The sequence below is a fragment of the Roseomonas sp. GC11 genome (genome assembly GCF_024437745.1).
In the GTDB taxonomy this organism is placed as follows: Bacteria; Pseudomonadota; Alphaproteobacteria; order Acetobacterales; family Acetobacteraceae; genus Pseudoroseomonas.
Genome location: NZ_JANFNY010000003.1, coordinates 55,840 through 111,903, shown reverse-complemented (window position 1 = coordinate 111,903; position 56,064 = coordinate 55,840). Strand labels below are relative to the sequence as shown.

The window sequence follows — 56,064 nt, the reverse complement described above, 5'->3', positions numbered from 1 at the left end:
CCCGCTTGGTGACGACAAACACCTTCTCGCGCGGGCCCTCGGGCTGGACGGGGATGCGCACCAGGCCCGCCTGCGGGTCGCCCAGGAAGCAGGGCAGGGCCGTCACCCCCACCCCCGCCAGGGCGGCGGCCAGCAGCAGCGGCATGGTGCCCGCCTTCATCGCCGGTGGCTGCTCGCCGAACAGCACGCTCATCCACAGCGCCTCGGGCATCGGCATTTCCTGGCCCGTGGTCTGCAGATAGGGCACGCCGCCCAGCCCGCCCGCCTGCCGGATGCGCGCCGCCAGCGCCGGGGTGCCATAGAGGGCGAAGCGGCATTCATTGATGCGGCGGATATCCAGCCGGTCCGAGACGGGGCGGCTGATGCGCAGGCCGAGATCGATCTCCCCCTGCAGCAGCGAGTCCAGGGAGAGATCGCCGAACATCGTCACCGTGATGCCGGGGCAGGTCTCGCGGAAGGCGGGGAGGTGGGGCGCCAGGAAATGCGTGAGCAGCGCGAGCGGCGCGGTGACGCGCACCTCGCCTTCCAGCCGCGCATCGGCGCCGCCGGCGCTGCGCGAGAAGCTGGCGATTTCCTCCTCGATGCGCTGGGCATGGGTCAGCACTTCCTCCGCCGCCTCGCTGCGCACCAGGCTCTGGCCGCGGCGGTGGAAGAGGCGCACCTGCAAGGCGCCCTCCGCCGCCGCGAGGCGCCGCGCCACGGTGCTGTGGCTGACGCCGAGCTGCCGCGCCGCGCTCAGCAGCGTGCCGCAGCGGTCCAGCGCCAGCAGGACACGGAGATCATCCCAGTTGAAATCGGCCACGGCCATCCCTGCGCGGTGATCGCGCCTATGAAGCCATGACGCGGCGCACAAACCAAGCCGCCGTGGCGCCGGGCGGCGGCTTCGGGCATCACGCCGCCTGCACCGGAAAAAAGGCCCGCCATGTCGCGCATGATCTTTCCCGAGGGCAGCCTGCTGGCGGCCCTGTCCGGCCCGGAGGCGCCGCCGGAGGGCCGCCGCCTGGCGCGCCACCTGCGTGCCGAGGGCGCGCCGGCCGTGGCGATCGGCCCCGGCATCATCGCCCTGGCCGAGGGGCTGGCCCTGTCCGAGGTCGCGCATTCACCCGCCGTGCCCGAGGCCCTGCCGCCGCTGTGCTGGATCGAGGCCGGCCCGGTGGAGGGCGCGGGCGCTCTCGCCGGCTGGGTGGTGGAGCGGCGGGGCGATGGCCTCGCCGCCCGCGGCTTTGGCCGTGACCTCGGTCCGCCGGAGGCCATCCTCCTCGCCTTCAGCGGCCGGCGGCGGGAGGAGGAGCCGGCCGTCCGCCGGCTGCGTGGGCTGGCCACCGCCCTCAGCCTGCCGGGGGTGATGGCGGAGATGGGAGAAAGCGCCCCCATCCTGCTGATGCCGGCCGAGGCCGCAGGCCCGGAGGCAACCCTGCTGCGCGGTCTGCGCCTCTCCCTCGCCCTGCTGCGCGACGCGGTGCCGTGAGGCGCGGGAGGTAGGACGGCTTTTCAGGAAATTGTTTCTCCAGGCGCGATGCCAGGACCTGCGCTCGCCGGCCGGAAGGCGTCGCGCCGGCCTGAGGGGGCTGCGCCCCCTCAAACACCCTCCATTCTCTCCCTTGGGCAGGGCACAGGTTCCCCTGCCCCCGCCTTGCAAAAGCTTGCCCGGGGAGAAAGTGGCTGCTCAGAAGCTGTAGGTCAGGTTGCCCTTCACGCCGTTGCTCCGCACCTCCCCGCCGAACTGCCCCTGGTAGCTGATGCTCAGGGAGAGTTGCGGCGACAGGCTGTGGCTCAGCCCGGCGCCGAGGATGGCGCTATCCCGCGCGAGGGGCAGGCCCCCCACGCGGAATTCCGGCCCGCCGCCCTGGAAGGCCAGGGCCGCGCTGCCGGCGGTGTCGCCAAAGGCATGCTGCCAGCCCAGGCTCGCCTGTGGCCGCAGCGCGAGGCCGCCCAGGGTGACACCGCCCTCCGCCCGCAGGCCGAGCGTGGTGTAGGTGGTCTCCACCGTGCCGGCGGAGCCGCGCAGGGCGGCGGTGGAATCGCGCTCGCCGAAGGCGCCGCCATCCACCCGCACATGCGCCAGCCCGGCGAAGGGCTGCACCTGGAGGCCCCCCAGCGGGAGGCGGTAATGCACCTCGCCGAAAAGCTGCGCCGTGCCGGCGTCGTAATCGGCGCGGGCGGTGCTGGCATAGCCGGGGAAGGCGATGCGCCGCTTCGTGCCGATGTCGTGCCAGGTGTAGGCCCCGCCCGCCAGCAGCCCCAGCGCGCCATATTGCCCGCCGAGATAGAGGCCGAGATCCAGGTTGTCGCTGTCGCCCGAGGCGCCGCGCGCCCCGGCGCGGAAGCTGGTGCGGCTGCCCCCGGTGACGAGGCCCGCCCGCCAGTGCGCGCCCAGCGGCGCATCCAGGCCGAGCACCATCCCGCCCAGCGTGGCCGAGAGCGCGGCGGCATTGCCGTCACTCCCCGCCCGCGACCAGTTGCCGAAGCCCTGCCCCCAGGCGGTGAGCCCGCCCAGGCGGCTGTGCCGCGTGGCGGGGCCGGCATCGCCGCCGCCATTGTCATCGCCCTCGCCGGGTGTGCCCCCCTGGCGCAGCCGCGCGCCCACCGCATCGCGCAGGAAACGCGACTGGCGCGAGAACAGCCCCGGCAGGCTGGCATGGATCTCGCCCGAGAGCGCATCGAAGCTCGTCGCCGCCCCGGAGGTGGTTTGCGCCAGCACCCGGTCATGGACCGTGTTGCCAAGGCCGAGCGCCTGCACCGCGGTGGCCGTCGCGCGCTGGTTGGCGGTGCGCGCCAGGCTGGTGAAGCTGACATCATTGCGCGCCAGCACGAGGCTGACGCTGGTGGCGTCATAGCTCAGCAGCGGTGTCAGGAAGGCGAGGTTGCTGGTGACCGTGCCGAAAGTCCCGCTCACGCCGCCATCGGCGCGCAGGATGACATAGCTGGCATAGGGGATGGCATAGCCGGACTCCGCCACCACCGCGACCGTGCCGCCGAGCAGCGTGGCCGTGCCGCTCGCCAGGATCTGGTCATGCGTGCCATCGGTGAGCACCTCCACCTGATAGGTGGAACCGGCATTGAAGGTGACATGGCCGCTGACGTTCAGCGTGCCCGGCGAATAGCCGGGGGCGGCGAGGCCGCCATTCTCCACCACCAGCCCGCCGATGGTGCCGCTGCCGCTCAGCGTGCCGCCGCTGCCGATGGTGTAGCTGGAGGCGGAGCTGGAGCCGCTCGACAGCATGAAGCTCGTGTCGCTGACGGTGACGGCGCCGGTATAGGCATCGGCGCTCTCGAACAGCACGGTGCCGCCGCCGGTGAAGCGCACCGTGCCGCTGCCGGTGATGGTGCCGGGGAAGGTGTAGCTGTCCGAGCGGTTGAAGACGAGCGCGCTGTTGTTGACGATGGTGCCGACGAGGCTGCCGCTGGTGCCGCCATCGCCGATCTGCAGCGTGCCGGCGCTGATGGTGGTGCCGCCGGTATAGGTGCTGGCGCCGGTCAGGATCAGCGTGCCGGCGCCGGTCTTGGTCAGGCTGCCGCTGCCGGTGATGGCCTGGGCATAGGTGGCGGTGTCCGCCTGCTCGAAGACCAGCGCGCCATTGTTGACGATGGCGCCACTGCCGAGGCTGGCGACGCTGCCCACCAGCGTGCCGCCGGAAATGGTGGTGCCGCCGCTATAGGTGTTGGTGCCGCTGAGCCGCGTCGTGCCGCTGAGCACCAGCAGCCGCCCGGCGCCGGTGATGTTGCCGGCCAGCGTATAGTCGGTGCCGGTGTGGTTGAGGACGATCTGCCCGTCGCCCTCGCCGAAGCGGATATGGCCCGCCGCCTGGACGAAGCCCGGCGCCGCCGCCGCCTCGCCCTGCAGCGCGCCGATGGCGAGGGTGCCGCTGCTGCCGCCATAGGTGGCGATCTCGATGAAATTGTCGGTGGAGAGCAGCGCGCCCTCGCGCACCACCAGCGTGCCGGTGCCGCTGAAGCCCACGCGCAGATTGCCGCGGTAGGGATCGCGCGCCAGCACGCTGTAGGTGGTGCCGGCGCCGGAGAGGATGAGCGTGCCCTCCGACCCGCTATCGACGCCGAGCGCGCTGGTGTTGGAGGTGACGCTGGCACCACCCGAGACGATGGCCAGGCCACGCCCGGGCGAGCCATTGCCATTGCCGCCGATATAGAGGCTGAGGCCGTTCTCCCAGCGCGTGCCGCTGCCGGTCACCGTGATGGTGGCGAGGCCGGTGGTGGAGTCGATATAGCTGGCATCGGCGGCGAGGGTGGCGCCGCCGCTGATGGTGGTGGTGCCGCCGCCCTGGCTGAACCAGCCATCGCCCGCGTTCCAGTCCGCCGGCGGCTCCGCGTGCAGCGTGCCGATGCGCAGGGCCGAGCCCTGGCCGGAGACGCTGATGGTGGCGCCATCGCCGGTATAGAAGCCGCCGCCCTGTGTCTCGAAGACGCCGCCATTGGTGATGGTCAGCGTGCCGGTGGAATTGGTGTTGCGGCCGATCTGGGCATGGCCGGCATTGACCCAGCTGCCGCCATCGAGGGTGATGGCGCTGGTGCCGCCGCTGCCAGATTCCACCACGGTCGCCGCGCTGCTCAGGCTGCTGCCGGAGAGGAGGCTCACCGTGCCCGTGCCGCCGCTGCCGACCGTGAGCGTGCCGCTGCTGGTGAAGCTGCTGCCGCCCTCGAGGGTGAGCGTGCCGCTGCCCCCGGCATTGACGCCCAGCGTGGCCGCGCCGGTGGTGAGGCTGCCCTGGAGGGTGAGCGTGCCGCTGCTGCTGATGCCGAGCTGCAGATCGCTGGCCGTGGCACTGGTGCCGGTGGAGACCACCGGCCCGGCGGAATCGATCAGCACGCTGTCGGCGGCGGTCGGCGCATGCGCATCCCCGGCCCAGTTCGCGTCACTCGACCAGTCGCCGCCCGAGCCGCCGCTCCAGGTGACGCTGCCCGCCGCCGCCGGCAGGGCGAGGGCCAGCCCGCTGAGCAGGGCCAGGGCGCTGGCCGAGCCGCGCAGAGGCCGCCTCCCCCTGGCCGTGTGAGACGCTTCCCACCCTCGACGAGGGATGGGCGCCGTTTTGTTTTGCATGGCGAGTCCAGCTTTTTTGCTTATTGTAACACGATCGTATCGTTGTCATGGCTGGCGCGCCGGGGCAAGGCGAAAAGATGGACGCTTTATGTTGTGAATTTCATCAAGGAAGCCTGAAGCAGGCGCGGGCGCACCGGAACCCCAGGGCACAGGGCGGGTGGGGAAGGGGGCGGGAAGGGCAAGGCCGGGGGCGGTCCCCGGCGCCCCCGCCCAGCTCTCAGCCGCCGGATGTCAGGCCCAGTAGGTGCCTTCCATCGGCACGGCCAGGAAGCGGCTGTTCAGCTCCGCCGTGGTCGCCGCCGGGTCGAGATCGGCGCAGCGCTCCGGGTGGAACCAGCGCGCCAGCGCCTCCAGCATGACGATATGCGCCGGCGTGTCGTTGAAGGGATGCCAGATGGCATGCGCCCGCCCGGCCTTCACGGCGGGCAGGATGTCCAGCCGCTCGCGCTGGAGCATGGCCGCCATCTCGCGCCGGGCCTGGGCCGGCTCCACCCCCGTGCCGAGCGAAATGCCGCCGCGCCCGCCATAAGGCCCGCCCGTGGCCACATAGATCGCCGGGTCCTGGTCCAGGATGTATTCCAGCGAGAGCTGCCCGACATTGCCCGGCAGCAGGTCCGCCCCGATATTGTGGCCGCCGGCGAAGCGGATCATGGCATCGAAGGCGCCCTTGCCCGGTGAGGCACAGCAGGGCGTGCCGCCGGCATGGGCATGCACCACCACGCGCGGCCGCGCCGCCCCCAGCCCCTCCAGCCGCGCGGCGATGCGCTCCATCCGCCCGGCATAGAAGCGGTCGAAGGCGGCGGCGCGCTCCTCCAGCCCCAGCAGCGCGCCGAGGATGGCGATGCTGCGCCGCGTGTCGCGGATGGGGTTGCTGAAGAAATCGATGACCACGACAGGAATGCCGGCGGCGGCGAGGCGGTCGAGATTCTCCTGCAACTCCCCCCGCAGCGCGGCGCCACTGGCGATGATGGCATCCGGCTGGGCCGCCAGCACGGCCTCCACCGACAGGCCGCCGCCCTGGCTGCTGCGCGAGACGATGGGCACGGCATCCGCCTTGGGGAAGCGCGCGCGCAGGGCGGCGTATTCCGGCGCGTTCATCTGCCGCAGATCATCCGCCCAGCCGGCGACGAGGGAGACCGGATCCGGGTGCAGCAGCCCCATGGCCAGCACATGCCGCGCCTGGGTCAGCACCACGCGCCGCGCCGGGCGGGGCAGGGTGATCTCGCGCCCGCGCAGGTCGGTGAGGCGGAGCGGCGCCTGCGCCCGCGCCAGGCGGGGCAGGGCCGGGGTGGCCAGCAGCGGCAGGGCAGCCCCGAGAAGGTGGCGGCGGTTCATAGCGTCTCTCCGGCCGGGCAGAGGGCGAAGCGGGTGGCGCGGAGCAGGGCGTGCAGCTTGGCCGAGCCATGATCCTCGCCGGGGAATTCCAGGAAATCCGTGTCCAGCCCGGCCTCGCGCAGCAGCGCCGCCAGGGCGCGCGCCCGGGCGATCATGCGGCGCGAGACCCGCAGCGGGCCGCGCGGGCCGTTGTTGCTTTCCTCCAGCCCGCCCACGGTGACCAGCAGGCGCGTGCCCGCGGCGGCGGCAGGGGGGGCGGCGGCGAAGCGGCGCGCCGCCTCCATCGCCAGGCCATCCTCCCACCACAGCGAGGGGCTGGCGGCGATGATGGCGTGGAACAGCCCGGGCCGCGCCAGCAGCGCATAGGTGGCGAAGAGCCCGCCCAGGGAATGGCCGAACAGCGCCAGCCGGGTGCGGTCCACCGGGTGGCGGGTGGCCAGGGCCGGCAGCACCTCGCTGGCGATGAAGTCGAGGAAAGCCTCCGCGCCGTCTCCGGCCAGGGGCTGGCCGGGCAGGGGAGGGGTATAGTCGCGCTGGCGCGCCGGCGGGTCATAGCCTTCGCCGCCGCCATGGCCGAGGCCGAGGATCAGCGCCGGTGGCGGCGGCGGTGCCGTGCTGCGCCAGCGCAGGGCGCGGTAGGCCTCGACCGCCGTGGCGAAGCAGGGATTGGCATCCAGCACCAGCAGGACGGGGTAGCCCTCGGGCGGCGGCGGCTCCTCCGGCCAGGCCAGGGCCAGGCGGTAGCGCCGGGCGGGATCGCCGCCGGCCGTCATGTCCCAGCTCAGGCTGCGTGGCAGCGCGACGGGCGGGGTGTCCATCATGCGCCCCCGGCATGGCCGGTGGGGCCGCGCGTCTCGCTCAACCGCATGGTGGCGGGTCGTCCTGTCCTGATAATGCGAACTGTTCGCATTTTCTTGTCGCAGAGCCTGCGGCGCTTTACAAGAGTAGCGGGTGTTCCTCCACCGGGTGTCCGCCGTGTCATCCACCGGCAATTGCTCCACCTGCGCATTTTTGATAATGCGAGGCAATTGCAAAATCTTACCCACAAGGCCAGTCCATGCCGACATATGCTTCCCATGGCGCCCTTTCCCGCCCGATGATCGGACGCCGCCATGCCCTCGCCCTGCTGGGTGCGGCCGGGCTGGCCCTGCGCGCCGCGCCGGCCCGCGCCGCCGCCGCCGTGGAGAAGACGGTGAAGGTCGCCCCCGGCCTTTATGAACTGGCCGTCAGCAGCACCACCAACCTTGTCCATGTCGCGGCCGCCGGGGCGCGTGGCGCCAATGCCGCCAAGGTCATCGGCCTCGACCTGCGCACGCTGGAAGTCCGCTCCACCATCGAGCTGGGCGAGGAAGCCGTCTTCGGCCTCGCGGTGAATGACCGCAGCGGCACGCTGTTCGGCACCGGCACGCGCGCGGGCAAGCTGATCGCCATCGACCTGCGCAGCGGCCAGATCAAGGCGCAGATCGGCGAGGGCGAGGGGGCGCATCTGCGCCAGGTCGTCGTCGATGAGGCGCGCGACCGGGCCTTTGTCTCCGTCGTCGGCGTGCGCGGCAAGCCGAGCGCCATCTGGGTGGTGGACACCGCCGCCGGCAAGGTGGCGCAGGTGATCACCGAGGGGCTGGACGGCATGTTCACCGGCCTCACCTATGATGCCGCCGGGGACCGCCTCTTCGCCACGGCGTTGCAGAGCAACGAGGTGGCCGAGATCAGCCTGTCCCGGCAGGCGGCGGTGCGCCGCTTTGCCGCGGGTGGCGAGGGCACGGTGAATGTCGCCTTCGACCCCGCCAGCAAGCGCCTTTACTGCGCCAACCAGAAGAGCGGCGATCTCAGCGTGATCGATGCCGCCTCCGGGCAGGTGGTGAAGGCGGTGCCGACGGGGGAGGGCGCGCTGGGTGTCACCCTCTCGGCTGATGGCGCGCTGGCCTATGTCGCCAACCGCGGCGCCGGCACGGTGAGCGTGGTGGAGACGCGTGGCCTGACCGTGCTCGCCAGCCTGCAGACGGGCACCCACCCCAACACCGTGGCGGTGGATCGCCGCAGCGGCCTCGCCTACGTCACCAACAAGGCGAAGATGGGCCCGCGCCCGCAGCCGGGTCAGGCGCCGGTGCCGCCGCCGGAAGACCCGAATGGCGATACCGTCAGCCTGATCAAGGCATAAGAATTTTCTTTTTCTGAAGAAAAAGAAACAAAAAGACTTTTTCAGTTTAGCGTCCCGCCTCAGGCCCGAGGCGGGACGCTGACTGAAAGAAGTTTTTTGGTTCTTTTTTACAAAAAAGAACCCTTCTCTTTAATTTTTCCAGTTCCGCCGCAGTTCCGCCGCGATGAAGCCCGTCGCGGCCTCGCCCACCATTTCGCCGTGGGTGGCGGGGATCTCCACCACCTCGACCCTGGCGGCGTGCGGTGCCCAGAGGGCGGGGGTCAGCCCCGTGCCGGCATGGTCGCGCGCCGCGCGCAGATGCAGCAGCGTGCCATCGAAGCGCCGGTGCTGGTGGCCGCGCACCAGGCGGTTGTTGCCGGCCATGACGCGCATGGCGCCATCCAGCACCGCCTCCGGCAGCCGCCCCAGCGGCGTGCCGCCCTGGCGCAGGAAGGCCAGCACGGCGGCGCGCTCCATCGGCAGGCTGGCGAATTCCGCCGGCTCATGCCCGGCGATGGCGAGCAGCGCGCGGAACAGCGCGGCCTCGTCCGGCTCCGCCTCGGCGCGCCAGATCTCGGCCGGATAGGCATCGAGCAGCGCCAGCAGCGCCACCTCCCGCCCCTGCGCGCGCAGATGCACCGCCATGGCCTGGGCGATGATGCCGCCCACCGACCAGCCGGCCAGATAGACCGGGCCTTCCGGCGCGGCTTCGGCCAGCCGCGCGGCATAGTCGGCCGCCAGGGCGTCGAGGCTGGCGGGCGGCGGTGTCTCGCGGTCCAGCGCCGGGGCCTGGAGGCCGAGCACGGGAATATCCGGCCCCAGCGCGCGGGCCAGCCGCCCATAGCACCAGGACAGCCCGCCCGCCGGATGCACGACGAAGAGCGGTGCCCGCCCCGGCGCGCCCTGGCCAAGGCGGATCAGCGGGCGCAGCCCGTCATCCGGCGGCGGCAGGGCGGCGGCGTCCAGCAGCCGCGCCAGCCGCTCCACCGTCGGGTGCTCGAACAGCGCGCCCAGGCCGGGATCGCGGCCGAACTCCTCCTGCACGCGCAGCATCAGATCGACGGCGAGCAGGGAATTGCCGCCGGCCGCGAAGAAATCCTCCTCCGCACGGATCTCCGCGCGGTCGAGCGCGGCGGCGAAAAGGGCGGCGAGGCGCGTTTCCGTGGGTGTCGCGGGCGCACGCCCGGCCTCGCGCGGCAGGTCGGGGGCGGGGAGCGCGGCGCGGTCCAGCTTGCCGCTGCTGTTCACCGGCAGGGCGGGCAGCGGCACCAGGGCGGCGGGCACCATGTAGTCCGGCAGCCGCGCCGCCAGATGCGCGCGCAGCGCCGCCGCGTCATAGCCCGCGCCGGGCACGAGATAGGCGACGAGGCGCTTATCCCCCGGCCGGTCCTCCCGCGCGATGACGCGGGCCTGTTCCACCAGGGGCGAGGTGGTCAGCGCCGCCTCGATCTCGCCGAGTTCGATGCGGAAGCCGCGCAGCTTCACCTGCCCGTCCAGCCGGCCGAGATAGAGGATGGCGCCATCCTCGCGGAAGCGCGCGAGATCGCCGGTGCGGTACATGCGCTGGCCGGGGTGGAAGGGGTCGGGGATGAAGGCGCGTTCCGTCAGGTCCGGGCGGCCGAGATAGCCACGCGCCAGCTGTACCCCGGCGATGAAGAGATGGCCGGTGACGCCGGGCGGCACCGGGCGCAGTGCCTCGTCCAGCACATACATCCGTGTGTTCCACACGGGAAAACCGATTGGCAGCGGGTTGCTGGCATCACCGCGCGAGGCATCCCACCAGGTGACATCCACCGCGGCCTCGGTGGGGCCGTAGAGATTGTGCAACTCGGCCGAGAGGGTGGCGTGGAAGCGGTCGCGCAGATCGGCCGTCAGCGCCTCGCCCGAGCAGAAGACGCGCGCCATGGACAGGCCGCGCGCCGCCGGATGCGCCAGGAAGGCGGCGAGCATGGAGGGCACGAAATGCGCCGTGGTCACGCCTTCGGCGCGGATGAGGCGGGCGATGGCCTCCGGGTCGCGCTGCGCCCCTGGCGGCGCGAGCACCAGCGTGGCGCCGGTGATCAGCGGCAGGAAGAATTCCCAGACGGAGACATCGAAGGTGGCGGCGGTCTTCTGCAGGATGCGGTCCCGCGCGGTGAAGCCGTAATGCTGCCGCATCCACTCCAGCCGGTTGACGATGGCGCGGTGCTCGATGACGGCGCCCTTCGGCTCCCCGGTGGAACCGGAGGTGAAGATGGCATAGGCGGCATGCTCCGGGGCCGGATGGTCCGGCGCTGTGCCGTCCTGCGGCCATGCGGATGGCGCCAGGGTGTCCACCCCTGGGAGGGGCGTGGCGGCCAGGGCCAGGCGCGGCTTCGCCGAGGCGAGGATGCGCGCCAGCCGCTCCGGCGGATGGGCGGGGTCGAGCGGCAGATAGGCCGCGCCCGCGCGCAGCACGCCGAGCAGCGCCACCACCAGCTCCGGCGAGCGGTCCAGCGCCACGGCGACGAGGTCATCCGCCCCGGCGCCACGCGCGGCGAGGGCAGAGGCCAGGGCGGCGCTGCGCCGGTCCAGTTCGCGATAACTGAAGTGCCGGCCTTCGAAGATCAGCGCGGTGGCCGCGGGCGTTGCCGCCATCTGCCGCGCGATCAGCGCCACCAGCGTGGTATCCGGCACCGGATGCGCCGTGGCGTTGAGGCTGTGGATCAGGCGCTCCGCCTCATCCGGCAGGGCGCTGGGCACGGCGTCGAGCCGCCCGGCTTCGAGGGCGGCGGCGACGAAGCGCGCGGCGCGCGCGGCATGCGCCGCCGTCTCCGCCGCGCTGTAGAGATCGGGGTTGGCCTCGACATCGAGGCGCAGCCGCCCGGCGCCGGGATCGGTGCGCAGGTCGAAGGTGATGTCGTCCACCGGACCGGTGCCGAGGATCTCCAGCCGGGTCTCAAGGCCGGGGAAGGCGGGGATCTGGTGGAAGGGCTGGATGTTGATGATGGCGCCGTGCAGCCGCCGCCCGCCGCCGATGCGGCCGAGGTCGCGGCGCAGCTGCTCGCCCCGGTAGCGGCCATGCCGGCGCATCCGCGCCAGCTGGCCCAGCATCGCATCCAGGGCGGCGGGGAGGGGGGTGGCCTCGTCCAGGCGGAGGCGCAGCGGCAGGACATTGGTCAGCGTCGCCGGCACGCGCGCCGCCGCGCTGCCGAAGCGGTTCATGAAGGTGACGCCGAGCAGCGCCTCCTCCTCCCCCGTCAGGCGGCGGATATAGGCGCCGAGCAGCAGGGCCAGCACATCGGGCCATGCGGTGTCCGCCTGCGCGGCGAGGCGGTGCAGCGCCGGCCCCGCCCCGGCATCGAGCAGGGCATGGGCGCGGTGCGCGGCGCGCGCCGTGCGGGTCGCGCTGCCGGCGGAAAGGCCCACCACATCCGGCGCGCCCGCCATCGCCTTCTGCCAGTAGGCGGCATCACTGGCGCGGCGCGGCGCGGCGCGATAGGCGGCATCCTCGCTGGCCACGGTGGAGAAGGGGGCGAGGGCCGGGCCTGGGTCGCCGCCGGTGACGCGCGCGGCATAGAGCGCGGCGGCGCGGCGCATCAGCAGATCCGTGCCGAAGCCATCCACGGCGAGGTGATGCGCGCGGTGATACCAGAGGTGATGCTGCGGCCCGAGGCGATAGAGCCGCTCCGCCGCCAGCCCGCCGCGCGCCGGGTCGATGGGCGTGGCCATGTCGCGCGCCATCGCGGCGCGGGCGGCGGCCATGGGGTCGGCCTCGGCGGAGAGATCGATGATGCGCAGCCAGGGGCGCAGCGCGGGGTCGATGCGCTGCGTGATGCCGCGTGGCGTTTCCTCGAGGCGCAGCGCCAGCGCATCGGCCTCGGCCACCATGCCGTCCACCGCCGCGCGGAAGGCATCCTCGTCGAGGGGGCCGCGCAGTTCGAGCCGATGCGCGGTGTTAAAGATGGGGTTGCCGGGGTCGAGGCGCTGGGCGAACCACAGCCCCTCCTGCGCCTCGGTCAGCGGGAAAGCCAGGGGAAGAGCCTGCGCGGCCACGCGGTCGCCGTCAGCCATGGGCGCGCTTCGCCAGGGCCTTCTCCGCCACGCCCCACCAGGCGGAGAGGGTGAGGTTCTCGGCCAGCTCGGCGAAGTCGAGTTCCAGCCCGCCCTCGCTCCAGCTCAGCATCAGGTTCATCGCCCGCAGGGAGTCGAGGCCGAGATCGGCGAGGTTGTCGTCATCGCCGATTTCCTCGGCCTCCATCCGCAGCAGGCGGGCCAGCGCGGCCCGCATCTCCTCGCGCGTGGCGGGACAGGTCTTGGTGGTGGGGGACATGGCGCGCCTTCTCTTCCTTATTCCGCCGTTTCGCCGGCCAGCAGCCGGGCGCGCAGGCGGGCGCGCAGCTCGCGGCGGCTGATCTTGCCCGCCGCCGTGGTCTCGAAGGCCTCGACCAGCACGATCTGGTCGGGCACCTTGAAATCGGCGATGCCGCGCCCGCGCATCCAGCCCTTCAGCGCCGCCGCGCGCGGCCGCTCCCCGCGCGGGATGATGAAGGCACAGCTGCGCTCGCCCAGGAACTCGTCCGGCACGGAGACGACGGCGGCATCGAAGACATGCGGGTGGGCGAGAAGATGATCCTCGATCTCCTCGGCCGAGATCTTCTCGCCGGCGCGGTTGATGTGGTCCCCCGCGCGGCCCTGCACGACGAGGTTGCCCCCCGGCGTGCGGCGCACCACGTCGCCGGTGCGGTAGAAGCCATCGGCGGTGAAGGCGCGCGCATTCGCCGCGTCGTCATTGTGATAGCCGCGGATGGTGTAGGGGCCGCGCGTCAGCAGATAGCCCGGCTCGCCCTCCGGCACCGGCTCGCCGGCATCATCGACGATCAGCACCTCGTCATCCGGGCTGATCGGGCGGCCCTGGGTATCAAGGATGACCGCATCCGGGTCGTCGAGGCGCGTGTAGTTCACCAGCCCCTCGGCCATGCCGAAGACCTGCTGCAACTGGCAGCCGAGCGCGGGGCGGATGCGGCGCGCCGCCTCCGGCGTCAGCTTCGCGCCGCCGACGAGGAGCACGTCCAGGCTGGTGAGGTCATGCGGCGTGCGCTCCGCCGCCTGCGCCCAGAGCAGGGCGAGCGGCGGCACCAGCCCGGTGATGGTCACGCCCTCCCGCGCGATCAGCGGGAAGGCCGCTTCCGGGTTCGGCGTGGGCGAGAGCACCACCCGCGCCCCGGCATAGAGCGCGCCCATATGGCCGGGCGAGCTCATCGGGAAATTATGCGCCGCCGGCAGGGCGACGAGGAACACGCTCTCCGGCCCGACGCCGCAGATCGCGTTGCTGGCGCGGAAGCTGTAGATGTAGTCGTCATGCGTGCGCGGGATCAGCTTGGACAGGCCCGTGGTGCCGCCGGAAATCTGCAGGAAGGCGACGCTGGCCGGGTCGGGCTCCGGCGGCAGGCTGGCGGGGTCGCCGCCCAGGCTGGCGAAGGGGGTGAATTCCTCCGCCTCGCCCACCAGGATGACATGGCGCAGGCCCGGCGAGGCGGCGCGCAGGTCCCGCGCGAGCGGGCGGTAGTCGAAGCCATCCGTGCCGCGCGCGGCGGCGATATAGCCGGCGGCCTCCGCCTTGGCGACGAAATGCGCGATCTCGGTCAGCCGGTGCGCCGGCAGGGCATAGACCGGCACCATCCCCGCCAGGAACAGGCCGAACACGGCGGAGAAAAATTCCGGGATATTGCCCAGCTGCACCACCACCCTGTCGCCGGGACGCAGGCCGAGGGCGAGGTAGCCGGCGCCAGCGGCCTCGGCGCGGGCCAGCAGCTCGGCATAGCTCCAGCGCTGATCGCCGCCGATGATCGCCGTGGCCTCCGGCCGCCCGGCCGCGCGCTGGCGCAGGAAGCCGGGGAAGGTCTCGCCGCGCCAGTAGCCGGCGGCGCGGTAGCGGGCCGCGAAATCGGCGGGCCAGGTCTGCTGGAGGGGTGTCACGTCAGGCGTCCGTCCTGGGGTGCCGGGAAGAGGCGGGCCGCTTCGCTCCCGGAGAAGATAATAATGATTATCAGTAGCGGTCTGTGGCGGGCTGGACAAGGGGAGCACCCTATGCCCGCCCAGCCGGAACCAGAACCCGGACCAGGGCCCGAACCAGGGATGGGGCCAGTGCGGACAAAGCCACGGCCAGCAGCATCGCGCCGATCAGCAGATAGGGCAGGGCCAGGAAGCCCGGGCCCGGCATGGACAGCAGTCCGCCCGCCAGCGGCCCCACCACCATGCCGAGGCCCTGCGCCGTGCCCACCGCCCCCGCCGCGGCCCCCTGCTCCTGCGGCCCCACCGCATTGGCCGCCATCGCCGGGAAGGCGGGGAAGACCCAGCCCATCCCCGCCGCCGCCACGCCATAGCTCGCCGCCAGCATCCAGCCCTGTTCCGCCAGGGTGACCGAGGCGAAGCCCAGCCCCGCCACCAGCGCGCCACAGCCGATCATCCGCTCCGGCGGCCAGCGCAGCCGCGTGGCCACGGCCTGGGACAGCACCAGCGCCACCCCCACCGCCATCAGCGCCGTGCCGGCCGCCGCCGCCGCCGCATCCGGCGCCAGCCCCAGCCGGTCCAGCGCGTAGAACCCCACGCTGACCTGCGCGATGGCCACGCTGAACATGGCGGTGAAGCCTGTCACCAGCGGCCGGCGCAGCCGCGCATCGGTCAGCGGCAGGGCCTTGCGCGGCGGATGGGCGCGCGGCGGCTGCGCCGGCACCTGCCACCACAGCACCAGCAGCGCCAGCGGCGGCAGCGCGGCGGTGAAGAGCAGGGGCGCGCTCAACCCCTGCTGCGCCAGCAGGGCGGCCAGCGCCGGCCCGGCCACCAGCCCGGCCCCGCTGCCCGTGCCGAGCATCGCCATGGCGGCCGCGCGGCGCTCGGGCGGCACGCGGTCGGCCACCAGCGCGCCGCTGGCCGCCGGAATGGCCGCGTAGCTGCCACCGACCAGCGCCCGCCCCGCCACCAGCCCGGCGAAGACCAGCAGCGCCGGCCACTGCCAGCGCAGCGCCGCGTCGATGAACAGGCACAGCGCCCAATAGGACAGGGTGAAGCCCAGCGCGCCGGCCAGCAGCACCCGGCGGCGGCCATGCCGGTCGCTGGCCAGGCCCCAGGGGCGCGCCCCCAGCATCCACATCACGCCCGAGGCCGTGACCGCCAGCCCCGCCTGCCACGGCGCCAGCCCCGCCACCCGGGCGATCGGCCCCACCAGCGCCACGAAGGCCATCATCGCCATGCTGCCGGCGAAGGTCGTCAGCATCAGCGCCAGCAGCACGGGGTCCCGCGCGCGGGAAGAAGAGAGGCTCGTCTCAGCCGGGGAGGAGGATGTCATGCTCGGTCCTTCTCGGGCCGCCTGCCCGGCGGCCGGAGCGGAGCTTATAGGTGCATCATGATGATGCGTCTAATTCGCAGGTGAGGCGGGGGACGAGAAACGGGTTGGCCGGCGGGAGGGCGGCGGGGACGTGGCGTGTTTTCTTCCCGTGTCAGGATCAGGGTGCGGGTGATGCGGGCAGGTCGGCCTCCAGCCGCGGCGTGGCCTGCTCGAAATCGCTGAGCCGCAGGTCGAGGCGAAGCTCCCAGCGGCCGGGGCGGGCGAACGCATCCCCCTCCAGGCGGAACAGGCCGGGCGCTTCGCGCCGCAGCGGGCGGCGCAGCCCGGCAATGCCGGCCTCCGGCAGGTCGCGCGGCGCTCCATCGGGGCCGCTCACCCGCAGCAGCAGGCTGTTATGGCCCGCCCGGCCCGGCACCAGCTCCAGCACCACGGCCAGCCCCGGCGCCTGGGTGGCGAGGCGCAGCGGCGCGGCGGGGGGCGCCGGGTGGTCGTGCTGGTGGTGCTCCGCCGGCGCGGCGGCACGCGGGGCCGGCGCATAGCTCGACGGCATGCGCCCGGCTCGCCAGCACCACCAGCAGCAGCGACCAGGATTTGGCACGGGGGCGCATCGTCAGCCCATGGCCTGGTCGATGAGGGAAAGCCTGTCACCTGGAAGAAAAGGGCGGGGCAGGAAGAGTTCTTTTTTGGAAAAAAGAACCAAAAAACTTTTTCAGTGGGTGGGGCGCCGCCGATGCGGGTTGCATCGGCAAGCCCGCCAACGAAGCAAGGGCGGAAAAGACCCGCGGAACCGACCCGCCCGATATTCTTAAACGGTATTTTCAAACGGTCTCTCAGAACTGCGCCGTGAGGGAAAGGTAGATCCGCCGCTCTGCCTCCAGCCCGATGCCCTGGCGCTGGTGGCCGGTGAGCAGGTTCGACCCCTCCAGGGCGAGAAGCAGGTCCGGCGTGATCGGATAGGCGGCACGCGCCGCCAGGGTGGCGGTGTTCTCCACCTGCATATATTCGTAATCGGCCTGGGCACCGCTGCGCAGGCTCCGCAGAGTGGCGCGATAGCCGGAAACCATGCTGGCATAGCGCAGGAAGCCATCGATCCGCACCGGCTCGAACGTCCAGCCGCTGCGCAGGGCCAGGATGTGGCGGGGCGAGGCCTGCCCGAAGCCGGCCATATTGGGGGCGGGCGGGTTGTCGGCCACGGCCATGCGGTATTCCAGCCCCCAGTCCTGGATCGCCGACAGCCGCCCATTGGCGGAAACTTCCACGCCATAGGCGGCGGCGCTGCCGACATTGCTCGGCACCAGGACATAGGTTCCGAGCGCGGGCTGCATCGTCACCTGTGAGGCTAAGGAAGCGTTCAGGTTGTTGTTCATCTGGTAGAACAGCGACAGCCCGGCACCGCCCTCAATGGCGGCGATGCTGCGCCGGTAGCCGAGTTCGTAATTGTCCACCGTGGTGGGGCGCAGGGTGGGATTGCCGAGGATGGCCGAGCCTGCGGCGGGCGAGGCGCGCGCCCCGAGATCGCTCAGGCCCGGCGCGCCAAAGCCGCGGGCGATGGTCACGCGGAAAGTGTCGTGCTCGCTGGCCTTCCAGAGCAGGGCGCTGTTCCACGAGCTCCCGCCATGCTGGCGGTCATAGGCGGCATCGCTGTAAGGCGTGGCGCCATAGGGAAAGAGCGGGGCGTCATGACCCCCGCCGCCCAGCCAGAAATGATCATGCCGGACGGCATTGGTCCAGGACAGGCCGGGGGTGAGGTCCCAGTTCCACATCACGCCCGCCGCGGCGATCTGGGCGCTGATGCGCCAGCCCGGATCGCTGTAGCCATGGGCCGGCGCGTGGATGGAGCCGCCGGCGCTGAGCTGGTTGTAGCGGTATTCCACGAAGGGCCGCAGCGTGTGGGCGGGGCCGGGCTTCATCGTGTGGCTGAGCTGCGCGACCGTCACGCCCTGGTGCAGGCCGGAGGTGTTGACCAGCGAGCTGCCGAGGCCGTTGTGGTAGAGCGCGGCCTCGGTGATGCCGGAGGCGGTGGTGGCCGAAAGCCGGGCGCGCAGGCTCCAGCTGCGCATGTCCCAGGGCAGGAAGAAGCCGGAGAGGTGGTAGTCGCTGGTGATGGACCGGCTGTAGCTGGCATCGAGGCCGAAGCGCACCGTGTCGGACAGCGCGACCGAGGCGGTGCCGGCGATCTGGTAGCGGGAGGGCTCCTCCTCCGCCGCGTAGAAGCGCGCCAGCTGCGTCTCGCCGCGCGACCAGCGGTCTTCCTTGCGGATCCCGGCGGAGAGGCGGATGCCGCCCCCCTGCGCCAGCCGGGCGCTGGTGGCCCCCGAGACCTCCCGGCCATGGCCGCTGCCCAGGCGCAGCGTGGCCTCGTTCACCGGATGATAGGCCGGGTCGTAGGTGAGGATGTTGATCACCCCGGCCACGGCGTTGAAGCCATAGAGCGCGCTGTTCGGGCCCTTGATGATCTCGATCTGCCGGATCTCGGCGAGCTGGACGGGGATGAGGTGCCAGACGGTGCGGCCGTAATCGTCGAGATAGACCTGCCGCCCGTCGAGCAGCACCAGCAGGCGCGGGGAATTCGGGATGGCATAGCCGCGCACGCCCACGGCGGCGTCATGCGTGTCGTACTGGTTCACGTCGAGCGAGGTATAGCGCGCCAGCACGCCGGGCAGGTCGCGCGCGCCGGAGCGGCGGATCTGCTCGGCGGTGATGATGTCCATGGCGAGCGGCACATCGGAGAGGCGCTGCGGCCGCCCGGTGGCGCTCATGGTCACCGGCTCGCCGAAGAGGTCTTCCAGCGCGGCGCGGTCGAGGCCCTGCGCCGCCGCGAGGCCGGGCAGCAGCAGGGGGAGGGCGATGGCCGGGGCACGGATCCAGGCGGGGCCACGCATGGTCAGCGTTCCTGGATCATCATGCGGAAGGCGGCGGCGAAGGTGACGCCGCTGGCCTGGGCGGCGGCGCGGTTCACCACGATCTCGACGCGCGGCTCGCTGCGGATGGCCATGGCCACCAGCCCCTGCTCGATCGGGGCGCGGTCGGTGGCGACGGTGAGGATGGCGCGGCCGGCGACGGCGGCGGCGACCATGGGGGCCTGCGGCAGGGCGCTGCGGGCCAGCAGCAGCGCCGCGGCCCTGCTGTCCCGCACCCGGTCGAGCGGCACCAGGATCGGGCGCAGCTGCAGGTTGCCGGCGCGCAGCCCCTCGCCGAACAGCGTGGCGATGCGCCGGGCCTCGGCCTCGCCCTGGCTGTCGCCGGCGGCGTAGACAATGCCGATCTCGGCCAGGCCGCGCGGCGCGGGCTCCAGGAAGCCCAGGCTGCGGGCGAGCACCTGGAGGTCCCGGAGCGAGGGCTCGGCGGCGCGGGCGGCGCGGTGTGGCAGGGCCTGGAGGGCCAGCGCCAGCAGCAGCAGCAGGGGCCGCCATGGAAGGGCCCCCCGGCGCGTCCTGGGCCCGGACGCATGCCATGGCCTGCGGAGGGAAAGCGGGGGGGACAGCACAGCGCGGACTCCATTTTGGAGCGGTTCGGCCAGGCTTGCCGCGGCCACGCGGACCCTAGGGGGGAAGGTTGAAGAAAACGCGAAGGCCCCGCCGCTTTGCCGGGGCTGCGTTCAGGAAGTTTTCAGCTTTGCCGGGTGAGGCTATGGCCATGGCATTCCGTCCGCTTGTCCCGCAGGCCCTGCTGGCTTGGCTGCGCCTGCGCGGCGGGTGGCCCTGGCATGGCGGCTGGCCGGCGGCCGCGCCGGCCTCGCCCGTGGGCTCCGCCCCCAGCGCTTCCGGGCCAGGGGGATTTGTCCCGGCGGGATTTGTCCCGGCGGGGCGCGCGCGGGCCTCGCGGCAGAAGCCCGGCATCCTGGTGGCGCGCATTGTCACGGGCATGGCCGGGGGCGCCGCGCTGCTGGTCGCCCTGGCCATTCCGCTGACCTATCTCCAGGCCGCGCGCTCCCGCCTGCTCGGCGCGGTGGAGGTGAGCGCCCGGCTGCACGCCGCCGAGGTCGCCGAGCTGGCCCGCGCCAACCCCGCCTTCTGGGAATTCGAGGGGCTGCGCGTCTCCGTCCCGCATGTGGACAGCGCCTCGCCCGAGCAGCGGCGCGTCTTCGGCCATGGCGGGCGGCTGGTCATCGAGGCGGTGCCCGAGGGCGGCCTGCCCTGGCCCGTGCTGAGCCACCGCGCGCCCATCCTGGTGCGGGGCCAGCCGCTGGGCGAGGCCGAGGCGGCGCGCTCCCTGCGCGGGGAGGTGCTGGCCGCGCTGTGGCTCAGCCTCGCCTCGCTGGGCTTTGGCGGGCTGCTCTTCGCCGTGCTGCGGATGCTGCCGCTGCGGCTGCTGAACCAGGCGCTGGAGCGCGCCAGCTACCTCGCCACCCACGACCTGCTCACCGGCCTGCCCAATCGCGGCCTCTTCGCCGACCGGCTGGAGCATGCGCTGGCCCAGTCCCGCCGGGAGGCCGGGGCGCTCGCCGTGCTGTGCCTCGATCTCGACCGCTTCAAGGAGGTGAACGACACGCTGGGCCATGCCGCCGGGGACCTGCTGCTGAAGGCCGTCACCGCCCGGCTGCAGGCGGTGCTGCGCGACAGCGACACCCTGGCCCGGCTCGGCGGCGATGAATTCGCCATCATCCAGGCCCGGGCGCGCCAGCCGGAGGCGGCGGAAGTCCTGGCGCGGCGCCTGATCGCGGCGCTGGAGGCGCCGGTGGATCTGGCCGGCCATCAGGCCATGGTCGGCCTCAGCATCGGCATCGCCGTGGCCGGCCCCGGCTTGGCAGATCCCGGCGGGGCAGATCCTAGCGGGGCCGATCCCGGCCAGATGATGCGCGATGCCGACCTCGCCCTCTACCAGGCCAAGGAGAATGGCCGCGGCGGCCATTGCTTCTTCGCCCCCGAGATGAACCGCAAGCTGCAGGAGCGCCGGGCGCTGGAGGGGGATCTGCGCGCCGCCCTGGCGCAGGGGGATTTCCGCCTCGCCTACCAGCCGGAGGTCAATCTCGCCTCGGGCCGGATCATCGGCGCCGAGGCGCTGCTGCGCTGGGAGCGGCCGGGCTTCGGCAACATGCCGCCCGGCCTGTTCATCCCGCTGGCGGAGGAAACCGGGCTGATCGGCCCGATCGGCGCCTGGGTGCTGCGCGAGGCCTGCCGGCAGGCGGCATCCTGGCCGGCGCATCTGACCATCGCGGTGAATGTCTCGCCGGTGCAGTTCCGCCAGGCGGGGTTTTGCGAGGCCGTGGCCGCCGCGCTGGCGGAGAGCGGGCTGCCGCCGCGGCGGCTGGAGCTCGAAATCACCGAGGGCGTGCTGCTGCACGACACGCGGGAGACGCTCGAGACCTTCCAGCGCCTGCGCGGCCTGGGCGTGCGGATCGCCATGGATGATTTCGGCACCGGCTATTCCAGCCTGGGCTACCTGCAGAAATTCGCCTTCGACAAGGTGAAGATCGACCGCTCCTTCGTGCAGCGCCTGGGCCATGACAGCAGCGCCGGCCCCATCGTCCAGGCCGTGGTCGGCATCAGCCGCGCGCTCGGCGCCTGCGCCATCGGCGAGGGGGTGGAGACGCCGCTGCAGGCGGAATTGCTGCGCCAGCAGGGGTGCGACGACATGCAGGGCTATATGTTCGGCCGCCCGATGGCGGCGGCGGCCTTCGAGGCCCTGCTGGCGGAGGGCCTCCCGCCGCCCCGGCCGGCCGCGGCCGTGCCGGAGCCGGGCCGGGAGGCCGGCTGAGGGCGCTGGCCCGCGCGGGAACCTCAGGCGGGCCGCTCAGGCTGCCCCCCCAGGCTGCCCCGCACCAGCCGCGCCTGCCCTGGCCTGTTCTGTTCTGGCATGGCCGGGCGCGCGCAGGCGGTAGAGCGCGCGCGCCCCGGCATCCAGCAGGAAGCCGAGCAGGCCGATCAGCAGGATGACGGCCATCAGCTCGGAATAGGCCAGCCGGTCCCGCGTATCGAGGACGAGATAGCCGAGCCCGCCCGAAACCCCGAGCATCTCCGCCGGCACCAGCACGATCCAGAGGATGCCGATGGCCAGCCGCGTCCCCGTCAGCACCGGCGCCAGCACGCCGGGCAGCACCACGCGCGCCAGCGTCTCCCAGCGCGTGGCGGCGAGGCTGCGGGCCAGCAGCAGCCAGCGCGGGTCCAGCCGCCGCACCCCCTCGGCCGTGTTGAGCAGGATCGGCCAGAGTGCTGCGAAGGCGAGGAGGAAATGGATCGGCGCATCGCCGACGCCGAAGACCATCACGGCCACCGGCATCCAGGAGAGCGGCGAGATCATCCGCAGGAACTGGAAGGCGGGGGAGGCCGCCGCCTCCACCGCCCGCACGCCGCCCAGCAGCAGGCCGAGCGGCACGCCGATGAGCAGCGCCAGCGCCAGCCCCACCAGCACGCGGCGCAGGCTCAGCGCCACATGGGTCAGCAGCTCGCCCTGCGCCGCCAGCTCCCACAGGCTGGCGAAGGCGGCGCCGGGGGCGAAGCGGCGGGCGAAGCCGCCCTCCGCCACGAAGGGCACCGTGCCCAGCCACCACAGCCCGAGCAGCAGCGCCAGCCCGGCGAGGCCGGGCAGGGCACGCCGCCACGCCGCGCCCGGCAGGCGCCACACCAGGCCCCGCCCCAGCCGCAGGGGGAGGCTGGCGCTCATGCCTCGATCACCTCCTCACGCGTGAAGCTCTCGGGAATGCCGAAGACGCCGGGGCCGCCGAGATCGGCGATGGCGCGGCGCACGAAGCGGTCATCCACCAGCTCGCGCGCCGCCCGCGCGGGGTCGAGCGTGTCGAGGAAGCCCTTATTGCCCTCGATCAGCGTGTCCTTCAGCCGGCGGACCAGCTCTTCCGTGTAGCTCGGATAGGGGAAGGGCTGGAAATCGATGCGCCGGTTGCTCCACTCGGCGTGGCGGATGGCGCCCGCGGCCTGGTAGGCGGCGCGCTCCGCCGCCTCCGGCGCCAGCACGCGCGCCAGCACGGCGGCGGGGTGGGGGGTGTAGCGGTTGGGATGCTCGCGCGAGAGCAGATGCGCCGTCTCCGCCCGGTTGGCGCGGATCCAGAGCTGCGCCTTGGCCACCGCGCTCACCACCTTCTGCGACCAGTCGGGCCGGCGCTCCAGGTCGGCCTCCTGCATCAGCACCACGCAGCAGGCATGGTCACGCCAGACATCGCCGGTGAAGCGCAGCACCTTGCCCACGCCCTGCGCCTCGGCCGCCGCGTTGAAGGGCTCGGCCACGATGTAGCCGGCGATGCGCTGCGCCGCGAGGGCGGGCACCATGTCGGCCGGCGCCATGACCACGAGGTTCACCTCGTCCGGCGCCGGGGTGCCGCTGCGCAGCGCCACGGGCTTCAGCCCGTGGCGCTTCAGCAGCGCGCCCAGCACGACATTGTGGATGGAATACCAGAAGGGCACGGCCACCGTGCGCCCGCCCAGCTCCGCCACGCTGTTGATGCCGGGCAGCACGGTGAGGCCGGAACCATCCAGGTGGTTCCACGCCACCACCTTCACCGGCGCCTGGCTGCCGAAGCGCGCCCAGACCGCCATCGGCGAGAGCAGGTGGACGACATCGACCTGCCCGGAGAGGAACGCCTCGATCACCTGCGCCCAGCTGCGCAGCAGGACGGGCTTCTCGGCGCGCAGCCCCTCCGCCTCGAACAGGCCGCGGCCATGCGCCACCAGCAGCGGCGTGGCATCGGTGATGGGCAGGTAGCCGATCCGCAGCGGGGCATCGGCCGCGCCCTGCGCGCGCGCGGCGCCGGCGCGCAGCAGCGGCAGGGCGCCGGCGGCGGTGAAGAGGCTGGCCAGACGCAGCGCGTCGCGGCGGGAGAAGATCTCGCTGTCCATGGTGCGGCTCCGGTCAGTGGGGGCGCAGGGTGGCGCGCAGGCTGCGCAGGATCTCGACGCGCAGCGCGCCCAGCTCGGCCAGGAAGGCGTCGCGCGGCTGCGGCAGGGCGGGGCGCCAGACGCCCGCCAGCCCCGCCGGGCTGCCGCCCAGCAGCAGCACGCGGTCGGCCAGCAGCAGCGCCTCGTCGATGTCGTGGGTGATGAGCAGGGTGGCCGGGCGGCGCTCGGCCACCACCTGGAGCAGCAGGCGCTGCATCTCGGCGCGCGTCACCTCATCCAGCGCGCCGAACGGCTCGTCCAGCAGCAGCACCTCCGGCTCGCGCGCCAGGCAGCGGGCGAGGCCGGCGCGGCTGGCCATGCCGCCCGAGAGCTGCGCCGGGTGCAGGTGCCGGGCATGGTGCAGCCCGACGGCGCGGATCGCCCCCTCCACCAGCGCCTGCCGCGCCGCGCCATCGCGCCGCGGCTGGTGGCGGAAATCCAGCCCGAAGCCCACATTCTTCTCGAGCGACAGCCAGGGCAGCAGCGCCGGGTCCTGGAAGGCGATGGTGACGCGCGGATGCGCGGCGGTGAGCGGCGCGCCCCGCACCGTGATCCGCCCGGCACTCGGCCGCTCCAGCCCGGCCAGGGCGCGCAGCAGGCTCGACTTGCCGACGCCGCTGGGGCCGAGCAGCGCCACGACCTCGCCGGGATGCAGGTCGAGATCCAGCCCCTCCAGCACCGGCCGCGCCGCGCCCGGATGGTGCAGCGCCAATTGCCGCGCCGACAGCACCGGCGCCTGCCACCTCTGATCCTGTCGCCCCGGATCTTGTCCCACGGGCGCCACGCCGGGGGCGGCGGTGCTCATGCCGCGCGCTCCGGCCGGGCGGCGGCGGCGAGGGCCGCCTTGAGCTGCACCAGGCTGGGGGTGATGACCGGCAGGAAGGCCGCCTCGCGCCAGCGCCGGGCGAATTCCACGCCCTGCGGCTGGAGATAGGCGCGCCCGCCGCTGGCCTGCAATTCCAGCCCCACCGCCTCGGCCGCGATCTCCGCCAGGGCGATGCGGATGCGGAAGAGCGGCGCGGCCTGGGCCTGGAAGCGCCCGGCCTCCAGCCCCTCATACAGCGCCTGGACCTCCGCGGCCAGGCGGGCCTCCAGCGCGGCGAGGGGCGCGCGCAGCACCGCCCGCGCCGGGCCGGACTGCGCCTGCGCCACCTCCAGCGCCCGCCGGGCCAGGCCGATGGACAGGCCGCATTGCAGGCCGAGGAAGGCCGGGCGCACCTGCGGCAGCCAGCGCGCCGCATCCTCGTGCAGCACATGCTCCGCCCCCACCGGCGCGGCGTCGAGGGTGATGGCGGCGGTGTTGGTGGCGCGCATCGCCATCAGCTCGAGATCGGCCGAGCGGTGCAGGCCGGGCGTGTCATGCGGCAGGGCGGCGACGAAGGCGCCCCGCCCATCGCCATGCCCGATGGCGGCGGCGACATGGAAGCCCTCGCGCCGCAGATTGGTCACCCAGGGCATCAGCCCGTCGAGGCGCCAGCCCGCCCCCTCCGGCCGCGCCGTGATCTGTAGCGCCTCCAGCCCGGAGAGGAATTTCATGGCGTTGGACAGGCCCGTGGCCCCGGCCACCGCGCCGCTGAGAAGCCCGGGCAACAGCCGCTCCCGCAGCGCCGCATTGGGGCTTTGCAGCAGGTATTCGATGAAGCTGCGCTGGCTCCAGGCGACGAAGCCGGCGGCGAGGGAACGCGCGGAGAGCCGGGCGATGGCCTCCACCGCCTCGGCCAGGGCGGCCTGGCCCGGGCGCGTGGCCCGCCCGCCCAGCGCCTGCGGCACGCCGGCGCCGAACACCCCGGCGGCACCCAGCCGGGGCAGCAGCAGGGCCGGCTCCGCCGCGCCGCTGTCGAGCGCCTGGGCCTGCCCGTCGAGCCATGTGGCCAGGGCGGCCTCCGCTTTGGCGTCCGCTGGGGCATCCGCTGGGGCATCCGGGGCGAGGAAGGTCATGGCGGCGCGCCTTACCCGGCCACCAGGACGGGGGCGGCGCCATCCCAGCGATAGGGCTCCAGCTGCGGGTTCAGCGGCGGCTGGCCGAGATTGTTGGCGAAGTTGCAGAGCGTGGCGAGGCTGACGCCCAGCACCACCTCGAGCGCCTGCTGGTCGGTGAAGCCGGCTTCGTGGAAGGCGGCGAGATCGGCATCGGCCACCTGGCCGCGCGTCGCGATGACGGCGGCGGTGAAGCGGCCGATGGCGGCGAGGCGGGGCTCCGGGGCGGGCTCGCGGGCGCGCAGCGCCTCCACCGTCGCCGCGTCCATCCCGGCCTTTCTGGTGGCGATGGCGGTATGGCCGGCGACGCAGAAGCCGCAGCCATGCGTGGCGGCGGCGGTGATCTGCACCACCTCGCGCTCCGGCAGGGAGAGGCTGGCGCGGGCATTGATGCCGGAGACGGTCAGGTAGGTCTCGAGCGCCACGGGGGCATTGGCCAGCACGCGCAGCAGGTTCGGCAGGTAGCCATTGGCCTGCTGCGCCGCCTCCAGGGCGGGGCGGGCTTCGGCCGGGGCATTCTCAGGGGTGCGCAGGGGCAGGCGGGACATGGCTTTCTTCCTCCGGTCCTTGCCGGGGTGCCCCGTGCGGTCGGGCGCATCCATCCGGGCTTTGCGGCCTCATACGTCGGATGAAAGCGCATTATCAAGCATCACGATCAGGAAGTGTTGTTTTTGCCCGCCGGCGGCGGGAATGGATGTACCCTGTCTGAATGATGACATGGAGTTCATTTTATGCCATGAAGCGCCCGATCCGCCCTCCTGGTGGGCGGCTTTCAGGGATGCAGGCATATCGATGTTCGGTCTGTTCAAGCCGCAGGCTCCGGCGCTGGCGCTCACCCCCCGCAACTGCCTCGTCGTCTCGCTGATCTATTGCATGGGCGCCGATGGCGAGGTGGATCACGAGGAAATCGGCCATCTCCATTCGGTGCTCGGCCCTTCGGCCACGCGCCAGCAGCTGGAAGCCGTCATCGGCTATGCCCGGACGACGGCGCCGGACGCCTTCCTGGCCGCCGCGGCGCCGCAGCTGCGCCATGACCAGAAGCTCTGCATCGTCCTCAACATGATCGACAGCGCCATGGCGGATGGCGATGCGGAGCCCGGCGAGCAGCGCCTGGTCATGCAGTTCGCCGAGGCCTTCGGCCTCACCGAGGCGGAGCTGACCCCGCATTTCCGCACCCTGGTCGCCAAGAACGACCGCGCGGTGCTGGACCGCTGATCGCAGCCAGGGGAGGGGCGGGCGCATCGCGGCGCCCGCCGCCCGTGGCGCGGGGGATTATCCCCGCTTCGCCCTGCGCGCGGCCTCGGCGAGGCCCACCAGCCAGTCCTGATGGCCATTGATCATCGGGTTGGGCCGGGCCCTGGCGAGGTCCTTCGCCGGTTCGCCATTCTGCGTCTCCTGCGTCAGGATGCGCAGGCGCCCGCCGGGCAGGTCTTCCAGCAGCCAGGCATGGTGCACATCGAGCCGCGTGGCGCCCTCGCCGGCCCAGCCATGCCAGGCGAGGCGGGCGGGCTGGCCCGGCTCCGGCGGCACGCATTCCACCACCTGCGCCTCCACCGGGAAGCCGAAGGTCCTGAAGAAGAAGCGGCGCTGCGGCGTCAGCGCCTCGCCTTCCCCGTCATGGAAGCGGATGTCGGAGGAATTGGCGTAATAGGCCGGCCAGCGCGCCGGAATGGCCAGGAAGGGCCACACCTCGGCCACGCTGAGGCCCTTCACGATGACCTCGTTGGAGGCAAAGTTGTCGCACTCGCCGGGGATATAGCCCTCGGGCCAGATAATCGCGTGCATCATGCTGCTCCGTGGTGGTGTGGTGGACGCGGCCCGGGCGCGGCCGGGCGGCAGAAGGCTCGCCAGCAGGAGCCAGCGCCTGGGGAAACTCATGCCTCGCCTCGCGCCCAGCGGCGGTGCAGTTGCACGGCGCCGGTCATGTTGAGCTCGCCCAACCCGGCCTCGATGGCGCGGCGGAAGACGTCGCGCACCGCCGCGCTGGCCGGCAGCTTCTCGGCCGCGCCATCGCAGGCCAGCAGGTAGCCAAAATCCTTCTCGATCAGCGCGACGGGGAATTGCGGGGCGAATTGCCCGGCGACCATCGAGCCGGCGAGATAATGCGCCACCGGCGCGAAGACCGAGGTCTGCGACAGGATCCGCACCGCCGCGCCTGGGTCCATCCCTTGGCGCTCGATCAGCGGGATCAACTCCGCATAGGCGGCGACCTGGATGCCGAGCAGCGCATTGGTCACGAGCTTCAGCACCGCCCCGGCGCCGAGCGGGCCGGCATGGTGCACGGCACCCCCGATCGCGCCCAGCACCGGCATGGCCCGCGCCAGCACCCCGGCCTCGCCGCCGGCCAGGACCACCAGCTGCCCCGCCTCCGCCTGTGGGCGCGAGCCGGACACTGGCGCCTCCAGCAGCGCCACGCCGCGCGCCATGGCCGTGGCGCCCAGCTCGCGCACCCAGGCCGGCGTCAGGGTCGAGCTTTCCAGGGCGGTGCTGCCGGCCGCCATGCCGCCCAGCGCGCCGGTTTCACCCTCCAGCCAGACGCTGCGCGAGGCCTCGTCGTCGCGCAGCATGGCGAGCACAAAGGCGGCGCCCGTGGCCGCCTCGCGCGGGGTGGCGGCCTGCCGGGCACCCTGAGCGACCAACGGCGCGGCAGCCTCCGGGCTGCGGTTCCAGACGGTCACGTCATGGCCGGCCTGGAGCAGGCGCGCCGCCATGCGGGAGCCCATCGCGCCAAGACCAAGAACAGAGATACGCGACATGGCCACTCCTTCTCGCGGGCCAGGGAGGACCCGCTGACGGGGTGGGTATCAGCGTATTTCTGATATCAAACCAATCGCGGTTGGATATATGAGCCATCATGGCTCACGATATCAGGACCCTCGACCTCAACCTGCTGAAGACGCTGGATGCCCTGCTGGAGGAGCGCAGCGTCACCCGCGCGGCGGCGCGGCTCGGCCTGACCCAGCCGGCGGTCAGCGGCATGCTCACCCGCCTGCGTGACGCCTTCGGCGACCCGCTTTTCATCCGCGCCCAGCGCGGCATCGTGCCGACGCCGCGCGCGCAGGAACTGGCCGCGCCACTGCGCCAGGCGCTGTCTGGCATCGAGGCGATGCTGCAGCCCGCGGCATTCGATCCGGCGCGGGCCGATTTCACCCTGGGCATCGCGGCCACGGATTATGCGCTGCGCGCCATCCTCGTGCCCTTCATGGCCGCGCTGCGGGCCCGCGCGCCGGGTATTCGTGTCGCGGTCCTGCCGGTGCAGGCCGCCCGCCTGCCGGAGCAGCTGGAGCGCGGTGAAATCCACCTCGCCCTGGTGACGCCGGAGAGCCTGCCCCCTGGCCTGCGCGCCCGCCGCCTTTTTGAGGAACGCTATGTCTGCGCCCTGCGCGCGGGGCACCCGGCCGCCGCCGCGCCGCTCGACCTGGACCGTTTCTGCGCGCTGGACCACGCCATGGTCTCGCTCACCGGCGGCGGTTTCCTGGGCGTGACGGACGAGGCCCTGGCGCGCCTCGGGCGGCAGCGCCGGGTCAGCCTCTCGGTGATGAGTTTTCTCGCCCTGGTCGAGATCCTGCGCGAGAGCGACCTGATCGCGGTGGTGCCGGAGCGGCTGGTGGCGGGCGCGGCGGGGCTGGCGCTGCGCCCGCCGCCGCTGGATATTCCCGGCTTCACCAAGCTGGCCGTCTGGCATGAGCGGACACAGCGCGACCCCGGCCACCGCTGGGTCCGCGCCCTGCTCGCCGGGCTCTAGACAATACGGCGCGGGGTTCTTGAGTGGGGCTTCGCCCCTCTCCGCACCTGCGCGGCAGTGCCGCGCAGCCACCCAAGGCCAGAGGCCTTTGGAATCCCTTTCTGAGGGCGGGTGCAGGGGACCCTGTCCCCTGCCCAAAGGAAGAAAGGGGGGAGTTTGAGGGGGCAAAGCCCCCTCAAGCCACAGGCGGCCTGCCCGTCTCTCAGGCCACCGGCCGGTAGCGCTCCAGCCAATGGGCATAGGCGGCGGGCAGCACCCAGGCGGCCTTCTCCACCCCGAGGGTCCTGGCTGCCTCATAGGCCCAGTGCGGGTTCGCCAGGAAGGCGCGGCCGACCATGGCGAGGTCGAGCTGCCCCTGTGCCACGGCCTGCTCCGCCAGCTGCGGCGTGTGGAAGCCCCAGGCCGAGCCGACCGGCAGCCCCGCCTCCTCCCGCACGCGCTGGGCGATGGGTGCCATGAAACCCGGCGTGGACCAGGGAATCCGCGCCTCCGGGGTCGAGAAGCCCATGCTGACGGAAAGAAAGTCCAGCCCGCGCGCCTTGAAGCCGCGCGTCACGGTGATGGCCTCGGCCAGCGTCTCCTCGTCGCGCCCGTCATATTCCAGCACGCCGAAGCGGGCGGTCAGCGGCAGGTGTTCCGGCCATTCGGCGCGCACGGCCTCCAGCGTCTCGAACAGGAAGCGGCTGCGCCCGGCGAGGTCGCCGCCATAGGCATCCTCGCGCCGGTTGGCATGCACGGAGAAAAAGCTCTGGCCGAGATAGCCATGGGCGAAATGCAGTTCCAGCCATGCGAAGCCGGCATCGCGGGCGCGGCGCGCGGCGGCGGCGAAATCGGCGCGCAGGCGGGCGATATCGGCCGGCGTCATCGCGCGCGGCACGCGCGGCAGCGTGTCGCTGAAGGCGATGGCGGAGGGGGAGATCGTCTCCCAGCCGCGCGGGTCGCCCGCGGCGATATGGTCATCGCCCTCCCAGGGGCGGTTGGCGCTGGCCTTGCGCCCGGCATGGCCGATCTGGATGCCCGGCACGGCGCCGGCGGCGCGGATGGCGGCGGCGATGCGCGCCAGCCCCTCGGCCTGGGCGTCGTTCCACAGGCCGAGGCAGCCCGGGGTGATGCGCCCCTCCGGCGAGACGCCCGTGGCCTCGACGATGACGAGGCCCGCGCCGCCGCGCGCGAGGCTGGTGTAATGCGCCTGGTGCCAGTCATTGGCGAAGCCATCCTCGGCCATGTACTGGCACATGGGCGGCACCGCGATGCGGTTGCGCAGCGTGACATCCTTCAGCGTGAAGGGCGTGAACAAGGCGGACATGGGGTCGTGTCTTTCGTCAGGCGTGTGGCCGGCGCGGGGGCCGGCCGGAGGCGTGGCGCCGCCGCGCCCGGTGGCGCGCGCGGCGTGGAAAATGCTGTGGTGGGGGAGGAGGCCAGGGCCGCGCCAGGAGGCAGGGCGCTACGGGCAGGGCGCTACGGGCAGGGCGAGGGGCTGGGCATCGGTCCATGGTCCTGGGAGGATGGTCGACCTCCAGATAGGTCCGGTATTCCATCAGGAGAATATCGTCTCTCTTATGGTTTTAATAAGATATCATGATCGCAAAACCGGAATGGCTGCGCTCCTTCGCCACCACGGCGGAACTCGGCAGCTTCACCCGCGCGGCGCAGCGGCTGGACCTGACGCAGGCCGCCGTCAGCCAGCATATCCGCGCGCTGGAGGCCCGGTTCGGCCCCCTGCTGATCCGCCGCCCCCGGCAGGTGGAGGTGACGCCGGCCGGGCGCGCCCTGCTCGGCTACTGCGCCGAGGTCGACCGCGCCGCCCGCTGCCTGGCCGCCCGGCTGGCCGGGCAGGAGGAAAGGCGGGGCGAGATCGGGCTGATCACGCCGGGCAGCGTCGGGCTTTTCCTCTACCCGCTGCTGCTCGACCTGCAGCAGGCGCAGCGCGGGCTGGTGGTGCGGCACCGCTTCGCCCCCGATGCCGAGGTGATCGAGGCCGTCCTCGACAGCCGCTATGAGCTGGGCCTCACCGCCCGCCGCCCGGACGACCCGCGCCTGGAGGTGGCCGCCTTCGCGCAGGAACCGCTGGAGCTGGTGGTGCCGGCGGGGGAGGCGGTCACGGGCTGGGCGGATCTGCAGCGGCTGGGCTTCATCGACCACCCGGATGGCCAGGCCATGGCCAACCGCCTGTTCAGCCAGCGCTTCGGCCGCCATCCCGGGGTGCAGGCGCTGCCCTGCCACGGCTTCAGCAACCAGGTCTCGCTGCTGCTGGAGCCGGTGGCGCGCGGGCTGGGCTTCACCGTGCTGCCCCGCTATGCGCGCCGGGCCTTCCCCCGGCCCGAGGCGGTCCGGGTGGTGGAGGAGGGCGCGCCGGTGGTCGATACGCTCTGGCTGATCCACCGGGCGGAATGGCCGGTCTCGGCGCGGGCGCGCTATGTGCTGGGCCACCTCGCGGCCTGGATGGGCTGCGCCTGGACGGCGGCGCCCGCCCCGGAGGCGGCGGGGGGCGGCCGCGGCCCATAACATTTCCTCATGGAGTCCATGCCGCTGGTCAGTTCCCCCGGCGGGGCGGCCTGCGGCAGGATCCCCCCGCCGACCGGCCCCGTTCCGCCGCCGCTTCCGAGGGAAACCATGCACGACCTGACCCGCTGCGTTCAGCACCCCGTTGTCTCCCAGGAGGGCTTCCGCAGCCTCGCGGTGCCGACCTACCGCGCCTCCACCATCCTCTACGAGGATGCCGGCAGCTTCGCCGCGCGCGGCCAGCGCGGCTTCGACGGCTATACCTACGGCCTGCACGGCACGCCGACGACGCGCACGCTCGAGGCGCAGCTGACGGCGCTGCACAACGGCATCCGCACCGTGCTGGTGCCCTCGGGCCAGATGGCGGTGTCGCTGGTCTTCCTCACTTTCCTGCTGCCCGGCGACCATGTGCTGGTGCCCGACAACGCCTATGGCCCGGTCCGCTCCGTCTGCCGCGACTATCTCGCGCCGCGCGGCATCCGTCACACGCTCTACGACCCGCTGATCGGCGCCGGCATCGCCGGGCTGATCGAGCCGCGCACGCGGCTGGTCTGGGTGGAATCCCCCGGCTCCGGCACCATGGAGGTGCAGGACATCCCCGCCATCGCCGCCGCGGCCCGGGCGCGGGGCGTGCTGGTCGGCTGCGACAACACCTGGTGCACGCCGCTGCTGTTCAAGCCGCTCGACCATGGCTGCGACTTCGCGGTGGAGGCGCTGACCAAGTATGTCGGCGGGCATTCGGATCTGCTGCTCGGCTCCGTCACCGTCCGGGATCTCGCGCTGCGCCAGGGCCTGAAGGAGGTGCTGCGCAGCCTCGGCATCGGCGTCTCGCCGGACGAGGTGGCGCTGGCGCTGCGCGGGATCGAGACGATGGGCCTGCGCCTCGCGCATGTCGGCCGGGTGTCGGAGGCCTTCGCCCGCCGCCTGCAGGACCACCCGGCGGTGGAGCGGGTGCTGCATCCCTGCCTGCCCTCCTGCCCCGGCCATGATGTCTGGGCGCGCGACATCCGTGGCTCGGGCGGGGTGTTCAGCATCGTGCTGAAGCCGGGGGCGGAGGCGGCGCTCAACCCGGCCCTGACGGCGCTGAAGGTGTTCGCCATCGGCGCCTCCTGGGGCGGCACGCGCAGCCTGATCGCCCCCATGGCGGTCCAGGGCGACCGCAGCGTGACGCCCTGGACCCATCCCGGCGCCGTGCTGCGCATCAGCATCGGCCTGGAGGAGGAGGGCGAGCTGTGGGCCGAGCTGGAGCGGCTGCTGGACGCCCTGGCCACCGCCGGCGCGCCGGCCCTGGCCTGAGCGGGCGGGCGCGCCGCTGGGGGCCGGGCCAGCCCCGCCCTATTCCGCCGCCCGCGCGGGGCCTTTCCCTTCCGGGCGGGCCTAGCGCGCCCTGGTGGAGGCGGTGCCGCGGAGGCGCGGGGTGGTGGCCTTGCCCGCCCCCTGGTCGCGCGCCGCCAGCAGGGCGGCGACGAGGTGCTTCACCAGGATCGATTTCTGCGTGTCCGGGCGGAACAGCAGGTAGGTCCTGAAATAGACCTCCGGCTCGAAGGGCCGCAGGACGAGGCCGCGCTCCAGGAAGCCCTCCGCCGCGACGGCCTGCGCCAGCCCCACCCCCACCCCCTCCAGCGCCAGCGCGCAGACCGTGGCGGCGAAGGGCGTTTCCACCACCACATTCGGCCGCGACCCCGCCGCGTCCAGCACGGCGTTGAAGCGCGCCCGCGCGCGGTCCTCGGCCGAGAGGGCGATGAAGGGAAGGCCGTCGAGATCGGCGGGGCGGATGACCGCCCGGCTGGCCAGCGGGTGGCCCGGCGGCATGACGCAGCAGGCGCGCCCGCTCGAGAACACCCGGTGGTCGACGCCGGAGAGATCCACCTCATCGGCGGCGAGGCCCAGGCTGAAATTGCCGTTCACCACCAGGTCCCGCACCTGCGACGACAGGGCGATCTGGAAGGTGATGGCGATATCCGGGTGCCGGTCACGGAAGAGGCGGATGGCGCGCGGCACCACGGTGTGGCCATAGGCGGCGAGGCTGGCGATGCGCAGGGTGCCGGCGCCGAAATCGCGGATGCGCGCCGCCGATGTCCGCAGCCGGTCGAGGCCGATGAAGCTGGCGCGCACATCGGTGAAGAACAGCTGCCCCTCCGGCGTGGGCACGAGGCGGCCGCGCACCCGGTCGAACAGGGCGAAGCCGATGGCCGCCTCCAGCTCGGCGATGGCGCGGCTGACGGCGGGTTGCGTGACCCGCAGCAGTTCCGCCGCGCGCGAGGCGGAGCCGCTGATCATGACGGCGTTGAACACCTCAAGCTGGCGGTGGTTCACGGCATCCTCTCCTGTCGCCGCCGCCCCGGCGGCTCATCCCGCGCGCCGCGCGGCCCTGGCGCGGGGTGCCGCGCCCTTCCCGGCCGCCTGCCCGGCGCGCGATGGCGGCGGCGTGGTGAAGGCGTCCAGCCCGCCCGCCGCCAGCACCTGGGCGACGCAGCCATCGATATGCGCCCGCAGCACCGCGCGGGCCGTCGTGGCATCGCGCGCCAGGGCCGCCTCGAGCAGCCGGCGGTGCTCGGCCGCCGCCACCTCCCCCCGGAAGACCACGGCGACCATCTGGTAGCGCAGGTAGCGGTCATAGGCGGCCATGTGCGCCCGCAGCAGGGTGCGCGAACCGCAGGCCGCGATCAGGGCGTGGTGGAACTCCCAGTCATAGCGCTTCCACAGGGCCGCATCGGCCGCCTCGCCCGCCAGCAGGCTGCGCTCCAGGGCCGCCAGCTTGTGGTGGGCCGACACCACGCCGCCCTCCCAGTCGAGCCCGCCGGCGGCGAAGGCATGTTCCAGCGCATGCGCCTCCAGCAGCAGCCGCAGCGCCGCCACCTCCTGAAACTCCGCGGTGGAGACGGGCGCGACCTCGAAGCCGCGCTGGCCCTCGGCCACCACCAGCTCCTCCGAGGCCAGGCGGTTCAGCAGCTCCCGCAGGGTGCTGATGCTGGTGCCATAGGTCTCGCGCATCCAGTCCAGGCCGAGCCGCTGCCCGGGGGCGAGGCGGCCAAAGACGATATCCGCGCGGATGCGGCGATAGGCGGCTTCGCCGACCGAACTGTCCTCCATCTCGTCTCCGGGGCCGGGGGTCACAGGCGCGCAGAGTTTCACCAGCCGGGCATGGCGTCAAATATCCGTTTTTTCCGATATCATCCGATGATTATCATCATATCGGTTGACTCCCTCCTCCACCTGCGCCGAGATGGCGGCGAAGAGGGGAGAAAACGCCGTGTCACCCAAGCCCGGCCGGGATGCCGCCCCGGTGAGCCGCTGCATCCATGTCCTGAACGGCCCGAACCTGAACCGCCTCGGCCGGCGCGAGCCGGACATCTACGGCCACACCACCCTGGCCGAGGTGGAAGCCCTGTGCCGCGCGGCGGCGGGCGCCGACACGGTGGTGTTCCGGCAGACCAATTGGGAAGGGCAGCTGGTGGAGTGGATCCATGAGGCGACGGATGGCGATGCCGCCGGCCTCGTCATCAACCCCGCCGGGCTGAGCTTCACCTCCATCCCCGTGCTCGATGCGCTGAAGATGTTCGGCCGCCCCGTCATCGAGCTGCACATCTCGAACATCCACCGGCGGGAGGCGGTCTATCACCGCTCGCTCGTCTCCACCGTGGCCACGGCGGTCATCGCCGGGCTCGGGGCCCGCGGCTATGCCACGGCCATCCGGGCGATGCAGGAGCTGCTGGCCTGAGGCGGCCACGGCCAGGCCCCGGCAAAACCACAAGACGCAAAACCACAAGACGCAAGACCAGAAGACGACACCAGGGAGGAAAAACCATGCGGGATGCGACAGAAGAGGCGCCGGCGCTCCGCCGCCGCGCGCTGCTGGCGGGGCTCTCGGCGGGGCTTGTGGCGGGGCTGGGCGCGCTGCCGCTGGCGGCCGGCCGCGCCGCCCGGGCGCAAACCCCGGCCCCGGGATATCCGAACCGGCCCGTCACGGTCATCGTGCCCTTCGCGCCGGGCGGCTCGACCGATTTCGTGGCGCGCCTGCTGGCGCAGCATCTCTCGGCCCGGCTGAACGGCAGTTTCGTGGTGGAGAACCGCGCGGGCGGCAGCGGCACGCTGGGCCATGGCGCCGTGGCCCGCGCGCGGCCCGATGGCTATACCCTCGGCGTCTCGCCCACCGGCACCTTCGCCCTGGCGCCCTTCCTCTTCGAGAAGCTGCCCTATGACAGCGAGAAGGGCTTCGCGCCGATCAGCCTGCTGGCGGGCAATGCCATGTTTGTCTGCGTCCATGCGTCGAGCCCCATCCGGGACTATGCCGGCCTGGTCGCGGCGGCGAGGGCGCAGCCGGGCAGGCTCAGCTATGCCTCGGCCGGGGCGGGCACGATCGCCCATCTGGCGCCGGAGCTGATGCTCGACATGTCGGGGACGGAGATGCTGCATGTCGCCTACCGCTCGGGCGGGCTGCAGGTGCAGGCGGTCATCGCGCGGGAGGCGCAGCTCGGCTTCATCGATACCGTGACGGCCATTCCCTATATCCAGTCCGGCGAGCTGCGCGCCCTGGCGGTGACGAGCCCGGAGCGCAGCCCGCAGGTGCCGCAGGTGCCGACCCTCGCCGAATGCGGGCTGGCCGGCTACCGCGCCACCAATGATTTCGGCTTCTTCGCCCCGGCGGGCTCGCCGCCCGAGATCGTGCGGCAGCTTTCCGCCTCGGCCCGCGAGATCCTGGCCCTGCCGGAGGTCAGGGTGCGTTTCGAGGCCGCCGCGATCGACATCTATGCCGGCACCGCCGAGGCCTTTCCGCCCTATCAGGCGGAGGAAGCCCGGCGCTGGGGCGAGCTGATCCGCCGCCGCAACATCCGGATGGAATAGGGGCGCGGCCGCATGACCCCCGCGATGCTCGCCATCTGGAGCGATGTGGCGCCGGAGCAGGAGACGGATTACCTGCACTGGCTGACGCGCGAACACACGGCGGAGCGGCTGGGCATTCCCGGCTTCGAGGCGGTGCGGGTCTTCCGCGCCAGCCTGCCGGAGGCCTGCCGCTACCTGATCCTCTACGACCTCGCCGCCGCCGCGGTGCTGGTCAGCCCGGCCTATCTCGCCCGGCTGAACGCGCCGACGCCCTGGTCCCGGCGCATCATGCCGGGGCTGCGCAATTTCGCCCGGGGCGGCGGAGAGATCCGCGCCGGCCGTGGCACCGGCGGCGGCGGGCATCTGCTGCCCCTGCCCCTGCCCCTGCCTCTGCCCGTGCCCCTCGGCCAGCCGCCCGGCGGGGTGGAGCCCCTGCTGGACGCCCTGGCGGCGGAGGATCGCGTCTGCGCCGCGCGGCTGCTCGAAGTCGACCGCGAGGGGTCCGCCGTGCCGACGAATGAGAAGGCGCTGCGCGGCGGCGATGCGAGCTTCCCCGGCCTGCTGCTGGTCGAGGCCACGGACGCGGCCACGCTGCGCCGCGTGCTGGAGCGGCACCGGCGGGCTTTCGCCGCGCTCGGCGCCGGGGAGGAAGAGCCCGTCTTCTGCACGCAGGTGTTCTCGCTGCGGCAGGCGGCGCCGGCGTGAGGCGCGGCCCCTTCACGGCCCGCCGGCGGGGAGGCCGGCCATGCGCGCGCGCAGGCGCGGCACGGCCCAGTCGAGGAAGCGCCGGAGCTTGAGCGCCGGCGGGCCGGCCGGCGCGTGGAGCAGATGCACCGGCAGCGGCGCGGGCGCGAAATCCGGCAGCAGGGCCAGCAGCCGGCCCGACCGCAATTCCTCCGACACCTGGTAGGACAGCACGCGAAGGATGCCGAGCCCCGACAGCGCCGCCTGGATGGCCGCCTCCGTCGTGTTCACCGCGAGCTTCGGATGCGGCTCGACCGCGAAGGCCGCGCTGTCCCCCCGGTAGCGCCATTCCGGCGCCGTGGCGAAGCCCTGGAAGCTGATGCCGTCATGCCCGGCCAGATCATCCGGCTGGCGTGGCATGCCGCGGCGGGCGAGATAGGCGGGGCTCGCGCAGATCACCCGGCGCACCTGGCCCACCCGCGTCGCGATCAGCGCGCTGTCCGCCAGATGGCCGATCCGCAGGGCCACATCGACATGCTCCTCCACCAGGCTGATCGGCCGGTCGACCAGGGACAGGCGCAGGTCGATCTCCGGCTGCTCCCGCAGGAAGCCGAGCGCGATGGGCAGGAGATGGCGCTCGCCGAAGGCGACCGGCGCGGTCACATGCAGCCCCCCGCGCAGCGCGCCCTGCTGGCCGGCGGCCTCGCGCTCCGCCGCCTCCACCTCCTCCAGGATGCGGCGCGAGGCGGCGACGAAGGCGCGGCCCTCCTCCGTCAGCCCCAGGCCCCGCCGGGTGCGCAGCAGGAGGCGCGCGCCCAGATGCCGCTCCAGCTCGGCGACCTTGCGGCTGACCGTGGCCAGGGGGGCGCCCAGCCGCCGCGCCCCCGCCGAGAGGCTGCCCGCCTCGACCACCGCCAGCAGCACCGCCATCGCGTCCAGCCGGTCCATCGCATCCTCCCGGAAAGCGGGAGGCTCGCTCCCGCAAGGGCGGGATACTCCCACAAACGCCGGCTCATTAGCGTCACGCTATGGTGGGCAGGCCGTCCTGGCCCTCCGCCGCATTCCCATGACCAGAGGAGGGTGTCATGCCTCACATCTCCCGCCGTGCCTGGGTCCGTGGCCTTCCCCTTGGCCTGCTCGCGGGGGGGCTGGGCGGCGGGCTCGCGCCCGCCAGCGCCCTGGCCCAGGCAGCGGTCTCCGGAACGGTTTCTGGAACGGTAGCCCCGGCCCCGGCCCCGGCCCCGGCCCTGGCCCCGGTCAGCGTCACGCCGCTGGCGCAGATCCGCATCGGCCGCTTCACCGTGACGGCCCTGACGGATGGCTATGCCGACATGCCGTACAGCTATTTTCCCGGCCGCAGCGCCGCCGATGTCGCGCAGGACGCGGCCGCGCAGTCCACCGCCCGGCCCGGCGGCGTGCGCTTCCTGTTCAACCAGTATCTGGTCGAGGAAGGGGGGCGCCGCATCCTGATCGATGCCGGCCCGGCCGGCTCCATCGGGCAGACCGGCGCGCTGCCGCAGGCGCTCGGCCAGCTCGGCCTGCGGCGGGAGCAGATCGACGCGGTGATCGTGACGCATCTGCACCAGGACCATATGGGCGGGCTGGTTGTGGAGGGGCGGAACAACTACCCCGGGGCGGAACTCTATGTCGACCGGCGCGACGTCGCGCACTGGACGGACCCGGCGAAGCGCAGCGGCGCGCCCGACTACCTGCGCCCCAGCTTCGACATGGCGGCCGAGCTGGTGCGCCTCTACCCCCGGCTCCAGGCGATCGATGGCGAGCGCGAGATTTTGCGCGGCCTCTCCATCGTCGACCTCACCGGCCATACTCCCGGCCATATCGGCGTGCGGGTCGAGGATGGCGGGCAGAGCCTCATCATGGTGTCCGACATGCTCTTCCCCGTGGTGCATCCGGGCGCGACCGATGTCTGCTTCCTATTCGAACAGGACCGCGCGGCGGCGCAGGCGATGCGGGAGCGCTTCTTTCCGCGCGCCGCCGCGGAGGGCGCGCTGATCGCCGCGACGCATATGCCCTTCCCCGGGCTGGGCCGCATCGTCGCTGACCGGGGGCGGATGCGCTGGCAGGTGGCGGACTGGGCCTTGCAGGGCTGAGGACAGGGCAGGGCTGAGGACAGGGCAGGGCGCCGGGCCGGGGGAGCTCCCCGGCGGCGGCGCGGGGAGAGGCGGAGATGAGCAGCCGGTATCTGGAGATCGCCACCACCCCCTCCGTCGCCGCCGCGCGCGCGCATGGCGGCGGTGTGGCGCGGTGGACGCAGGGGGGCGTGCAGGAGGGCGGGGCCTTCGCGGGCCCTGAGCCGGGAAGGGAGGATCCGCGCCAGCCCCTCGGGGCGCCCGAACGCGCCTTCATCGCGGCGCGCGATGGCTTTTACCTCGCCAGCGTCTCGCAGACCGGCTGGCCCTATGTGCAGTATCGCGGCGGGCCGCCCGGCTTTCTCCGGATCCTGGAGGACGGGATGCTGGGCTTTGCCGATCTGCGCGGCAACCGGCAGTACATCACCACCGGCAATGTCCAGGCGGATGGCCGCGTCTCGCTGTTCCTGATGGATTACGCGCACCGGCAGCGCCTGAAGATCTTCGGCCGGATGCGCCTCATCGATGCCGCCGCCGATGAGGCCCTGCGGGAGCGGCTGGCCGTGGCCGGCTATCCCGGGCGGGTCGAGCGCCTCGCCCTCATCACGGTCGAGGCTTTCGACTGGAATTGCCCGCAGCACATCACCCCGCGCCTCACGCAGGCGGAGCTGGAGGGGGTGCTCCGCCCCGTGCGCGAGGAGCTCGCGGCGCTGCGGCGGGAGAATGAGCGCCTGCGCCAGGCGCTGCACGCCCAGGACCCCGCCCCGCGCGCCGGGCCGGAATGACGCCGCGCCCCCTTCAGGCGCCGAGATGCTGCGTGAAGAAGGACTGGATCCTGTCGAAGGGGATCACCGAGGCGCGGTCATACAGATCGACATGGTTGGCGCCGGGGATGATCAGCAGTTCCTTGGGTTCCGCCGCCGCGGCATAGGCCGTTTCGCTGAAATAGCGCGAATGCGCCTTCTCGCCATGGATGAAGAGCACCGGGCGGGGCGAGATTTCCGCGATGTAGCGCAGGATCGGCATGTTCATGAAGGAGAGCGGGGTGGTGAGCGACCACGAGCCGTTCGAATTGACGGAGCGCGGGTGGAAGCCGCGCGGGGTGCGGTAGTAGTCGTGGTAGTCGACCAGGAATTGCGGCTCGCCGCCCTTCAGCTCGTTCATGACGGGGCCATGGGCCGGGCTGCCCCGCTCCGCATCCTGCCAGCGCTGGCGGCTGAGCTGCTCCAGCGTCGCGCTGCGCTGTTCCAGGGTCACGCTGTCATTGTAGCCCTTCGACATGACGCGGGTCATGTCATACATGGTGCTGGCGACGACGGCCTTGACGCGCTTGTCCACCGCCACGGCGTTCAGCGCCATGCCGCCCCAGCCGCAGATGCCGATGACGCCGATGCGCTCACGGTCGGCGGCGGGCAGGAGGCCGAGATGGTCCACCGCCGCGCTGACATCCTCGGTATTGATGTCGGGCGAGGCGATGTCGCGTGGCTCGCCGCCGCTTTCACCGGTATAGGAGGGATCGAAGGCGAGGGCGATGAAGCCACGCTCCGCCATGGTCTGCGCGTAGAGGCCGGAGGACTGCTCCTTGACGGCGCCGAAGGGGCCGCAGACGACCAGCGCCGGCAGCCGCGCGGCGGGCGGGTTGCGCGGCGTGTAGAGGTCGCCCGCCAGGGTGATGCCGTAGCGGTTGCGGAAGCGGACCTTCTGGTGCGCCACCTTCTCGCTGCGGGGGAAGACCTTGTCCCAGTCCTGTGTCATGCCCTGCGCCTTTGCCGGGGTGGGGGAAAGCAGGGTGGTGGCACCCAGGGTGGTGGCGCCCAGGGCGGCCAGCCCCGTGCCGCCTGCCTTCAGCACGCCGCGCCGGGTGGCTTCCACCGGCGGCGGCCCGGGGGGGAACTTGCTGGCATCCTGTTCCATGGCGGCGGCTCCTTGCGGAAACGGATTGCGTCCCCGCTGATCTATCCCCGGGGCCCGGCGGCGTTTAGCCGGCTGGCGTCGATCAGGGTCATGCCGCCACGGCATCAGTGGCGGCATCCGCGCCCGCACCGGCCATGGCACGCGGCGCCGCTCAGGGCGTGATCGACGAGGCGCCCGCCGTGGCGATCTCCTCCTCGCTCATGCCGCGCCGCCAGTGGGAGAAGGCGACGCATTGCCCGGCCGCCAGGCCCGCCTCCTTCAGCAGGTAGTGGCGCAGGTCGCGGAGGGCGCTGAACTCGGCCCCGCCCCAGAAGAAGAGGCCGCCCTTGTCCGCCGGCAGCGCCAGCCGGCGGGCCTCCTCCACCAGCAGGCGCGTGCTGCCCGGCGCGGCGCCCGCGCGGTGCAGCCAGCGGATCTCCAGCCCGGGCGGGCGGGCAAGCTCCTGTTCCTCCTCCGGCCCGGCGATCTCGACCAGCGCCACGCCCCGCGCCGTGGCCGGCAGCCCCTCCAGGATGCGGGCGATGCCGGGCAGCCCCGTCTCGTCCCCCGCCAGGAGATACCAGCTGGCCGGGCGCGGGCCATGCGCGGCGGGGCCGAGCAGGCCCGCCACATCACCCGGCACCGCCCGCAGCGCCCAGCGCAGCCCCGGCCCATCCCCGGCATGGCGGACGAAATCGATCTCGACCACCCCCGCCGCTGCGTCGATGCGGCGGAGGGTGTAGATGCGCGAGGCCAGCCGGCCCGAGCGCGGCCAGAGCACGCGCCCGCCATCATCGAGATGCGGCCATTCCGGGGCGGCGTTCCCCTCGCCCGGGAAGAGCAGCCGGCAATGCAGCTGGTCCGGCGCGTCATAGCGGGCGAGGTCATGGCCGGTGAAGCGGATGCGCCGCACCCCCGGCGTCACGTCCCGCACCTGCCGGACGGTGAGAACGCGCAGGTCCGGCGGCAGCATCGCCCCGGCGGTGTCGCCGTCCCAGGCGATCACCAGGGCTTCCTCGCGCGCGACGAAGTCGATCAGGCTCGTCAGGTCGTGCTTCAGCCGGTTGAAGGCGGGGCCGTCCGGTGCCTCGATGGTGATGTCGAGCCGCCCCGGCCCCGGCACCAGATGGCCCCGCCCGCCGAAGGGCGAGGTGACCGCGTGGCCGCCGGGCAGGGGCCGCAGCGTGAGGTGATGCGCCGCCAGCGAGGCCAGGATGCGCTCCAGATAGGTGGCGATCCGGGGGAAGGGGATGCTGGTCCGGGCTTGGAGGGCAGGCATGTCAGTCTTTCAGGGCCAGGGGATCGGAAGCGGGGGATCGGAAGCGGGGGATCGGCAGCGCGAGGCTCAGGCGAGGCTCACCCAGAGCGGCCCGGGCAGGGGCCGCGCCAGGAAGCGGCTGTTGAGCAGGCCGAGCGTCTCGCCCGGGTCGAGATCGCGGAACAGGCCAGGGTGCAGCCACCGCGCCGCCGCCTCGACGAAGAGCAGGTTGAGCGGCCGGATGGCGACCAGCCCGCTCCAGATGCCATGGACGCGGCCGTCCCGGATGGCGGGCAGCAGGGCCAGCCCTGGCCGGGCGGCGAGGCGGCGCAGCGCCGCGCGGGCGGCCTCCGGCTCCAGCCCGGGGCCGATGGCGGGGCGCAGGCCGGGGGCATAGGCCCCGCCGGTGGCGATATAGGCCGCCGGCGCCTCGGCGATCAGCTGTTCGGGCGACAGCTTCGCGAACCAGCGCGCCCCCGCCGCCCCGGGCACCCGGCCGCCGGCCAGGGCCAGCAGCGCGCCCCAGATGCGGCCGCCAGCCGCCCAGCAGCACTCCTCGAAGGTGGATTGCACCTCGAGATAGGTGCTGCACGGCGCCACATGGGCCAGCCGGTCCGTGACCCTGCCCAGGCGCTCCTCGACAAAGCCGGAAAAGGCCGTGGCCTCCGCCTCGCGGCCGAGCAGGGCGCCCCACAGGGCCATGAGCCGCGCCAGGCTGTCCAGCGGGCCCCCGGCGGCGTCCGGCGCATCGGGCCGGTTGGCATCGGCGCTGCTGAAGACGGTGGGGATGCCCGCCGCGGCCAGCTGGCGCACCAGGGGGCCGCCGGCCAGGTCCGGCTCGGCCTGGGCGGTCGCCACCACGAGGTCGGGCGCCAGGGCGAGGATGGCCTCCGGCGAGCGGGACTCCGCCGTCACGCCGCCCACCACGGGGATCGGCCCGCCGCCGGGGCGCGCATCGTAGTCGCGCCGGAGCAGGTCGCTGTCGAGCAGCTCCACCCCCGCCCAGCCGGCGACGAGGCTGGCGGGGTCCGGGTGCAGCAGCGCCATGGCCATGATGTCCCGCGCATCCAGCAGGACGATCCGCCGCGGCGGGCGGGCGAGCGCCACGCGCCGGCCGAGCATGTCGGTGACGCGGGGGCCGCCCGGCGGCACGGCGGCGGCGAGGAAGGGCGTGGCGAGCAGGGCCGCGAGATGGCGGCGGCCGGGCCGCGGGCGCGGCGCCCTCACCAGCGGTAGCGCAGGCCGCCCAGCACCCGCGCGCCATTGCCGTACTGGCAGTAATAGGTGGAGCTGCAGCTGGCGTAATATTCCCGGTCGAACAGGTTGGTGACGTTCAGCGTCGCCTGCGCGCCGGCCAGCGCCGGGCTGATCTTCGCCAGATCGTAGCGGGCCGCGAGATCAACCAGCGTGTAGCCGCCGGCGCGCACGGTGTTGGCGTCATCGCCATAGCTGCTGCCGACGAAGCGCAGCCCGGCGCCGAGCGTCAGCCCGTCCAGCACGCCCTCGCCCAGGCTGTAGCTGGCCCAGACCGAGCCGTAGTAATCCGGCGCCGCCTGCGGCCGCTTGCCGATATTGGCGGTGGTGGTGGAGCGGGTGACCTCGGTGTCCAGCAGCGTCAGGCTGGCGATCAGCTCAAGGTCGCGCGTGGCCTTGCCGCGCGCCTCCAGCTCCACCCCGCGCGAGCGCACCTCGCCCTGCTGCACCTGGAAGCCCGGGATGGCGCCGGGGGTGAGCACATTCTCCTGCCGGATCTCGAAGACCGAGGCGGCGAAGAGCGCGTTCATGAAGGAGGGCTCGTATTTGAGGCCGGCTTCCCATTGCCGCGCCTCGGTCGGCCGGAAAGCGCTGCCCTGCGCGTCCACCCCCACCACCGGCTCGAAGGAGGTGGAATAGCTGACATAGGGCGCGATGCCGTTCTGGAAGCGGTAGAGCAGCCCGGCGCGGTAGCTCGGCGACTGGCTGGACTGCGTGCTGCTGGTGCCGGCCAGGCGGTTGTCGCTCTGCTGTTCCGTCCAGTCATGCCGCGCGCCGAGCAGCAGGCGGAAGCCGCCGAGGCTGATCTGGTCCTGCACGTAGAGGCCGGCCTGCTGCAGCGTCTGCCTGCTGTCGATGATCTTGGTGAGCGCGCCGACGGGGATGCCATAGCGCGGCGCCATGACATCGAGCGGGGAGGCCGCGCCGTAGAGATAGTCCCAGGTGCTGACCGAGCGTTGCAGGTCGAAGCCGACCAGCGCCCGGTGCGCGAGCACGCCGGTGGTGAAGGTGATCTGGGCGTTGTTGTCGGCGGCGATGCCATCCACCCGCTCGATCGAGCGCAGGGCCTGGCGCGGCATGAGGCCGCTTGCGCTGACCGGGCCCGCCATCTGCAGGCTCTGGAAATCGAGGTCGATCGCCGAGTAGCGCAGCTTCGAGGTGAGGCTGACGGCGGCGTTGACGCGGTGCTCCAGCGTGTAGCCCAGGGCGTATTGCGTGCGGTCGTAGCGGTCGAAGGAGGGATCGCCGACATTCAGCTCGCGCGTCAGGAAGCGCCCCACCGCGGGCGAGGCCAGGCCGCGGGCATAGAGCGAGTTGAAATAGCCGCCCTCGGGGTCGTGCTGGTAGAAGCCCTGCAGGGTCAGCCGGGTCTCGGCATTCGGCTGCCAGGCGAGGGCCGGCGCCACGGCGATGCGCTGTTCCTTCACGCCGTCATACTGGCTTTCGGCGGTGCGGCCGATGCCGCTGAAGCTGTATTGCCACACCCCCGCCGCGTCGAGCGCGCCCTGGCTGGTCAGGCCCGTCTGCAGCCGCGCATGGCTGCCGGCCTCCAGCCGCACCTCGTTGGAGGGGGTGGCGGCCGGGGCGCGGCTGATCTGGTTGACGAGGCCGCCCGGCGTGGTCTGGCCATAGAGCACCGCCGCCGGGCCGCGCAGCACGTCGAGGCTGTCGAGCAGGAAGGGATCGACCGCCGGCAGGGCGAAGGCCTGGCCGCGCGGCAGCCGCAGCCCGTCCAGGAAATCGACCACGCTGGTCGTTGTGCCGAAGCTGCCGAAGCCGCGCAGGAAGATGCTGTCGTAGCGCGTCGTCGTCTCCATGCCGGAGAGCACGCCGGGGGTGTAGTTCAGCGCGTCGCGGCCGGTCTGCGCGTTCTGGTCGTCCAGCTGCCGGCGGGTGACCGTGCTGATCGACTGCGGGGTCTCGGCCACCGGCGTGCCGGTCTTGGTGGCGGTGGCCGAGCTGCCTTCCAGATAGCTCTCGGCGGTGCCGCCCCGGCTACCTTCCACCGCGACCGCCGGGAGGGCGAGGGGATCCTGCTGCGCCCGCGCCGGGGCGGAGAGCGCGGCCATGGCCACCGATGCCAGCAACACGGCGCGCCGGCGCGCGCTCACTCCGTCATGCATTCCCAGTCTTCTCCCGCTCTGGCCGAAGGGCATCCGGCGTTTTGCGAATGGTTATCACTCGCGAGTCGGGGGTGGCTTATAAGGTAAACGGGACTGATCCGTCCAGTTTTTCCATATTGACCACGGGAAGAGGCTGACGGGAAGCACTCCCGCATGGGATCTGGAGCAGGATCAGGCTCCAGAGCGGGCGCCAGCACCCGGCCGGTGGCCGGCCAGGACGGAGAAGGAGAGACGCATGAGGCGAGTTCACCGAGGCCCGCCACGCCGGGGCCAGGCCGCGCCCCAAGGCACCCTCCGGGGCGCCCCCTGGGGTGCCCCGCGCGCCCGATGAGCCCCCCGCCCCCCGCCCCCCGCGCAGACCGCCCCCGGACGGGCCGCCCCTCCAAGGGGGAGGCCGCCGGGATGGCCAGCCGGATCATCGACGCCGCGGCGCGGCTCTTCGCCACCCAGGGCTTCGCCGCGACCTCGATGGAGCAGGTCGCGGCGGCCTGCAATGCGGGCAAGGACACGCTCTACCGGCGCTTTCCCTCCAAGGCCGCGCTGTTCAACGCGGTGCTGGAGCGGCTGCGGCTGCGCATCCTGGAGCGCCTCAAGACCGAGATCGCCCCGGCCGGGGGGGGCGGCTGCGCCCTGGCGCGGCTGCGGCAGGTGGCGCGGCTTTTCCTCACCCTCAACCTGGATGCCGAGTTGCTGGCCTACCGGCGCATCGCCTTCACCGAGGGGCTGGTGTTCGGCGCCGCGCGGCCGGAGGCGCCGCCCGCGGCCGACCCCATCCTGGACGAACTGGTCCTGGCGGTGGCCGAGGCGCAGCGCGCCGGGGCGCTGCGGCCCGGCCCGCCCGAGCCCCTGGCCCGGCACCTGCTGCACAGCATCGTCTATGGCCCGACCAACGAGGCGATGCTCGGCCGCGCCCCCGCCGCCGACCCCGCGGCGCAGGAGCGGGAATTCGCGCAGTCCTGGGAGTTTTTCCTGCATGGGGCGGCGCGCGGTGATGCGCCTCTTTGACGGCATGCAATCCGCGGATAAAACCGGCATTGCATGGAGATGAGGCTGGACCATGTCCCCCCCCGCTGACACCCCGGCCTGGCTGCCCAGCCTCGACCGCGCCGCCGGCCCCCTCTATCGCGGCATCGCCGATGCGCTGGAGCGCGACATCCAGGCCGGCCGCGTCGCGCCGGGAACCCGCCTGCCGCCGCAGCGCCTGCTGGCCGCGCGGCTGGGTGTGGACTTCACCACCATCGCCCGCGCCTATGCCGAGGCCGCCCGGCGCGGCCTTGTGGAGGGGCGCGTCGGCCAGGGAACCTTCGTGCGCGGCCCCTGCCCCCTCCGGCCCCGCCCCGCCCTGGCCAGGGCGGCGGGGCCGGAGGGGGGAGGGGCGGCGCCGGCGGCCCGCGCCGCCGATCTCCGCATGAACGCGCCCCCCCTGCCCACGGCCCCCGGCCTGCGGGAGGCGCTGCGGCGCGAGATGGGGGCTTTCGCGGCGACGCTGGATCTGGACCTGCTGCTCCGCTACCGGCCGGTGGGCGGCGGCGCGGCGGAGCGCGAGGCGGGCGCCGCCTGGCTGGCGGGGCGGCTGGAGGTGCCGCCCGGCCGCCTGCTGGTCTGCGCCGGGGCCCAGGGCGCGCTGCTCGCCCTGCTGAGCGTGCTCTGCGAGCCTGGCGACCTGCTGTGCTGCGAGGCCCTGACCTATCCGGGCTTCCGCAGCCTCGCGGCGCATCTGCGGCTGCGGCTGGCGCCGCTGGCCATGGATGGCGCCGGCCTGCTGCCCGAGGCCTTCGAGGCCGCCTGCCGCGCCCATCGCCCGCGCGCGCTCTATTGCACCCCCACCCTGCACAACCCCACCACCGCGACCCTGCCCCCGGAGCGGCGCCGGGCGCTGGTGGCGATCGCGCGCCGGCATGGCGTGCCGATCATCGAGGATGACGCCTATGGCGCCCTCGCGCCGCAGGCACCGCCGCCGCTGGCGGCCCTGGCGCCGGAGGCGGTCTATTATGTGGGGGGGCTGGCCAAGCCGGTCTCGCCGGCGCTGCGCATCGCCTATCTCGCCGTGCCCGAGCCGCGCCCGCTGCCCCGCCTCGCCGCCGCCATCCGGGCGACGACGGGCATGGCCTCGCCGCTGGCCGCCGCGCTGGCCACCCGCTGGATCGGCAATGGCCTCGCCGCCGCCATCACCGCGGGCATCCGGGAGGAGACGGCGGCGCGGCAGGCCATCGCCCGCGCGCTGCTGCCGCCGGGGCTGCTGGCCACCGATCCCGCCGCCTTCCATCTCTGGCTGCGCATGCCGGAGGGCTGGAGCCGGGGGGAGTTCCTGGCGCGCCTGCGCCCGGGCAGCCTCGGCCTTGTCGGCAGCGATGGCTTCGCCGTCGCCGCGCCGCCCGAGGCCGTCCGCGTCGGGTTGGGCGCGGCGGAGGACCGGCAGAGCCTGCGCGCCGGCCTGTCCCAGGTGGCGGAGCTGCTCGCCGAAGGGCCGGCCCTCTCCTCGCTGATCGTATGAAGGGCGACGCAGTCCAATTGAATGCATTCAATTTGACAGTGAATGCCTCGGAGGAGCATTCAATCTCTCCTTGAATGCAGGCATTGCTCCGCCGAGGGAGCAGGCCAAAGGAGCCAGCGATGTCATCCGACCCGGAGTGGCCGCCTCTTCCCCCCCTGCGCACCGGCCTGCGCGGCCGCTGCCCGCGCTGCGGGCAGGGCCATATGTTCCGCGGCTTCCTGGCGCTGCGCGCCCGCTGCGAGGTCTGCGGCCTGGATTATTCCTATGCCGACCCGGCCGATGGCCCCGCCTTCTTCGTCATCTGCTTCGCCTGCGTCCCCAGCGTCATCCTGGCGCTCTGGCTGGAGGCGAAATTCGCGCCCGCCAACTGGGTGCATCTCGTCACCACGCTGCCCTTCATGCTGCTGACCTGCATTCCGCCCTTGCGGCCGCTGAAAGGCTGGCTCGTGGCCAGCCAGTTCTTCTTCAAGGCGGAGGAAGCCCGTTTCGGCGCCCCTGCCCCGAAGGACCCCCGCTGAACGGCGATCACCTGGCGCCAACGGATGGGTTTCCAAAGGCCTCAGGCCTTTGGTGGGGAGAGTTTGAGAGGGGCGAAGCCCCTCTCAAGGGGAGCGGGCTGTCTTCCCAGGCCGTTTCTCAACCGGCCCGCAGCGCCGGCGCCGCCTGCCGTTCCACCTGGCGCATCCCCTGGCGGGCGGTCAGCGCCGCCAGCAGGGCGGCGGCCAGCAGCAGGCCGGCGCTGGAGCCGAAGGTGGCCACAGGGCCGCTGGTGTCGAACAGGATGCCGCCGACCACCGCGCCGGCGGTGATGGCCAGCTGCGCCACGGCCACCATCAGGCCGCCGCCGATCTCGGCCTCGTCCGGCAGCGTCCGCGCCACCCAGGTCCACCAGCCGACGGGGGCGGAGGTCGCGAAGAGGCCCCACAGCCCGAGCAGCACCGCGATCATGGCCACCCCGCCCCCCGGCAGCAGGAGCGCCGCGGCGATGAGCGCCATCAGCAGCGGAATGACGGTGAGGGTGCGGTAGAGCCCGCCCTGGAGGAAGCGGCCGATCAGCGAGGTGCCGATGAAGCCGGTGACGCCCATCGCCAGCAGCAGCAGCGACAGCGTCGCCACATCGACATGCGCCACCGTCTCCAGGAAGGGCCGCAGATAGGTGAAGAGGGCGAATTGCCCCATGAAGAAGAGGCTGAGCGCGGCCATGCCGGAGGCGACGACCGGGCGGCGCAGCACGCGGAAGATGCCGCCGATGTTGGTGCGCCCCTGTGCCTGCATCGCCGGCAGGCTGGCCATCTGCCAGACGAGGACGATGGCCGCGACCGGCACGACGAAGAAGAAGGCGCCGCGCCAGCCGATCAGCCCGCCGAGGAAGCTGCCGAGTGGCGCCGCCACCACCGTGGCCAGCGCATTGCCGCCATTCAGGATGGCCAGGGCGCGGGGGACCTTGTCCTCCGGCACCAGCCGCATGGCCGTGGCGGCGGACATCGACCAGAAGCCGCCGATGACGATGCCGATGAGCGCGCGCCCCAGCATGAAGATCTCATAATTCGGCGCGAGGGCGACGACCGCGCCGGAGAGCATCATCACCCCGGTCAGGCCGAGCAGCAGCCGCTTGCGGTCGAGATCGCCGGCCAGCACGGAGATGAACAGGCTGGTCAGCACGGCGAAGGCGCCGGAGACGGAAATGGCCTGCCCCGCCTGGCCCTCGGTGATGTGCAGGTCTGCGGCGATCGGCGTCAGCAGGCTGACCGGCATGAATTCGGAGGCGATCAGGGCGAAGGCCCCGAGGGAAAGCGCGAAGACGCCCCCCCAGGACGGGGCGCGGGCCGCCCCGGCGGCGCCGCTGGTCGGGGAGGACATAGGCTGCATCGGGCATGGACCTCATGGCGCGCGGCATGGCGAAGCGCGCCGCGGGGCACCGCTTCAGGCCGGCAGGATGAAAAGGGCGCTGTTGACCGGGTTTCCCGCGTGGCGGAGCACGCCATGCCGGCGGCATGGCCCGCCCCTGGCGAGGCCGCCCCGATCCGCCTGTGGTTGCAGAGTAAGCGGCGGGCCCCGGGGCCACTAGGCGGGTGAATCCGCTTGGGATTATGCCGCAGCGCCATGAATGCCCGCCCATGGCGGGAGAGGCGCGGCGGGGTGGCCTCAGCCTGCCGCCACCCCGCCGCGCGCGGCCAGGATGAGGCGGAACAGCGCCTCGGCCGCCGGCGAGAGGCTCTCATTGCGCCGCCGCACGAGGGCCAGGGCGCGGCGCAGCACCGGCTCCACCAGCGGCACCTCGACCAGCCCGGCGCGCAGCTTGCCGTGCTGCTGGGCGGCGGGGAGGATGGCTGCGGCCATGCCCGTCGCCGCGATGGCGATGGCGCTTGGCGTGTTCTCCACCACGAAGCGGCTGCGCAGGGGCAGGCCGGCGCGGAGGAACTGCTGCTCGACCAGCAGGCGGTTGCCGCTCGTGCCGCCCAGCGTCACCAGGTCATGCCCCGCGAGCTCCGCCCAGGGCACCGCCGCCCGCCCGGCCAGGGCATGGGCCGGGTGGCAGACGAGGACGAGCGGGTCCGTCGAGAGCAGGTCCTCCACCAGATCGGCCTGCGCGCCCTGCATGATGTGGATGCCGAATTCCGCCGCCCCGCCGCGCACCGCCTCCGTCACCGCCGTGCCGGAGCGCTCCACCAGCATGACGCGGTTGCCGGGAAAGCGCCGGGCATAGTCGGCCAGCAGGCCGGGCAGGCGCTCATAGGCCACGGCCGGCATGGTCGCCAGGGTGACATCGCCGGCGGAGAGGCGCGAGGTGGTGCGCAGCCTTTGCAGACCATGCGTCAGCTCCTCCACCACGCGGCGGGCGAGGGGGAGGAAGTCGCGCCCCGCCGCCGTCAGCCCGGTGCGCCGTGTCGTGCGGTCGAGCAGCGGCAGGCCGACATAGGCTTCCAGCCGCTGAATGCGGCGGGTGAGCCCCGTCTGCGTCAGCCCCAGCCGGTCCGCCGCGCGGCTGAAGCTGCCCAGCTCCGCCACCAGGACGAAGGCCTGGATGTCGTCCATCGGCAGGTGCATGAAGCTTGCTCATCAATCAATGCCATTAATGCATTATACGCGGGGTGTGGTTTTTGCCAGAGTGGCGGGCAAGAGGAAGCGCCGCGCCAGGCGCCGCCGAGGAAGCCATGGCCCAGGACAGCCCCCCGCCGCGCGCCTGCGACGCGCATCTGCATGTGATCGACGGCCGCTTCCCCGGCGCCGGCCCTTCCACGGGCCCCACCACTGGCCCCACCACTGGCCCCACCACTGGCCCCACCACTGGCCCCACCACTGGGCAGAGCCTGGCCGAGTATCGTGCCGTGCAGCAGCGCCTGGGCCTCTCCCGCGCCGTGCTGGTGCAGGCCAAGCATCACGGCTTTGATCCGGCCTGCCTGCTCGATGCCCTGGCCGCGCTGGGCGGGGCCGGGCGGGGCATCGCCGTGGCGCAGCCCGGAATCAGCGAGGCCGAACTCGCCCGCCTCGATGCCGGTGGCGTGCGCGGCCTGCGCTTCAGCCTTTGGAACCCCGCCGATGCGCCGGTGAGTGCGGCGATGCTGGCGCCACTCGCCGCGCGCATCGCCCCCCTTGGCTGGCATGTGCAGCTGCACCTGATGGCGGAGCAGATCCTGGACCTCGCCCCGCTGATCGAGGCGCTGCCCTGCCCCGTCGTCTTCGACCATATGGCGCGCCTGCCGCCGGGGCAGGGGGCGGCGCACCCGGCCTTCGCCCGGGTCGCGCGCTGGATGCAGGCGGGGCGCGCCTGGGTGAAGCTCTCGGGCGCCTATCTCAACACGGCGGAAGGCCCGCCCTATGCCGATGCCGGGCGCATCGCCCGCGCCTTCATCGCCGAGGCGCCGGAGCGCCTCGTCTGGGGCAGCGACTGGCCGCATGTCACCGAGCGGCACAAGCCCGATGCCGCCGCCCTCCTCGCCCTGCTCGCCGACTGGGCCGGGGCGCGGCGGGCCGCGCGCATCCTCTGCGAGAATCCCGCCGCGCTCTACGGTTTTACCGGGCAGGACTGAACGCCATGACCCTCGCCTCGCTCCGCGCCATGCGCAGCAAGCTCTTCCTGCCCGGCAGCCGGCCGGAGCTGTTCGCCAAGGGTGAAGCCTCCGCCGCCGATGCGCTGAGCTTCGATCTGGAGGATTCGGTGGCGCCCGCGCGCAAGGCCGAGGCGCGCGCCGCCGTGGCCGCCGCCCTGCGCGCCCGCGCCGCCGCCCCGGCCACGGGCGGCAAACTCGCCATCGTGCGCGTCAACGCGGCGGAGACGCCGCATTTCGCGGCCGATATCGCCGCCATCCTTGGCCCGGGGCTGGATGCCATCAACCTGCCGATGGTCGAGGATGCCGCCGGGCTGCGTGCCGCCATCGCGCAGATCGCGGCGGCGGAACAGGCGGCGGGCCTGCCGCCCTGTGCCATTCTTGCGAATATCGAAACGCCGCGCGGGCTGCGCTGCGCGGCCGAGATCGCCACGGCGCATCCGCGCATCGCCGGATTGCAGATCGGCTATGGCGATCTCTTCGAGCCTTTCGGCATCGCGCGCGATGAGGAGGTGGCCTTGCAGCAGGTGCGGCTGGCGGTGCGCCTGGCCGCTGCCGAGGCGCGTATTCCGGCTTTTGACGGGGCGCTCGCCGCCATTGCCGCGCCGGAGCGCTGCACCGCCGAGGCCGTGGCCGCGCGGCGCCTCGGCTTCGCCGGCAAATCCTGCATCCATCCGAGCCAGATCGCCCTCGTCAATGCCGCCTTCGCCCCCGGGCCACAGGAGATCGCCCATGCCGCCCGTGTGGTCGCCGCGGCCGAGGCGGCGGAGGCGCAGGGCATCGGCGCCTATACCGTCGATGGCCAGATGGTGGATGCGCCCTTCGTCGCCAGCGCGCGCGCGGTGCTCGACCTTGCCCGCCGCCTTGGCCTCATGCGCGGAGAGGCGGTTTGAGGATGCCCTGGAGCGAGTCCCCCCTCAAACACCCCCCTTCCATCGGGTTTCCAAAGGCCTCAGGCCTTTGGTGGGGAGAGTTTGAGAGGGGCGAAGCCCCTCTCAACGCCACGCGCCCTCTCTTCCAACGGTCTCCAAGAAAAAAACCAGGAGGAACCACAAGAATGTCCCGCACCATCCCAGGCCGCCGCGCGCTGCTGCGCGCCGGGCTGGCCGCCCCGCTCATCCTGCCCGGCCTGGCCCGCGCGCAGGGTGCCTGGCCGGCCCGGCCCGTGCGCGTCATCGTCCCCTTCACCCCTGGCGGCTCGAATGACGCCGTGGCACGGCCGCTCGCGGAGCATCTCTCACGCCGCCTTGGCCAGCCCTTCGTTGTCGAGAACAGGCCCGGTGCCGGCAGCACGCTGGGAACGGCCGAGGTGGCGCGCTCGCCGGCGGATGGTCTGACGCTGCTCGTCACCTCCTCCACCTTCGCGACCAGCGCGGCGACGCAGCGCACGCCCTATGATGCCACAGGCGATCTCGAGGGCGTCGCCCTCTGCGCCACGGCGCCGCTGCTCGTGCTGGCCAACAGGGAATTCCCGCCCAACAATCTGGCTGAACTGGCCGCCTATCTGCGCGCCAATCCCGGCAAGGTGGATTACGGCTCGGCCGGGCCGGGCAGCATCAACCAGCTCGCGGCCGAATTGTTCGCGCAGCGCGCTGGCGGGCTGAAGCTGGTGCATATTCCCTATCGCGGCATGGGGCCGGCCACCACCGATCTGGTGGCGGGCAATATCCAGCTGCTCTTCACCACCGTGCCTTCCGCCGCCGGTCTCGTGAAGGAGCGCTCCGCGAAGATCCTGGGCTGGACTGCGGAGAACCGGCCGGAGGGCCTGCCCGCCGCGCCCACGCCGAAGGAGAGCGGGATCGACTACAGCGCGGAGATCTGGTGGGGCCTGCTGGCCCGCCGCGGCACGCCGCCCGAGATCCTGCGCCGGCTCAACGAGGTGGCGAACGAGGCGCTGCTGGAAGGCCGCCTCGCCAGCTATCTCCGCAGCGAGGGCGCGGCCCCGGCGCAGCAGGATGCCCGCGCCTTTGACCGCTTCCTCCGTGAGGATCTGGCGCGCTGGCGCCAGGTGGCCGAAACCGCGCAGATCCGGATCGACTGAGCATGAGCGAACGCCCTGCCCCCCGCCTCGCCCGCAAAGCCTTCGACCCCGCCGCGCGCGGCGCGCTCGATGGGGTGCGGGTGCTGGACCTCGCCCGCCTCGTCGCCGGCAATACGCTCAGCATGGTGCTGGCCGACCACGGCGCCGAGGTCATCAAGGTCGAGCCGCCGGAGGGCGATACCCTGCGGGCCTGGAAGGTGCAGGGCGTCGAGACCTCGTGGAAAAGCTGGTGCCGCAACAAGAAAAGCATCTGCCTCGACCTGCGCAGCGACGAGGCGCGGGCGGTGCTGCACCGCCTCGTGGCCGGGGCGGGGATGCTGCTGGAGAGCTTCCGCCCCGGCGTGCTGGAGGCCATGGGCCTGGCGCCGGAGGTGCTGCACGCCATCAACCCCGCCCTGGTGATCGTGCGCATCAGCGGCTGGGGGCAGGATGGCCCCTTCCGCCACAAGCCGGGTTTCGGCACGCTGGTGGAAGGCTATTCCGGCTTCGCCGCCGTCAACGGCTTTCCGGACCGCGAGCCTGTGCTGCCACCGATGTTCATGGGCGATTGCTATGCCGGGCTCTATGGCGCGGCCTCGGCCATGATCGCGCTGCGCCACGCGGAGCGGACGGGGCAGGGGCAGGTGATCGACCTCTCCCTGATCGACCCGATGCTCGCGGTGATGGACCCCCAGGCGGCGAATTACCGGCTGACCGGGCGGCTCAAGCAGCGCACCGGCAGCCGCAGCACCAACACCGCGCCGCGCAATGCCTACCAGACGCGCGATGGCGGCTGGGTCTGCCTCTCCTCCTCCACCCAGGGCATGACGGAGAAGCTGCTGCGCAGCATCGGCCGGGCGGAGCTGATCGAGGATCCGCGCTTCCGCACCAATCCTGACCGGCTGCGGAACTGGCAGGAGTTGGATGCCATCATCGGCGGTTTCATCGGCGCGCGCGACAAGGCCGAGGTGCTGGCGCATTTCGATGCCGCCGGCGTGACCATCGGCCCGATCATGACCGCGGCCGACCTGCTGGAGGATGAGTATGTCGCCGCGCGCGAAGCGCTGATCGAAGTGCCGGACGCGGATATGCCCGATGGCGTCGTGCCGATGCATGGCATGGTGCCGCGCCTCTCGGCCACGCCCGGCATCCTGGCCCGCCCGGCGCCACGCCTCGGCGAGCACAATGACGCGATCCTCCGCCCGGCCCTCGGCGAGGCGGAATATGCGCGGCTCACCGCCCGGGGCGTGATCCGCGCGCAGGAAACACGGGAAGGAACACGGACATGAAGGCTTTGAACCGGCGCGGCCTGCTCGCCACGGCTGCCGCCACCCTCGCGCCCCTGCCGCTGCGCGCGCAGGAATCCTGGCCGGCGCGGCCGGTGCGCATCGTCGTCAGCTATGGCGCGGGTGGCGCGGTGGACACCGTGGCGCGGCTGGTCTTCACCGGGCTGGGGGCGAAGCTCGGCCAGGGCTTCGTCATCGAGAA

The 56,064-nt window shown here is 72.8% G+C and carries 49 protein-coding genes (2 of these 49 cut by a window edge); 20 read left to right on the top strand and 29 right to left on the bottom strand.

All coding sequences use genetic code 11. The features are described from left to right. Positions 1–802: the 5' portion of a LysR family transcriptional regulator gene (locus NON00_RS01945; RefSeq protein ID WP_256017114.1), read on the bottom strand. The gene continues 101 nt to the left of window position 1, outside the view; 802 of the gene's 903 nt are visible here — the first part of the coding sequence; its start codon is at positions 800–802; its stop codon lies off the left edge, out of view. Positions 803–922: 120 nt separating this feature from the next. Between NON00_RS01945 and NON00_RS01940 the strand changes: the two genes are divergently transcribed. After that, positions 923–1,468, top strand: a complete 546-nt coding sequence (locus NON00_RS01940) for a hypothetical protein (protein ID WP_256017111.1) — start codon at positions 923–925, stop codon at positions 1,466–1,468. A gap of 198 nt (positions 1,469–1,666) precedes the next feature. On the opposite strand, the gene NON00_RS24700 is transcribed toward NON00_RS01940, so the two are convergent. The 3 genes from NON00_RS24700 to NON00_RS01915 all read right to left on the bottom strand — a co-directional run bounded on the left by NON00_RS24700 (position 1,667) and on the right by NON00_RS01915 (position 7,212). Next, positions 1,667–5,056 carry an autotransporter domain-containing protein gene (locus NON00_RS24700; RefSeq protein ID WP_305123156.1) on the bottom strand — a complete coding sequence of 1,130 codons (3,390 nt, stop codon included), beginning with the start codon at positions 5,054–5,056 and terminating at the stop codon, positions 1,667–1,669. 231 nt (positions 5,057–5,287) lie between these two features. Then, positions 5,288–6,391 (bottom strand): ABC transporter substrate-binding protein, encoded by a 1,104-nt coding sequence (locus tag NON00_RS01920; protein WP_256017108.1) that lies wholly within the window; start codon positions 6,389–6,391, stop codon positions 5,288–5,290. Next, entirely contained in the window at positions 6,388–7,212 is an 825-nt protein-coding gene (locus NON00_RS01915; RefSeq protein ID WP_256017105.1) for an alpha/beta hydrolase, read from the bottom strand. The genes NON00_RS01920 and NON00_RS01915 overlap by 4 nt, the downstream gene beginning before the upstream one ends. A 275-nt stretch (positions 7,213–7,487) precedes the next feature. Between NON00_RS01915 and NON00_RS01910 the strand changes: the two genes are divergently transcribed. Continuing rightward, entirely contained in the window at positions 7,488–8,549 is a 1,062-nt protein-coding gene (locus NON00_RS01910) for a YncE family protein (protein WP_256017102.1), read from the top strand. A 129-nt stretch (positions 8,550–8,678) separates the two neighbouring features. On the opposite strand, the gene NON00_RS01905 is transcribed toward NON00_RS01910, so the two are convergent. The 7 genes from NON00_RS01905 to NON00_RS01875 all read right to left on the bottom strand — a co-directional run bounded on the left by NON00_RS01905 (position 8,679) and on the right by NON00_RS01875 (position 19,321). Continuing rightward, on the bottom strand, positions 8,679–12,560 hold the full coding sequence (locus NON00_RS01905; RefSeq protein ID WP_256017099.1) for an amino acid adenylation domain-containing protein: 3,882 nt from the start codon (positions 12,558–12,560) through the stop codon (positions 8,679–8,681). Then, on the bottom strand, positions 12,553–12,819 hold the full coding sequence (locus NON00_RS01900; RefSeq protein ID WP_256017097.1) for a phosphopantetheine-binding protein: 267 nt from the start codon (positions 12,817–12,819) through the stop codon (positions 12,553–12,555). Before NON00_RS01900 ends, NON00_RS01905 begins: the two co-directional genes overlap by 8 nt. 17 nt (positions 12,820–12,836) lie before the next feature. Beyond that, positions 12,837–14,465 (bottom strand): AMP-binding protein, encoded by a 1,629-nt coding sequence (locus NON00_RS01895; RefSeq protein ID WP_256017095.1) that lies wholly within the window; start codon positions 14,463–14,465, stop codon positions 12,837–12,839. 109 nt (positions 14,466–14,574) lie between these two features. Continuing rightward, positions 14,575–15,834, bottom strand: coding sequence for an MFS transporter (locus NON00_RS01890; RefSeq protein WP_256017093.1), 1,260 nt, complete (start codon positions 15,832–15,834; stop codon positions 14,575–14,577). Positions 15,835–15,991: 157 nt separating this feature from the next. Beyond that, entirely contained in the window at positions 15,992–16,384 is a 393-nt protein-coding gene (locus NON00_RS01885; RefSeq protein WP_256017090.1) for a hypothetical protein, read from the bottom strand. A 280-nt stretch (positions 16,385–16,664) separates the two neighbouring features. Beyond that, positions 16,665–18,716: a TonB-dependent siderophore receptor gene (locus NON00_RS01880; protein WP_256017088.1), complete on the bottom strand. Its 2,052-nt coding sequence runs from the start codon at positions 18,714–18,716 to the stop codon at positions 16,665–16,667. 2 nt (positions 18,717–18,718) lie between these two features. After that, a complete protein-coding gene (locus NON00_RS01875) occupies positions 18,719–19,321 on the bottom strand; it encodes a YfiR/HmsC family protein (protein ID WP_256017085.1) in 603 nt (200 codons plus the stop codon). A gap of 149 nt (positions 19,322–19,470) precedes the next feature. On the opposite strand from NON00_RS01875, the gene NON00_RS01870 reads away from it, so the two are divergent. Continuing rightward, positions 19,471–21,531 carry a bifunctional diguanylate cyclase/phosphodiesterase gene (locus tag NON00_RS01870; RefSeq protein WP_256017082.1) on the top strand — a complete coding sequence of 687 codons (2,061 nt, stop codon included), beginning with the start codon at positions 19,471–19,473 and terminating at the stop codon, positions 21,529–21,531. A gap of 36 nt (positions 21,532–21,567) precedes the next feature. Here NON00_RS01870 and NON00_RS01865 read toward each other — a convergent pair whose 3' ends face one another. The 6 genes from NON00_RS01865 to NON00_RS01840 form a co-directional block, all read right to left on the bottom strand. Next, positions 21,568–22,437, bottom strand: a complete 870-nt coding sequence (locus NON00_RS01865; protein ID WP_256017079.1) for an ABC transporter permease — start codon at positions 22,435–22,437, stop codon at positions 21,568–21,570. Then, positions 22,434–23,624 (bottom strand): ABC transporter substrate-binding protein, encoded by a 1,191-nt coding sequence (locus tag NON00_RS01860; protein ID WP_256017074.1) that lies wholly within the window; start codon positions 23,622–23,624, stop codon positions 22,434–22,436. The genes NON00_RS01865 and NON00_RS01860 overlap by 4 nt, the downstream gene beginning before the upstream one ends. 13 nt (positions 23,625–23,637) lie before the next feature. After that, positions 23,638–24,468, bottom strand: coding sequence for an ABC transporter ATP-binding protein (locus NON00_RS01855; RefSeq protein WP_256017071.1), 831 nt, complete (start codon positions 24,466–24,468; stop codon positions 23,638–23,640). Further along, positions 24,465–25,601: an acyl-CoA dehydrogenase family protein gene (locus NON00_RS24695; RefSeq protein WP_305123154.1), complete on the bottom strand. Its 1,137-nt coding sequence runs from the start codon at positions 25,599–25,601 to the stop codon at positions 24,465–24,467. Before NON00_RS24695 ends, NON00_RS01855 begins: the two co-directional genes overlap by 4 nt. 11 nt (positions 25,602–25,612) lie before the next feature. After that, entirely contained in the window at positions 25,613–26,188 is a 576-nt protein-coding gene (locus NON00_RS01845; RefSeq protein WP_256017068.1) for a carboxymuconolactone decarboxylase family protein, read from the bottom strand. A 69-nt stretch (positions 26,189–26,257) separates the two neighbouring features. Next, on the bottom strand, positions 26,258–26,428 hold the full coding sequence (locus tag NON00_RS01840) for a hypothetical protein (protein WP_256017065.1): 171 nt from the start codon (positions 26,426–26,428) through the stop codon (positions 26,258–26,260). 4 nt (positions 26,429–26,432) lie between these two features. Between NON00_RS01840 and NON00_RS01835 the strand changes: the two genes are divergently transcribed. After that, entirely contained in the window at positions 26,433–26,855 is a 423-nt protein-coding gene (locus NON00_RS01835) for a TerB family tellurite resistance protein (RefSeq protein WP_256017062.1), read from the top strand. A gap of 57 nt (positions 26,856–26,912) precedes the next feature. On the opposite strand, the gene NON00_RS01830 is transcribed toward NON00_RS01835, so the two are convergent. Further along, positions 26,913–27,428, bottom strand: coding sequence for an SRPBCC domain-containing protein (locus NON00_RS01830; RefSeq protein ID WP_256017059.1), 516 nt, complete (start codon positions 27,426–27,428; stop codon positions 26,913–26,915). 86 nt (positions 27,429–27,514) lie between these two features. Beyond that, positions 27,515–28,396, bottom strand: coding sequence for an NAD(P)-dependent oxidoreductase (locus NON00_RS01825; RefSeq protein WP_256017057.1), 882 nt, complete (start codon positions 28,394–28,396; stop codon positions 27,515–27,517). 98 nt (positions 28,397–28,494) lie between these two features. Here NON00_RS01825 and NON00_RS01820 point away from each other — a divergent pair, with 98 nt between their 5' ends. Further along, positions 28,495–29,385, top strand: coding sequence for a LysR family transcriptional regulator (locus tag NON00_RS01820; protein ID WP_256017054.1), 891 nt, complete (start codon positions 28,495–28,497; stop codon positions 29,383–29,385). A gap of 202 nt (positions 29,386–29,587) precedes the next feature. Here the strand turns inward: NON00_RS01820 and NON00_RS01815 are convergent, their stop codons facing one another. Further along, on the bottom strand, positions 29,588–30,691 hold the full coding sequence (locus NON00_RS01815; RefSeq protein WP_256017051.1) for an NADH:flavin oxidoreductase/NADH oxidase: 1,104 nt from the start codon (positions 30,689–30,691) through the stop codon (positions 29,588–29,590). Positions 30,692–30,963: 272 nt separating this feature from the next. Here NON00_RS01815 and NON00_RS01810 point away from each other — a divergent pair, with 272 nt between their 5' ends. Together NON00_RS01810 and metC are read left to right on the top strand one after the other, a co-directional pair. Next, positions 30,964–31,890, top strand: coding sequence for a LysR family transcriptional regulator (locus tag NON00_RS01810; protein WP_256017048.1), 927 nt, complete (start codon positions 30,964–30,966; stop codon positions 31,888–31,890). Positions 31,891–31,998: 108 nt separating this feature from the next. After that, positions 31,999–33,183 carry a cystathionine beta-lyase gene (metC, locus tag NON00_RS01805; protein ID WP_256017046.1) on the top strand — a complete coding sequence of 395 codons (1,185 nt, stop codon included), beginning with the start codon at positions 31,999–32,001 and terminating at the stop codon, positions 33,181–33,183. A gap of 81 nt (positions 33,184–33,264) precedes the next feature. Here the strand turns inward: metC and NON00_RS01800 are convergent, their stop codons facing one another. Both NON00_RS01800 and NON00_RS01795 read right to left on the bottom strand, forming a co-directional pair. Beyond that, the gene (locus NON00_RS01800) at positions 33,265–34,203 is read right to left on the bottom strand and encodes a LysR substrate-binding domain-containing protein (protein WP_256017043.1); all 939 of its coding nucleotides are present in this window, start codon (positions 34,201–34,203) and stop codon (positions 33,265–33,267) included. A gap of 33 nt (positions 34,204–34,236) precedes the next feature. Further along, positions 34,237–34,980 carry a GntR family transcriptional regulator gene (locus NON00_RS01795; RefSeq protein WP_256017040.1) on the bottom strand — a complete coding sequence of 248 codons (744 nt, stop codon included), beginning with the start codon at positions 34,978–34,980 and terminating at the stop codon, positions 34,237–34,239. 160 nt (positions 34,981–35,140) lie between these two features. On the opposite strand from NON00_RS01795, the gene NON00_RS01790 reads away from it, so the two are divergent. The 3 genes from NON00_RS01790 (at position 35,141) to NON00_RS01780 (ending at position 37,416) form a co-directional block, all read left to right on the top strand. Further along, positions 35,141–35,608 (top strand): type II 3-dehydroquinate dehydratase, encoded by a 468-nt coding sequence (locus NON00_RS01790; RefSeq protein ID WP_256017038.1) that lies wholly within the window; start codon positions 35,141–35,143, stop codon positions 35,606–35,608. Between the two features lie 86 nt (positions 35,609–35,694). Next, on the top strand, positions 35,695–36,732 hold the full coding sequence (locus NON00_RS01785) for a tripartite tricarboxylate transporter substrate binding protein (protein WP_256017037.1): 1,038 nt from the start codon (positions 35,695–35,697) through the stop codon (positions 36,730–36,732). Between the two features lie 12 nt (positions 36,733–36,744). Continuing rightward, a complete protein-coding gene (locus NON00_RS01780) occupies positions 36,745–37,416 on the top strand; it encodes a DUF4286 family protein (RefSeq protein ID WP_256017035.1) in 672 nt (223 codons plus the stop codon). A 12-nt stretch (positions 37,417–37,428) separates the two neighbouring features. On the opposite strand, the gene NON00_RS01775 is transcribed toward NON00_RS01780, so the two are convergent. Then, on the bottom strand, positions 37,429–38,343 hold the full coding sequence (locus NON00_RS01775) for a LysR family transcriptional regulator (protein WP_256017034.1): 915 nt from the start codon (positions 38,341–38,343) through the stop codon (positions 37,429–37,431). A gap of 137 nt (positions 38,344–38,480) precedes the next feature. Here NON00_RS01775 and NON00_RS01770 point away from each other — a divergent pair, with 137 nt between their 5' ends. Continuing rightward, positions 38,481–39,506 carry an MBL fold metallo-hydrolase gene (locus NON00_RS01770; protein WP_256017031.1) on the top strand — a complete coding sequence of 342 codons (1,026 nt, stop codon included), beginning with the start codon at positions 38,481–38,483 and terminating at the stop codon, positions 39,504–39,506. Positions 39,507–39,583: 77 nt separating this feature from the next. Further along, complete coding sequence (locus NON00_RS01765; protein ID WP_256017029.1) at positions 39,584–40,270, top strand: pyridoxamine 5'-phosphate oxidase family protein; 687 nt, start codon at positions 39,584–39,586, stop codon at positions 40,268–40,270. Between the two features lie 13 nt (positions 40,271–40,283). Here the strand turns inward: NON00_RS01765 and NON00_RS01760 are convergent, their stop codons facing one another. The 4 genes from NON00_RS01760 to NON00_RS01745 form a co-directional block, all read right to left on the bottom strand. Then, positions 40,284–41,399 (bottom strand): alpha/beta hydrolase, encoded by a 1,116-nt coding sequence (locus NON00_RS01760; RefSeq protein ID WP_256017027.1) that lies wholly within the window; start codon positions 41,397–41,399, stop codon positions 40,284–40,286. A 151-nt stretch (positions 41,400–41,550) separates the two neighbouring features. Continuing rightward, positions 41,551–42,657 carry a siderophore-interacting protein gene (locus NON00_RS01755; RefSeq protein WP_256017024.1) on the bottom strand — a complete coding sequence of 369 codons (1,107 nt, stop codon included), beginning with the start codon at positions 42,655–42,657 and terminating at the stop codon, positions 41,551–41,553. A gap of 66 nt (positions 42,658–42,723) precedes the next feature. Next, on the bottom strand, positions 42,724–43,863 hold the full coding sequence (locus tag NON00_RS01750) for an ABC transporter substrate-binding protein (RefSeq protein WP_256017022.1): 1,140 nt from the start codon (positions 43,861–43,863) through the stop codon (positions 42,724–42,726). Further along, positions 43,860–46,013, bottom strand: coding sequence for a TonB-dependent siderophore receptor (locus NON00_RS01745; protein WP_256017020.1), 2,154 nt, complete (start codon positions 46,011–46,013; stop codon positions 43,860–43,862). Before NON00_RS01745 ends, NON00_RS01750 begins: the two co-directional genes overlap by 4 nt. 402 nt (positions 46,014–46,415) lie before the next feature. On the opposite strand from NON00_RS01745, the gene NON00_RS01740 reads away from it, so the two are divergent. From NON00_RS01740 to NON00_RS01730, 3 genes are all read left to right on the top strand, one after another. Further along, on the top strand, positions 46,416–47,018 hold the full coding sequence (locus tag NON00_RS01740; protein WP_256017017.1) for a TetR/AcrR family transcriptional regulator: 603 nt from the start codon (positions 46,416–46,418) through the stop codon (positions 47,016–47,018). 52 nt (positions 47,019–47,070) lie between these two features. Then, entirely contained in the window at positions 47,071–48,507 is a 1,437-nt protein-coding gene (locus NON00_RS01735) for a PLP-dependent aminotransferase family protein (protein WP_256017015.1), read from the top strand. Between the two features lie 119 nt (positions 48,508–48,626). Beyond that, entirely contained in the window at positions 48,627–49,025 is a 399-nt protein-coding gene (locus tag NON00_RS01730) for a DUF983 domain-containing protein (RefSeq protein WP_256017012.1), read from the top strand. A gap of 118 nt (positions 49,026–49,143) precedes the next feature. Here the strand turns inward: NON00_RS01730 and NON00_RS01725 are convergent, their stop codons facing one another. Together NON00_RS01725 and NON00_RS01720 are read right to left on the bottom strand one after the other, a co-directional pair. Then, positions 49,144–50,376: an MFS transporter gene (locus NON00_RS01725; RefSeq protein ID WP_256017010.1), complete on the bottom strand. Its 1,233-nt coding sequence runs from the start codon at positions 50,374–50,376 to the stop codon at positions 49,144–49,146. A gap of 276 nt (positions 50,377–50,652) precedes the next feature. Then, positions 50,653–51,555 carry a LysR family transcriptional regulator gene (locus tag NON00_RS01720; RefSeq protein ID WP_256017007.1) on the bottom strand — a complete coding sequence of 301 codons (903 nt, stop codon included), beginning with the start codon at positions 51,553–51,555 and terminating at the stop codon, positions 50,653–50,655. 107 nt (positions 51,556–51,662) lie between these two features. Between NON00_RS01720 and NON00_RS01715 the strand changes: the two genes are divergently transcribed. The 5 genes from NON00_RS01715 to NON00_RS01695 form a co-directional block, all read left to right on the top strand. Next, positions 51,663–52,538: an amidohydrolase gene (locus NON00_RS01715; protein WP_256017004.1), complete on the top strand. Its 876-nt coding sequence runs from the start codon at positions 51,663–51,665 to the stop codon at positions 52,536–52,538. 5 nt (positions 52,539–52,543) lie between these two features. Then, positions 52,544–53,449, top strand: coding sequence for a CoA ester lyase (locus tag NON00_RS01710; RefSeq protein ID WP_256017001.1), 906 nt, complete (start codon positions 52,544–52,546; stop codon positions 53,447–53,449). 164 nt (positions 53,450–53,613) lie between these two features. Then, positions 53,614–54,597, top strand: coding sequence for a tripartite tricarboxylate transporter substrate binding protein (locus tag NON00_RS01705; RefSeq protein ID WP_256016998.1), 984 nt, complete (start codon positions 53,614–53,616; stop codon positions 54,595–54,597). 2 nt (positions 54,598–54,599) lie between these two features. Continuing rightward, complete coding sequence (locus NON00_RS01700) at positions 54,600–55,865, top strand: CaiB/BaiF CoA-transferase family protein (protein ID WP_256016995.1); 1,266 nt, start codon at positions 54,600–54,602, stop codon at positions 55,863–55,865. Continuing rightward, positions 55,862–56,064: the start of a tripartite tricarboxylate transporter substrate-binding protein gene (locus NON00_RS01695; protein ID WP_256016992.1), read on the top strand. Its footprint extends 769 nt past the window's final position; the window shows 203 of its 972 coding nt (coding positions 1–203); the start codon lies at positions 55,862–55,864; the stop codon falls past the right edge of the window. Before NON00_RS01700 ends, NON00_RS01695 begins: the two co-directional genes overlap by 4 nt.

Coding starts and splice junctions, on each gene's coding strand:
- NON00_RS01910 (WP_256017102.1), top strand. CDS start 7,488: ATGATCGGACGCCGCCATGCCCTCGCCCTGCTGGGTGCGGCCGGGCTG.
- NON00_RS01770 (WP_256017031.1), top strand. CDS start 38,481: ATGCCTCACATCTCCCGCCGTGCCTGGGTCCGTGGCCTTCCCCTTGGC.
- NON00_RS01705 (WP_256016998.1), top strand. CDS start 53,614: ATGTCCCGCACCATCCCAGGCCGCCGCGCGCTGCTGCGCGCCGGGCTG.
- NON00_RS01890 (WP_256017093.1), bottom strand. CDS start 15,834: ATGACATCCTCCTCCCCGGCTGAGACGAGCCTCTCTTCTTCCCGCGCG.
- NON00_RS01840 (WP_256017065.1), bottom strand. CDS start 26,428: ATGCCTGCATCCCTGAAAGCCGCCCACCAGGAGGGCGGATCGGGCGCT.
- NON00_RS01700 (WP_256016995.1), top strand. CDS start 54,600: ATGAGCGAACGCCCTGCCCCCCGCCTCGCCCGCAAAGCCTTCGACCCC.
- NON00_RS01795 (WP_256017040.1), bottom strand. CDS start 34,980: ATGGAGGACAGTTCGGTCGGCGAAGCCGCCTATCGCCGCATCCGCGCG.
- NON00_RS01710 (WP_256017001.1), top strand. CDS start 52,544: ATGACCCTCGCCTCGCTCCGCGCCATGCGCAGCAAGCTCTTCCTGCCC.
- NON00_RS01755 (WP_256017024.1), bottom strand. CDS start 42,657: ATGCCTGCCCTCCAAGCCCGGACCAGCATCCCCTTCCCCCGGATCGCC.
- NON00_RS01720 (WP_256017007.1), bottom strand. CDS start 51,555: ATGCACCTGCCGATGGACGACATCCAGGCCTTCGTCCTGGTGGCGGAG.
- NON00_RS01940 (WP_256017111.1), top strand. CDS start 923: ATGTCGCGCATGATCTTTCCCGAGGGCAGCCTGCTGGCGGCCCTGTCC.
- NON00_RS01815 (WP_256017051.1), bottom strand. CDS start 30,691: ATGTCCGCCTTGTTCACGCCCTTCACGCTGAAGGATGTCACGCTGCGC.
- NON00_RS01775 (WP_256017034.1), bottom strand. CDS start 38,343: ATGGACCGGCTGGACGCGATGGCGGTGCTGCTGGCGGTGGTCGAGGCG.
- NON00_RS01855 (WP_256017071.1), bottom strand. CDS start 24,468: ATGAGCACCGCCGCCCCCGGCGTGGCGCCCGTGGGACAAGATCCGGGG.
- NON00_RS01730 (WP_256017012.1), top strand. CDS start 48,627: ATGTCATCCGACCCGGAGTGGCCGCCTCTTCCCCCCCTGCGCACCGGC.
- NON00_RS01760 (WP_256017027.1), bottom strand. CDS start 41,399: ATGGAACAGGATGCCAGCAAGTTCCCCCCCGGGCCGCCGCCGGTGGAA.
- metC (WP_256017046.1), top strand. CDS start 31,999: ATGCACGACCTGACCCGCTGCGTTCAGCACCCCGTTGTCTCCCAGGAG.
- NON00_RS01900 (WP_256017097.1), bottom strand. CDS start 12,819: ATGTCCCCCACCACCAAGACCTGTCCCGCCACGCGCGAGGAGATGCGG.
- NON00_RS01715 (WP_256017004.1), top strand. CDS start 51,663: ATGGCCCAGGACAGCCCCCCGCCGCGCGCCTGCGACGCGCATCTGCAT.
- NON00_RS01765 (WP_256017029.1), top strand. CDS start 39,584: ATGAGCAGCCGGTATCTGGAGATCGCCACCACCCCCTCCGTCGCCGCC.
- NON00_RS01870 (WP_256017082.1), top strand. CDS start 19,471: ATGGCATTCCGTCCGCTTGTCCCGCAGGCCCTGCTGGCTTGGCTGCGC.
- NON00_RS01825 (WP_256017057.1), bottom strand. CDS start 28,396: ATGTCGCGTATCTCTGTTCTTGGTCTTGGCGCGATGGGCTCCCGCATG.
- NON00_RS01880 (WP_256017088.1), bottom strand. CDS start 18,716: ATGCGTGGCCCCGCCTGGATCCGTGCCCCGGCCATCGCCCTCCCCCTG.
- NON00_RS01820 (WP_256017054.1), top strand. CDS start 28,495: ATGGCTCACGATATCAGGACCCTCGACCTCAACCTGCTGAAGACGCTG.
- NON00_RS01735 (WP_256017015.1), top strand. CDS start 47,071: ATGTCCCCCCCCGCTGACACCCCGGCCTGGCTGCCCAGCCTCGACCGC.
- NON00_RS01915 (WP_256017105.1), bottom strand. CDS start 7,212: ATGATGGACACCCCGCCCGTCGCGCTGCCACGCAGCCTGAGCTGGGAC.
- NON00_RS01835 (WP_256017062.1), top strand. CDS start 26,433: ATGTTCGGTCTGTTCAAGCCGCAGGCTCCGGCGCTGGCGCTCACCCCC.
- NON00_RS24695 (WP_305123154.1), bottom strand. CDS start 25,601: ATGACCTTCCTCGCCCCGGATGCCCCAGCGGATGCCCCAGCGGACGCC.
- NON00_RS01745 (WP_256017020.1), bottom strand. CDS start 46,013: ATGCATGACGGAGTGAGCGCGCGCCGGCGCGCCGTGTTGCTGGCATCG.
- NON00_RS01845 (WP_256017068.1), bottom strand. CDS start 26,188: ATGTCCCGCCTGCCCCTGCGCACCCCTGAGAATGCCCCGGCCGAAGCC.
- NON00_RS01785 (WP_256017037.1), top strand. CDS start 35,695: ATGCGGGATGCGACAGAAGAGGCGCCGGCGCTCCGCCGCCGCGCGCTG.
- NON00_RS01885 (WP_256017090.1), bottom strand. CDS start 16,384: ATGCCGTCGAGCTATGCGCCGGCCCCGCGTGCCGCCGCGCCGGCGGAG.
- NON00_RS01725 (WP_256017010.1), bottom strand. CDS start 50,376: ATGCAGCCTATGTCCTCCCCGACCAGCGGCGCCGCCGGGGCGGCCCGC.
- NON00_RS01865 (WP_256017079.1), bottom strand. CDS start 22,437: ATGAGCGCCAGCCTCCCCCTGCGGCTGGGGCGGGGCCTGGTGTGGCGC.
- NON00_RS24700 (WP_305123156.1), bottom strand. CDS start 5,056: ATGCAAAACAAAACGGCGCCCATCCCTCGTCGAGGGTGGGAAGCGTCT.
- NON00_RS01905 (WP_256017099.1), bottom strand. CDS start 12,560: ATGGCTGACGGCGACCGCGTGGCCGCGCAGGCTCTTCCCCTGGCTTTC.
- NON00_RS01780 (WP_256017035.1), top strand. CDS start 36,745: ATGACCCCCGCGATGCTCGCCATCTGGAGCGATGTGGCGCCGGAGCAG.
- NON00_RS01860 (WP_256017074.1), bottom strand. CDS start 23,624: ATGGACAGCGAGATCTTCTCCCGCCGCGACGCGCTGCGTCTGGCCAGC.
- NON00_RS01920 (WP_256017108.1), bottom strand. CDS start 6,391: ATGAACCGCCGCCACCTTCTCGGGGCTGCCCTGCCGCTGCTGGCCACC.
- NON00_RS01740 (WP_256017017.1), top strand. CDS start 46,416: ATGGCCAGCCGGATCATCGACGCCGCGGCGCGGCTCTTCGCCACCCAG.
- NON00_RS01810 (WP_256017048.1), top strand. CDS start 30,964: ATGATCGCAAAACCGGAATGGCTGCGCTCCTTCGCCACCACGGCGGAA.
- NON00_RS01830 (WP_256017059.1), bottom strand. CDS start 27,428: ATGATGCACGCGATTATCTGGCCCGAGGGCTATATCCCCGGCGAGTGC.